Consider the following 51,103-nt stretch of genomic DNA (forward strand, 5'->3'; position numbering starts at 1 on the left):
CACGTTGCCGGCCTCGGCCTGCGCCGAGAACGGCCGCGCACGGACGTCCTTCGCGCCGGTCGGGGCGACGATGCGCACGTCGAAGCCGGCCAGCAGGCGGACCAGCGACTGCGCCCAGGCCTTGCCGGCGGCGCCGGGGTCCTGCGGCAGCGTGATGGTCACGTCGTAGCCGTCGGTGATGGCGGTCTGCTTCATGACCGCCTCGACCTCGAGCGCGGTGCCGCGCAGGCGCACGACGTGCTCGACGGTGACGAAGCCCAGCGCGTCGATGGCCAGCAGCGCGCCGACCGTCCAGTCGGGATCGGTGCCCTGCTTTTCCTCCGAGCTGGCGAGGTCCCACGCGCGGACGCGGCGCACCGGGACCGGCGCGGCCTTGATGATCGGGAACCAGGCGAGCTTGAAGAAGCCGCCCTCGCGCGGCGCCGGGCGCTGCTGCACCTGGCCGGCGAAGGCGTAGGAGCCGAGCCGGGTGAGCCACTCGCCCAGCACGGTCGCGGGGTAGCGCTCAGGCCACAGCGGCTCGCCCTCGACGGTGCGAGGGTCGGCCCAGAGCTTGCCCTTGTCGGCGCCGTAGCGGTGCCTGACGGTCGTGGTGACGGGCGTCGGGTGCTTCGTCTCGTACTCGCCCGGCAGGCACAGATGCGTCCAGCCGGTCTCGCTGGCCAGGATGTGGCCGCACATGTCGTTCTCGTGGACGCGCTGCATGATCACGATGAACGCGCCGTTGATCGCGTCGTTGAGACGGGTCGGGACGGCCTCGGTCCACCAGGTCAGCACCGCCTGGCGCTGCACGTCGCTCTCGGTGTTGACCACGTTGTGCGGGTCGTCGATCACGAAGATGTCGGCGCCGTGGCCGGTCAGCACGCCGTCCGAGGACGTGGCCAGGCGCGCGCCGCCGCGCGTGTTCTCGTAGTAGGTCTTGGTGTTCTGGTCGGCCGCGAAGGTGACGCGGCCGAGACCGCCCGGGCCGTTGCCCCAGTTGTTCTGGTACCACTCGCTGTCCATCAGGCGACGCGCCTTGACGTTGTCGCGGATGGTCAGGTCCTTGTTGTAGGACGCGAAGATGAACTTCACGCCCGGGCCGCGCCAGGTGCCCGGCCGGATCGGCAGGTTGTGGCCGACCTTGTCGGGATCGGGGTTCTGCGCCCAGCTCCAGGCCGGGAAGAACACGCCCGCGCCCAGCGACTTCATGTGCCGCGGCGGGATGTTGATGATGAGCCGCTTGATCTCCCGGTCGGCCACGGCCGCCAGGTGATCGGTGATCGCGTCAACGTGCCAGTTCGACGCGAACGGGTTCGTCTCGACATGGCGCCAGCCCTGCCGGATGAACTCGGGCAGGTGCTGCTCGGCCTGGACGCGCCGCATCTGGCGCAGCTGCTCGTCGAGCATCCCGGCCATCAGATGCCCCGCGAGTCCACTTTGCCGCCTTGTTCGTCAGAACGAACGGGCTTGTTGCGCTTTTCGGCGTCGAGGCGGTTCCAGTGTGGTCTCCCCAACTAGGCGATACGACCACACCCGCGGACTGAAATACCGGACGATGCGGCATCACTCCGCAGGCGCGGCGTCGGCGGCCTGCCGCTCCAGGTCCGCGATGATCGCGGCCTGCGTCTCGGCGGACAGCGAGGCGAACATGCTCTCGTCGAAGCCGGGCGCGCCGACGACGGCCACCGGCACCGCGCCGCCGTTCGGGCCGGTCTGCTCGACCCGCTCGGTGTAGCCCCGGTGCTTGCCCTGCGTGCGCAGGTAGAAGCGGATCTGGTCCTTGTCGCCGTCGCGGATCTGGCCGAGCAGCTTGGCCTCGGCGAGGTCGATGACCTCTTCCTTGATGTTGGCCACGGCCTCGCGCAGCGCGGCGTCGTCGTTGATCCAGCGGTGCAGCGTGACGCGGTGGATGTTGAGCTTCTGAGCCGCGACGGCGAGGACGCCGCCGGACGCCTCGAGCGCCGCGATGACGGTGGCGGTCGGGTGCTTGCGGTCGGAGGGAGATGCCATGGTTCACGTGCGTGCGCGCGACTGTTGCACGCGCAGCGCCTCCTCTGCGGCCTTCGAAGCGGCCAATGGGCGGGATTTCAGGGGGTTTTTGCGGTTTCGGCAGGGGCGCCGAAGCGGACGAAGAAGGGCGGCACGTAGAAGTGGCCCGGGTAGGCGAGCTTCATGCGCTTGCCGTTCAGCAGCTCGATGAAGCGGTGCATTCCGGCCTCGTCGAGGTGGTAGAAGTAGAACTTGCTCGTCTCGGTCGGGCCCTCGGGCGAGGGGTTCACCCAATGGGGGCCGTCGCCGTAGGGCTTCCACCCGTACTGTTCGCACACCTCGGGGGTCGCCTCGATCCAGTCCGACGCCACCTGGAAATTCGCACTGGACCGGATGGTCATCTGGCCCGCGAGCGGGTTGGGGTGCCTGACGTAGACCTTGTAGTTCTTGTCGGTCGGGACGAGCTCGTTGCCGGCCTCGACGCACTCGAAGAACCGCTCGGGCGTCATGGAGCCGCAGTAGGAGCAGGTGCCGTTGTCGCGCCAGGTGGCGGGGCCGCCCAGGTAGAAGCCATCGGCCTTCTGGCGCGGGCAGATCGTCTCGGCGGTCATGCGGCTTCCCTCTTGCTGGGCTTCGCGTCGGCCTCGGCCTTGGCCTGCTCGCCCTCGATCTGGTCGAGGCGTTCGGTGGCCAGCTCGATGAGGGCGCCGATGGCGATGGCGTCGTTGGTGATGTCGAGGACGTCCTTGGTGCGGATGAGCGTGCCGAAGAAGGCCTCGTAGTCGGCGTAGCGGGCGTGGATGACCTTGGCCTTCTTCGCCCGCTCGGCCAGCTTCTCGAACTGCGCCAGGAACTCCTGTTTGTCCTCGGGCAGGAACGAGAGCAGGACCTCCTCGTATTTCGGCATCCCGATGCGCAGCTTTTCGAGGTCGGGATCCTGCAGGAGCCCGAGATCGGTGTCGGTGATGCCGGTGTAGCGCTGCTCGAGGACGTCGAGGCTCTCGTAGAGCTCGCGCAGGAGGTTCGGGTCGTCCTGGCCGACGAGGGCGTTCTGGGCCAGCTGGATCGCCACCTGGCGCTCGGCGGGCAGCTCGCCCACGATCTTCATGACCTGGATGGTGGCCAGGCCGGCGGCGATCGAGGCCTTCGTGCGGTGGTTGCCGGAGAGGACCTTGAGGCGCCCGCCGTCCATGATGACGAGGGGCAGCGAGGTCAGGCAGCCGTCGCGCCGGAGGTTGTCGACGAGCGTCTTGAACTGGCGCTCGGGCATGAACCGCGCGTTCCTCTCCAGCAGGTAGAGGTCGCGCGGGTCGACGGTGATGATCTCGGTCTCAAGCTGCTGCGTCTGGGGCTGATTTTGCATAGCTCGTGGTGACCTTGCGGGTGCGGTCGTCCTTGAAGTGGCGCTTCCACCACTCGGCATAGATGGCCTGGACGTCCGCGGTTCTGGGGGCGGAGGCGTAGTTGACGATGAACTTGGATCCGGACCGCTCCTCCGGGCCCGGTTCCTTGCGGCCGATGACCTCGTAGATGCCCCGGTATTTCATGCTCACCGGGTTGTTCGAGCGCACCGTCGTGACGACGGCCTGCACGGGGCGGTGGGTCAGCCGCTTCTGGGCGGTGTGGAGCACCAGCTCGCTGGTGGCGAGCATGGCGATCAGCTTGGAGATGCGGCCGAAGCGCGTCGTCGCGGTGTCGGAAAGCAGGTAGACGTACTCGCCCTTCTTGTAGGGGCCGATGTTCGACTTCGGCGGCGAGAACGACAGGATGCCGGCCAGCATATCGTCGAGGTAGATCAGGAAGTTGAGCGGCGCCGAGGTCCAGGCGATCGTCTCTTGCAGGTAGAGGCTCTTGATGTAGTCGGCATAGCCCGCCTTGACGCGGGCGATCTCGACTTTCGTGCCCGGGCCGAGGCGGCCGATGTCCACCGCCTTGAAGGCGAACGGCGTGCCGCGCTCGGTCGAGTTCCGGTCGACCGTGGAGGCCTTGCCGGCCCGGCCATAGACATAGAACGGTGGCTTCATGCCGAGCCGGTGGTAGGCCAGCAGCTTGCCGTTCTCGATGCGGTCCTTGTAGGCGGCGACGTAGGGCACGCCCGATGCGTCGATCTTGTCGATCAGCTCGGGGAAGTCGTCGGGATCCCACATCCGATAGGTGGGCGGGGTCCACTCGACGTTCTCGTTGATGAACCGGTACCAGCTCTCGTACCAGCCCTCGATGAAGGGCGCCGAGACGACGATGCCGGCGCCGGTCTCCATCGCCTTGTCGAGGTGGTCGCGGAAGTCGCCGGCGTAGTAGCTGTCGAGGCGCACGCCGGCGACCAGGGCCGCGGCCTTCGCCCGGCACAGCGCCACGTAGTCGTCGAAGCGGTTCTCGTAGTAGGCCCAATGCCGCTCGGCGTAGCGGCTCGGGCCGTTGAACATGCGGCCGAGGAAGAGGCCGAGGATGAGGGCGCCGACGCGGTCGGCATAGCCCTTGCCGGCCAGGCGCTCCTCGTAGCCGGCGAGCTTGCCCTTGAACGTGAAGGGCAGCGGCTCGCCGCGCACCAGGCCCGCCAGGGCTCCCGACAGGATCGACACGTCGTTGCCGTGGAGCCGGATCGCGGGGTTGGCGCGGCCGATGGCGCTCTCGAACGAGAACATGCCCGAGCAGCCGACATAGGCCTCCGGCCAGGTCGAGAAGTCGATGGAGCGCAGGATCTGCGCGAGGCAGACCGGCGGGATCGAGCCGTTGAAGATCTCGTTCGTCTTGAACATGGGCGGCGCTTTTCTGGGGCTGGAAGGCGCTTTTTTCTGTACGTATTGCTTATTTCTGCTAGTCTGAATGTATCGAGTTCACCAGCCGCGAGAGACGCCGATGACCACCCACCGCATGCTCCAGAGCGACCTGACGGCCGAAGCCCTGCGCTGCGCTCACACGTTCCAGCTCCAGACCCTGGCCCAGATGCTCCAGGGCGGCTGGGTGGTGAAGTCGGTTCGCCGGCAGGGCGGCGTCACGGTCATCACCGTCGATCACCCGCACGGCGGGTTCGGGCTGATCGCCCCGAACGGCATGTTCCAGCGCCCGCTCAAGGGCTCGAAGTCCGTCACGTGGTGCTGGAGCAAGATGGCCGATCTGGCGAAGGCCACGGTGCCGTTCTGCAACGCGCCGAAGGCCGCCTGATCCTCACATTCCACGGCAGGAGCCGATCATGCTGACCCCCTCTCAGATCCGCTGGGCGGCCTCTCACGACTGGTTCGTTGCCGCCACGAAGGCCGGCGACGGCCGCGACGGCGTGACCGTCCTTGAGGTCGCTGTGTACGCGCCGGGGGTCACCCCTGACGACACCGTCCGGTTCACCGAGGAGGGCCGGGCCGTCACCGAGCGGACGATGGACTTCTTCGACTACCCCAGCCTGCGCGATTGGGCGGGCTACTGACCACCCCACCACCCCTCCCCTACCACGGAGACAGAGCCATGAAGCTCACAGACATCGGTCGAGTGCAGCAGCTCGCCAACGCACGAAACGACGCGGTCCGACTCCATGCCGAAGTACGCGCCGGGCACGGCCTCAGGATCGCGCTAAACGGCATCTGGCTGGACACCGGCATCGTCACGCACTGCCGGCCAGTCGTGCTCGCCTACTTCCGCGAGCAGGTCGAGGTAGCCGAGCGCGGCCTGCGCGAGCTGGGCATCGAGGTCGAGCCCGCCTTGCCGCCCGCCGGGCCGATCGCCATCCAGGCGCTGCGCGAGCGCGGCTACGCAATCCAGCAGACCGGCGGCGGCTGCACGGCGTGGGTCAAGAGGATCGACCGCGAGGACGTCGTCGTGACCGATCTCAGCGGGACGCACGAAGCCACGCCCGACGACTGGATCGTCGGCCGCTACCCGGCTGACGACTGGGGCAGCAACCGGATGTTCTGCATCACCTCCGACGAGGCGAACGCCGAGCGCGGCCTGTTTGCCACCCTCGACCTCGTCGAGAGCCGCACCGTGGCCGAACTGAGGGACATGTGATGGCAACCGCCCTGCCCCTGCGTTGGCTGGAAGCCGACAGCGACCACGACAGCCTCGATGTGCGCTGCCACGAGCTGACCATCTGCGATGCGCTCCACAGCGACATCGCGAACGTCCACCACGACGAGAACGCCACCGGGCCCAAGCAGACCTTCGAGGAGGCCTGCGCCTACGCCAGGTTGTTCGTGGCGGCGCCCGAGCTGCTTGCGGCGGTAAAGCTGGCGAAGGAAGAGATCGAGTACGAACTCTGCGGGCGCCGTTCACCGGCTCTCGACGCCATCGACGTCGCCCTTGCCAAGCTGGAGGGCCGGTCGTGAGACAGATTACCGTCGACCAGTTCCGCGCCGAGCTCGTCGCCCAAGGCGTCAGCAGCCACGAGCACTTCGCGTTCCGCTGCCCGATGTGCGGCACGATCCAGTCCGGCCAGGATCTCATCAAGGCCGGCGCCGGCAAGACCTTCGCGGAGGTCGAACGCTACATCGCCTTCTCCTGCGTCGGTCGCTGGACCGGCGCGGGAGCGCCACGCAAGAAGCCGGACGGCAAGCCGTGCGACTGGACGCTCGGCGGGCTGTTCGCCCTGCACAAGCTGGAGGTCGTCACGCCTGAGGGCCAGACCTGCCCGCGGTTCGAGCCTGCCACGCCCGAAGAGGCGCAGGCGCACGAGAAAGGCCAGATGCCATGATCGCCTCGATCTCTTTTGACTGGTCGAGCATCGACCGCGTGAAGTCCTTCACCCGCGAGCAGTACGCCCAGCTCAGGGAAGTCCTGCCCGCGATGGACGAGTGGCAGGAGGGCAAGGAGAGCGCGCCCCCGTTCTACATGCACCGCGACACGCTCATCGATCTTGCGACCGATGGGCCCACCCTGGCCAAGCTCGGCCTGCCGTTCACCGTGAAGCGCTTCAAGGGCGCCTATTTCGCCGACAAGCGGCCCGAGGCCGGATCGACCGTCAACATCCAGATCGCGATCCCGGCCATCGGCCTGCTCGCGATGGACGAGGTCATGGTGCTCGAGGACGCCTGCACGGACATCCTGCGGGGCCATCTGGAGGACGGCTGGCGGATCATCGCGGTCTGCCCGCCCGACGCGCAGCGCCGGCCCGACTACGTGCTCGGGCGCTCGTCGGCGGGACGGGAGGGCAAGCGATGATGCAGGGCCCCGAATGGTGGCGCGAGGCCGAGAACGATCTCGACATGCTCCACGGTCGCGGCCGGCACGCGCACCCCGGCAACGTCTGCTGGAACGACGGGATCTACGCCAGGTCGCTGGAGCAGAAGTGGCACATGCGGCTCCCCGACCTGGAGAAGCGGATCGCGGACGCGAAGATCCGGCCCGCGCTCGACGACCCCGACCTGGACGCGAAGGTCCAGGCCTTCGTCGAAGGCCGGTCCTGACAGCGAGGCGGCGCGATTTTCATCGTGCCGCCTTTGCTTTTTTCTGTACGTCTCGCTTATTTCTGGTAGATTGAAGGCATCGGATTTCCCTACCACGGAGACGAGCGATGACCCACCCCACCTTCACCTTCCTGACCGAAACCGGCCGCTACGACCGCGCGGCGATCATGCGTGCCGCATGGGCGCGGGTGAAGGCCGCCCCGAACAACAACCGGGCCCGGCGCCTGTCGATGGCCCTGGGTCTGATCTGGGCGCAGGCGAAGGACCAGCGCGAGCAGTTCGGCCTCAACGCGGCCGAGCGCGAGCTGCACGACGCCCGCACCGCGCTGGCGGCAGCCGACCTCATGCACGACAGCACCCGCGACTGGCGCGCTGCCCGCTCGGCCGCGGAGGCCCGGATCGCGGCCCTGAGCGCCCCAAAGCAGGGCTGATGACTGCTTTTTTCTGCAACAGGAGACGACCGATGTTCGTGACCTACTCCGGTACCCGCGACGGGCGCCATTGGGGCCGCTGGCTCGACGACCTCTGGATGGCCTCGGCCAGCCACCCGGTGTCCAGCTGCTGCTGGATGATCCCCGGCACCGCCGACCCGAACGAGGACTGAGCGCGCTTGCCGCCCTCCATCGGGTCGCTCCGCGCGGCCCGATCCGGGGATGCACCTGCGCTCCCGCCCCTCCACAGGAGAGATCCATGATCAAGACCGCGAATGCCAAACCGGCGCCGAAGGCGAAGGCCAAGCCGCCGAAGGTCGACAAGCCGAAGGTCGAATTCACTCCGGCGCCGACCGGGCCGACCACCCTGCCGCTCTGGCAGATCCGGTCGGGCCACGACGACAACGAAGTCACGATCAACGTCCGCCAGATCGGGCGCGGCGAGGGCATCGCCGGCCTTGCGGCCAGCATCGAGACCCACGGCCTCATCCAGCCGCTCCTGGTGCGCCAGCTCGCGCACGAGAACTTCCAGGTCGTGGACGGCAACCGCCGCTTCACCGCGCTGCTCGACATGCGCTCGCGCGACGTGATCCCTCACGACTTCCCCGTGCCGGTGCTGGTCCGCGACCTGAGCGACGAGTACGCCCGCGAACGGTCGCTGGCCGCCAACGTGGTGCGTCTCCAGATGCACGGCGCCGACGAGGTCGAGGCCTTCCTGCGCCTGGCCCAGCAGGGCTTGAACACGGCCGAGATCGCCAACCGGTTCGGCATCCTTGAGAGCCAGGTGGTCCAGCGCCTCGCGCTGGCCAGCGTGGCCCCCGAGGTCATGGCGGCATGGCGCGCCGGCCAGATCACGCTGGAGCACGTCAAGGCCTTCACCCTGCGCGACGACCACGACCGGCACCGAGAGCTGCTCGAAACCGTGCTCAAGTCCCACAAGACCGCGTGGAGCTACGAGCCACGCTGGATCCGCGAGCAGATCACCGACGAGGCCGTGCCCACGACCGACCGGCGCGTGCGCATGATCGGCGGCATCGAGGTCTACACCGAGGCCGGCGGCACGATCACCTCCGACCTGTTCGGCGACAAGGCCTGGATCGAGGACGTGGCGCTGCTCGACAAGCTGGCCGACCAGAAGATCGCGGCCGTGATCGCCGAAGTCCGCGCCGAAGGCTGGAAAGAGGTCCTGACGGACCATCCGAGCTGGTGGTGGAGCCGCGACCGGATCAAGTCGTCCGAGGCGCCCCCGGAACCGGAAGAGCTGGTAACCCTGCGCGACGAGGTCCAGAAGCTCGAAGACGAGTGCGAAGGCTTCTACCAGGACGAAGGCGTCGAGACGGACGACGACGGCGATCCGATCCTCACCCCCGAGCAAAAGGCGCTCGAGGACAAGATCCAGCAGCTCCAGATGCGGATCCGCACGCTGGAGGCGGAGCACGCCAAGGCAACGGCCGAGGTGCAGTTCACGGCGGCCGACAAGGCCAGCGCGATGGCGTGCGTCAAGGTCGGCTACAACGGCGAGATCGAGATCGAACGCGGGTTCCGCGAGCCGGCGCCCCGCGAGGGCGACAGCGGTGGTTTCGGCAGCAAGCCGAAGGTCGCGCCCGAGGAGGCCGATCTCAGCCAGGCCATGCGTGACGACCTCCAGCGCGTCATGACCAACGCCTTGCAGCACGCGGCGCTCGACAACCAGCGCGTCACGCTGGCGATGCTGGCGGCCACCATGGCCCACAAGGCCCATTCGCTGGGCGGCGGCACGCAGCCGATGCGCATCACGCTGACGCAGCCGGCAAACAGCCAGGACGCCGGGATCGTGGAGAAGCGGTCGGCACTGCCGCAGGGCAGCTACGCCGAGCTGCTGGAGATGTTCCTGTCGGGCTCGCCGAAGGCCTCGATCGACGCGATCGCCGCGTGCGCCGCGCTCGTCATCGATGTGACCGGGATCACCTCGACATGGCAGGGCGCGCTGCAGGACGCGGACGTGAAGGCGGTGCGCAACGCGCTCGCGCCCGACGTCCGCAAGACCTGGACCCCGACCGTGGAGAACTTCTTCGGCCGCGTCGGCAAGTCGGTCATCCTCGACGCGATCAAGGACATGGGCGGGACCGCGGACGCGAGCGGCAAGAAGGCCGACCTCGCCGCCACGGCCGCCGCGCTGGCGGCCGAGAGCAACTGGCTCCCGCCGGCCCTGCGGACCTCGACCTACGCCGGCCCGAAGGCCTGAACGACCCGGCGGGGCGGCCATAACCGCCCCTCCAGACTGCTTTTTTCTGTACGTCCCCAGCCACTTCGGCGAGACTGAATACTGCCCTAAACCCCTGCCACAGGAGAGAATATCATGGCCAGCATTGGCGTGAACGTTCACGGCCCGCGCTTCTATTTGAGCAGCGCGATGGAGCACAACAGCGGCACCGTCTCGGTGTGCATCAAGGTCTTTGAAGAGGATAAGCCCGGGCGCGAGCTTCTGGACCTCGGCCTGTTCGGGCGGACCCTGATCGACATCCAGAAGATCCAGCGGCTGGCAGAAGCCATCCACGCGATCTGGGGTGACAACCCGGCGCCAGGCTGCGCGCGGGACGCCCCCAACACGTTCGCGGTCCTGGCCCGCAACACCGCGCCGCGCGGGTGGGGCGAGGCGGGCGGCCCGACCGACCAGATCCACGACGCGGCGGAGTGAGGAGATGAGCGGATGCCCACCCTTCCCCACCGGCAACGATGGCGCAGACCGGTTCCGGATCGCCGTCGAGGAGACGCGCCACGTCGTCTACGAGATCGAAGCCGACAGCGCGGATGCCGCGCTCCGCGCATTCATCGAGTGCGGCGCTGGTCAAGAGGTGTCCAGCACAGTCCTGACAGTGTCGTTGCGGGCGGACCCGAAGCGGACCCAGGACATCCCCGAGATCGCCTAGCCGTGTCTTGCGTATAGGCGAAGTCGAGAGCAGTCACAGCGGGAATTATTCTTGTGCTGTGACTGCTTTTTTCTGTACGTATCGCTTAATTCTGGTAGCCTGAATGTGTTGGATCCCTACCACAGGAACACCACCATGAACGACCTGTTCTCCGGGCCTTCGCCCGTCGATGCCCTGCGCGCCGTCCTCGACCAGCTCAGCCCCAAGGACCGCGCCTTCGGCGAAAGCCTGATCGCCTCCGTCGAGCGCGCCCGCGGCCGCGCGTCGGACAAGCAGCTCTACTGGCTCGCCGAGCTGGCCAAGCGCGCCAGCGCGCCCAAGCCCGAGCGCACCAGGACCGAGATCGGCGACCTCGCCGGCGTCATGGCCCTGTTCGACAAGGCCCGCGAAAAGCTCAAGCGCCCGGTCGTCACCCTGCGCTTCGACGGCGTGGGCGACGTGCGCCTCGACGTGGCCGGCACCACCGCCCGCGTCCCGGGCTCGATCAACGTGTCCAGCGCCGGGCGCTGGGGCGAGCGGACCTGGTACGGGCGGATCCTGCAGGACGGGACGTTCGAGGCCTCGCCCCGCGTCCATACGCCCGAGCAGCTTGCCGATGGCCTCAAGGCCTTCGCCTGCGATCCCGCCGGGGTGGCATCGGCCCAGGGCCTCACCACCGGCCGGTGCCGCTTCTGCGAGATCGAGCTGACCGACGAGCGCTCGGCCGCGGTCGGCTACGGCAAGACCTGCGCCGCCAATTGGGGCTTGCCGTGGGGCGCTCGCCCCTCCCGCCAGCCCGAACTCGCCCTCACAGCCTGACAGGAGCCAGCACCATGCTTCGCCTCATCGGATCCGCAGTGCTCGACCTCGTCGAGGCCGTCTGCCTGATCGTGTTCTGCACCGCGTTCGTCGTCATCGCCGTCGCGCTCACCGGCAACTGAGGTCAGCGACGATGAACGCCCATACCATGCCGATCCGCCGCGACACCGTGGCGGAGATCGTCGCCAAGCGCGACAAGGCGCTGGCGCTGTACGAGGAGGGCCACGTGGCCCTCCTGGCGGCGCGCGAGGCGATCCAGACAGCCAGCGCCATGGCCGCGACGGCCGCGGCCGGCGTCAACCGCTACAACTGGCACCAGCGCGACGAGAAGTCCGCGTTCCTGAAAGCGATCACGCCGCCCGACCGCGACACGTTCATGGCCGAGGCCAGGCGGATGGTCGACACCGACGTGTGGGGTCACCTCATCCAGCTCACCGGGCTGGAGACGCTGATGGACAAGACCGCAAAGGACCAGTTCCACCAGCAGCTCATCGCCGACCCGCCCGAGATCAACGAGGGCAACGTCTGGGCTACGCTCGAGCAGTGCCTGCTCGATGCCGACACGATCTTCAAGCGCGGCATCGCCACGGTGTTCTCCACGCTCGATCGACGGTTCCGCTCGCACGACGGCTGGAAGATCGGCAGCCGGATCATCCTCACCCACGCGCTGAGCGAATGGGGCGGCTGGTCCTACCACTCCAACCAGCGCGACGCGATCATCGACATCGACCGGATCTTCTGCCTGCTCGACAACGTGCCGTTCAACGGCTACGGGCTGATCGCGGCCATCGAGCGCGACCGACAGGGCGGCTGGGGCCAGGCCCGCCAGTCCGTGACCGAGACGACCTACTTCAAGGCCTGCTGCTACAAGAACGGCAACGTCCACATCTGGTTCAGGCGCGACGACCTGCTGGAGCGCGTCAACCAGCTGCTCGGCGAATACTACGGCGCGCCGATCCCGCAGGAGCGCGAGGCCGAGGCCGAGGACGACGGCGACCTGTTCACGCCCAAGACCACGCCGGCCAAGCGCTACGGCTTCTTTCCGACGCCCGACGCCGCGTCCGAGCGGGTCATCGAGCTCTCGGCGCTCTACCGCGAGAAGGCCGGCTCGCCGCTGCGCGTGCTGGAGCCCAGCGCCGGCACCGGCAACCTTGCGCTGCGCGCCGCCCACCATCGGACGACCGTGCGCCCGCGATGGGACGGGCCCGAGGACAGCTGGCGAACCTGCATGGTCGACTGCGTCGAGATCCAGCCCGAGCTGGCCCAGGCGCTGCGCCAGACCCAGGCCTACCGCGACGTGAAGTGCCTGGACTTCCTCACCCTCAAGCCCGATCCCGACCGGCTCTACGACCGGGTCATCATGAACCCGCCGTTCGACCGCGAGCGCGACATCGATCACGTCATGCACGCGCTCGGCTTCCTCAAGCCGGAGGGCAAGCTGATCGCGATCATGTCGGCCGGGACCGAGTTCCGCGAGACCCGCAAGGCGACCGCCTTTCGCGAGCTGATGCGCAAGATGAACGCGCAGTGGGAGGACTTGCCTCCAGGCTCGTTCTCGTCCGTCGGGACGAACTGCAACACGATTATACTGACCGTCTACAAAGACGGGAGGCGGTTTTACCGCTGAATTCTGTCGCTTTTTCTGGTGACGCGCTTGCTTTTTTCTGTACGTCACCGGCCCTTATGGTAGATTGATCTTGTCCCGATCAACTCCCTACCACGGATGTTCCCATGCTCAAGCGTATCGCCCTCACCCAGATCGTCCCGAACGCCGACCAGCCGCGCAAGCTGTTCGACGGCAAGGCTCTCGCCGAACTGGCGAACTCGATCCAGACCAACGGGCTCATGCAGCCGATCACGGTCCGCCCCCTGGGCGACGACCGCTACGAGATCGTCATGGGCGAGCGCCGCTGGCGGGCTCACCGCCTGCTGGCCGAGCAGGGCATCGAGGGCTTCGACACCGTGCTCTGCCACGTCAAGCGCATGGACGATGTCGAGCGCGACGTGCAGGCGATCGTCGAGAACCTGGCCCGGGCCGACGTGACCCCGATGGAGGAGGCGCGGGCCTACCAGCGGATGCTGGACAACGGCATGACCCTGGAGGATCTGGCCAAGCGCATCGGCGTCCAGCCCTACCGGATCACCGACCGCACCCAGCTCCTCAAGCTCTCCCCCGAGCTGCTGCAGCTGTTCGAGAAGGGTCAGCTCGAGCGCATCTACGCCTACGAGATCAGCCGCCTGCCGACCGCGCGCGACCAGATGCGGATCTTCCAGATGCTGCGGCAGGGCAAGGTCAGCGGCTGGCAGGCCGTCAAGGCCGCCGTCAACACCGTCCTCGACGGGTCCAGCCAGGAGGACATCTTCGGCGAGACGGCGCCGCGGGCGAGCGAAGAGGACGTGGCCAAGGTCGGCGTCATGGAGGCGCGGATCGACCGCATTACCGCCGCGCTCGCCGGCGGCTGGAAGGACGGCGAGTGCATCGTCGCCACGAAGGTCTCGCCAGACCGGGCCCGGACCATGGCCGACAAGCTGGCGGCCCTGTCGCGGACGATCCGGATCATGGAGCGCGACCTGCGCATGGCGTCGGCGCAGGGCGACATCGTTTTGGAGGCGGCGGAGTGAGGCCAGCGCCCCACCCTCCCCTTTCAACCCACGCGCCCGGGCTCCCCGGGCGCTCTACAGGAGGCCAAAGGTGCCCATCTATACGTCCTCATGGTTCCAGAAGCTGCCGCCAGGGTACATCCGGGTCGGCGTCAGCCGCGGCATCCCGCGCGGGATCGGATCCGGCTTCAAGATGTACCGGACGCTCGCGCCCGGCGACTGGTTCAAGTCGGTCGACGTCGAGGAGTATCGGCGGCGATACTTCCAGGGCCTCGACCAGCTCAACCCGCGCCAGGTGGTGGCCGAGATCGCGGAGGTCGCCCGCGGCTGGACGCCCGTGCTGTGCTGCTACGAGGCGCCGCGCGACAGGGCCAACTGGTGCCACCGGGGCTACATCTCGGCCTGGCTCAAGGACCAGCTCGACATGGACGTGTTCGAGGTCGGCCTGGAGAAGGACGGCGCCGGCTGGGCCCACCCCAAGCTGCCGCGCGAGCACCGCCGCGAGCCGCCCGGCCTGTTCGACCCCATCAACGTCGAGACGTGGAAGGGAAGGACCTGGGAGAACCCGTTCAACGGCGAGGTGTGGACCGTGATCGGCCAGGATCCCGACAACCCCGACCAAGCCGTCGTTGCCTGCGGAGAGCAGCGGCGCAGCGTCTCCCAGGCCGTCCTTGAGAAGAAGTTTGGAGCGGCTACCGGGAGTTAAACCCGGCCGTCGAGGGGGACCTCGACGTGGCATCGGCCTCGCCGCAAAATGCATTTTTCTGCGTTGGCACCGATATTTCGGTGCCAATTTTGCTTTTTTCTGCTATTCTGAGGCATCGGGAAGCCATAAGGCACCTGCCCTACCACAGAGGACCAGACGATGACCGACGAGACCCAGCTCGAGAAGCTCAAGCACCGGATCCGCGCCCTGCTCGCCAAGAGCGTCGAGAACGGCGCCACCGAGGCGGAAGCCATGGCGGCCGCCGCGAAGGCGCAGGAACTGCTGGCCAAGTACGGCATCGAGACCGACGAGCTGGATGCCGAGGCCTTCGTCACCGAGCGGTTCGAGGCGAAGAAGGCCAGCCGCAAGTTCGACTGGTCGGATCGCATCGGCTACGGCGTCGGGCTGTTCACCGGCACGTTCCCGTTCAAGCAACCCGGAAAGCCTGTCTCGTTCCACGGGCGCGAGACGGACGCCTTCTTCGCGCTCTGGCTCTGCGATGCCCTCGACGGGTTCATCACCCGCGCCGCGATGGCCTACGTGGCCGAAACCGGCAAGGTGCGCTCCACCGGCAAGGGCGGCTCCCGCTACATCCCGGGCCAGGGCGACATGTTCGCCGCCGCCGGCACCCGCGTTCAGATCGCTCGGCCAGAAGCAGATTGGGAGCGCGACCTGCGCATGAAGAACTACGGCATGGGCTGCGCCGATCGCATCTGCGCCCGGCTCACGGAGCTGGCGACGGACGCCAGCTGGCGGAAGGCGGATGACGCCCAGCGCGACCTCTCCCGCAAGGGATGGAAGTTCGCCGCGCGCAGCAGGCACGACCACGTTGGCGATGAGGCCAGCTACGCGGCCGGGGAGGCCGCCGGCGAACGCGCCACGTTCTCGCGGCCGGTCGGATCCAGCGGCGCAAGCGCGCCCCTCGGCATCGGCGGCCGCTGACAGCGGGCGCTATACGCGCTCGCGCATAAACGGCGGATATGCGCGAGCGCGTATCGAAATTGGTGCCGGGCTCTCACCAGCTGCGGGACGGCCGACCCTCTGCCCCTTTCTCACCAAGGGGCCAGGTGTCTCGTGCGGAGGGGCGGCCTCTCGGCCCTGCACCGGGCTGGCGCCCGGGCTCCCATCGGGTGCTGGGGGCCTTGCGAGCCGTACCAGACCCCTCCTCTCTGGGAATTCGCTTCCGGCGCTCAGCGCCTCCAGGTCGAAAGGCAGGATGCGGTCACATGACACCCTCCTGAAACTGAGAACGGCGCCCAGCCGCGAAGCCAGACGCCGTTCCGAGTGCCAATCCCTACCACAGAACAGGCACCGGGACCCTGTCACAGTCGAATGCGGAGGGTCAAGCCCATCTCTGGAACGCACTCCGGCAGGATGCCTCGGACCATAGGTGTTTTGTGTGCGATCTGTCCAGCCCCGATCGCAGAATTCTGCACAGCTCCCGTTACGCCTCCACGACCGCATACCCGGCGTTGCGCAGCGCCTCGTTGACCTCGTCCTGCGTCGGCATGAGGTGGACGAGCTGCTTGGCGATCGCCGCGCACTCCGCGTCCTTGAGCTCGTAGACGGTGCGCCGCGAGCAGCCGGCGATCTTGGCGATCTGGGCCGCCGGCAGGCGACCCTCGGCCAGGCGGCAGAGCGAGATCCAGGCCTTGCGGCGATCGCGGGTCTTCATGAACCGCCACAGCTCCCAGCAGGCATCCATCCGCGCCACCGCCTTGGCGGTCGGGAGCTTCCTGGGCAGGAGAACGTCGGGGCTCTCCTCCCCTTTCTGGATCCGCTCGAGGAGCGCCCTATAGGCTTCCTTGGCGTCCTCCCGATCATGGGCATGGGCAGGCCAGAGCGACTTCGTGCAGTAGATCCAGCCGGCCTCGCGGTCGGGCAGCTTGTTGAGCGTCTCCATCGCCTCCTTGAACGCGCCGAACACGTAGTCGGCCGGGCGCAGAGAAAGCGGGTCCTGGTCGGTCGCGATTGCCCCCTCCATCGAGAGGCGGAAGGCGACCCGCAGCGTATCCTCGGTGGCCGTGCTGAGCTGCATCAGGCGGTTCTTTCGTCGGAGGGGCGAAGATGCGCGGTAGCCAGCATGATCCGCTGCTCGGCCAGGCGCCGGGTCTTGACCCACCACCGGTCCTGCTTGTCGTCGAGCTGCTTGCACAGCCGGCGGAAGCCCTCGGCGCTGTCGCCGAAGGCGATGCCCATCATCACCGCGCTGGCGGTCACCGCGAACGACCAGAGGCGGCGTGCGCGCAGCGTGTGGGGCGGGTGCGCGCCATCGGTCGACATCATCGTGACCGTGTGGCCGCGCACCGCCATGCGGGGCTCGGTGTCGAACTTCAACGCCACCGCGTTCACCGCCTGGGCGACCGGGTTGAAGGCGTCGAGGCGCGGGCCATCCTGCGCGGCAGCGCCAACGGCCTGCGCGGTGGCTGCATCCATGTGGTCGGTCATGCGGCGGGTTTCTCCAGGAGCTTGGCGCGAAGGGTGCGGCGGATGTCGGGTGGGAGGGCGTAGCCTTGGGCCCACACGGTGGTGATCGAGATGGCGAAGGGCTTGAGCTTCTTGCGCATCTTGCAGATGAACACGTCGACGATTTTCAGCTCGGCCTCGTCGCGGCCGTTGGCGGTGTAGAGGGCGGCCATGAGCGCGTCCTTGGTCGCCATCTCGCGGGTCAGTAGCACCCCCATGACCTTCTGTTCGGAAGGCGAGAGCCCCCACTCGACGGGGTAGAGGATCGAGCGCATCCCGAAGACGCGCTCCAGCTCCTCGATGCGGTCGCGGAGGGTCTCGTTCTCCTCCTCGACCGCGTTGAGCCGTTCCTTGAGCGCCTCAAGAACCAGATCGGGCGGCACGCTTCGTCCTCCGCTGGTAGAGCACGATCACCAGCGCCCGCCACCGCGGAAGCTTCTTCGCGATCGCCATCTGGCGGGCCTCCTCCTCGATTTTCGGGATGACGGCCCGGATCATGTTCGTCAGGTCCTCGGGCTTGGCCGCCCCCTCGTAGCCATGGCCCCACAGCAGCTCGGCGCCGGCCTTGATGAAGTCGGCCGTGACGGGCGCGCACTTGGCCTCCACGAGCGCCTGGAGCGTCTGGCGGGCCTTGATCGGACCGTACTGGTTGATGACCGCCCGGATCGATCCGAGCGCCATGCAGTCGCCCACGTCGAACTCGCCGTCGTTGGGCGGGGCGCGCAGCAGCTTGACGCCGGCACGGGCGCAGACCTCCTCGACGGTCAGCGCGTCCTCGTCGCCGGCCGTGACCATGGCGTGGTGGAGCTGCGCCGCGGTGACGTTCACCCGGTCGCGGTTGTGGCCGACGAAGGCCTCAGCGCGGTCGGCGGCCGCCGGCGCGTCCACCAGCATCACAGGGATGGTGGGGATGTTGGGGTGAGAAGCCGCCGCGATCGCCGTGTGCTGGCCGTCGATGACGTGCAGCGTCTCGCCGATCCGGGTCACGACCGGCGGCTTGAACCTCGCCCAATCCCAGCCCCACAGGATCTTGCGGATCAGGTTCACGCCGCGCCGGGAGAGCTGGCGCTGGTAGTCCTCGTCGACCACCAGGTCGATGGGGCTCACGTCGATGAACGTCGGCGGCGCCCCGATGTCGTCGGACGGGGTCACGTCGGGCAGCAGCATGGGCTCGATCTTGCGCAGGGCCATGGTAGGGATCTCCGGTCAGAATGGGATGTCATCGTCGAGGTCGGGCTTGGGCCGGCTGATCACGTAGCCGTCCGCGTCGATCCGGTTTTCCGCGATCCAGTCGCGCCGGGTCTGCGTCGTGGCGTCTGCTTGGCTCAGGCCCTTGCCCATGTGGTAGGAGACGTCGGCCTTGAAGTCCGACGTGTCCTCGGCCTTCTGGCGCCCCAGGTTGGAACCGCCGCTGCGGCCGCCGGAGCCGCCGTAGGAGCGCCGGCCGAAGTCGCCGCCGCCTCCACCGCCGCGACCTTCGTCGCGGGTCGAGGTGTTGCCGTAGCCGTGTTCGTCGCGCTGCGAGCCCCCGGAGGGCTTGCCCTCCAGCGTGACCTTGCCGTCGAAGCGCCCGACCACGATCTCCGTCGTCCAGCGGTCGTGGCCGTCGCGGTCCTGGTACTTGCGGGTCTTGATCGCGCCCTCGACCGAGACGCGCCCGCCCTTCTCCACGTACTGCTCGATGACCGGGATGATGTTCTGGTTGAACACCACGATGGTGTGCCAGTCCGTAGTCTCCTTGCGCTCGCCGGTCGCCTTGTCCTTCCAGTATTCGGACGTGGCGAGGGAGAAGGTGGCGACCTTGTCGCCGTTGTTCATCGTCCGGATCTCGGGGTCCTTGCCCACGTTGCCCAGCAGGATGGCGCGGTTGATGCTCATCTCACTTCGCTCCCGCAACCAGGTGGCCGGTGATCTTCTCGCTGCGCTCGGCGAGGAGCGACAACTGCTCGGGCGTGAGCCCCTTGAGCTTGAAGGACAGCTCGGACAGAGCCAGGCCGATGGCGGCGTTGTGGACCTGGGCCAGGGTCGTGGCGACGGTGGCCCGGTCGGTGGTGTCGACGATGTTCAGGGCGCGGCAGAGAGCCAGCGCCTTGTCGGTGATTGCCTGCTCGCTCACGCGGCCTGCTCCTCTGTCTTGGCGGCGGTGGGAAGGGGGAAGAGACGGTTCGCCATGGCCTTGCGCCGGCCGATGATGGCGTCGGCCATGATCCGGTCGATGGAGCCGGGAGGGCTGTGCAGGCCGCGGTTGATGCAGTCGTCGAGCCGCTGCATCGCGGCCCTGATGTCGAACACCTCGGACGGGTTGGGCCGCCTGCGCTTGTCGCGGGCGAAGTCGTGGAGGCCTGTCAACCAGCCTTCGTTGAGGGCCTGGAGCGCCATCTCTCGCCAGACCTGGTGGTCGCCGCGGTCCGTCACGTCGCCGCGCAGCAGGCGGTCCACGTAGTCGGGGGTGAGCGGGCGGTTGGGGTCGGGCGGCGGAGCCTTCGGCTCGGGTGGCGCCGGCATGTGGTTGCGGCAGGCCTCCATGCACTCGGCGATCGAGGGAAAGGACTTGAACTTGCGGTTCTGGCGGAACCAGCGCACCGCCCCCTCCAGCGCCTCCTGCGGGAAGCTGGCCAGGTCGGACGCCAGGTCGGCGGTCCACGCCTCCAGGTCGGCGGTCTGCGGCTCGGAGAAGTAGCGCAGCATCACCTGCACGAACGTGGTCATGGCGGAGACGGAGGTCATGCGGCAGCTCCCTTGGTCTTGGCGGCCCGGGCAGCCTCCTCGGCGATCATCCGGTCGACGATGGTGGACATGCGGGCGCCCGGCTTCTCGGCGGGCTGGGCGGCGGGTGGGACGGGGGCGACACGGCGGCGCCGATGCTCGAAGATGGCCTGCTCGAAATACCGCAGGCTCTTGGGCGGATCGCCAGGCGCCCGCTTGCTCATGACCAGCTCGATGCAGGGCAGGATGTCGAGGTCGGGGTCGTAGCCTTCGCTCAGCCACGCCTGGACGCGGGAAACGTCGCCGGTCCAGCGGGGGTCACCCCAGGAGATGCCCATCGCTGCCAGGACGCGCTTGCCCACCTCGATGAAGTCGGCCTTCGGCTCGGGCGCCTGCGCTCGCGCGTCATCAGCAACAGTCTCTGCTCTGTCTCTGTCTCTGCTTCTGTCTCTGTCTCTGTTCTGCTCTGTCTCTGTTGTAGTGCTACGTAGTGTTGCTACGGTCGTTGCTACGGGGTGATGTAGCGTTTCACGTAGCGACGCCAGTAGGTCGACGTAGTGACTGCCCTTAGCGGCTGTGTGCGTGGCGATCACGTCGCTGATGTGGGTCGGGAGGTCGAACCATTCCCCCTGCCGGCGGTGCGCCTTGAGGAGGTCGTGAATGTCCACCTCCGAGTTCTCGACTGTGCGGGTGACGCCAAGGATGCGGAGCGTGGATGGGTGCCCTGTCTGGAAGTCCTTGAGCCGAGCCCAAGGGTTGCGCGAATGGCCGATCTTGACCGGCTCGCCCCATGAGGTGCCGATGAAATAGACGTAGAGGCCGGGGTCCTTGTCGTGGCTGGCGGCCGCTCGCTGGCTTTCATACTGGCGCCGTTGCCAGGCCGTCACGACGTTGTCGGCGAGCATCTCCAGCTCGACGAAGGCCTTGATCACCCGGTCCATGTCGGCTGGCGGCTCGGCCAGGATGATCGCTAGCCGGCGCGGGGTGAGGTCGAAACGCCCCTGGTCCTGCAGGGCGGCGCAGTTCTCGAGGATGGCGTGCCAGGCCGCGATGCAGACCGACCGGGAGACCTCGGCGATCAGCGCGGCCTCGGCGAGCTTCGGATCGGAGACGGTGCCCTCGTAGGCTCGGTACCAGCGGGTCACGGCTCACCTCCGTCCGTTCAGGACGTCGGTCCGGACGCGGTCGAGGATGGCTGCTGCCTCGCGCGGCGAGACCGCCGTGCAGATCCACAGCAGGATGCCCTCGATGGCGGCGGTGGCGATCTTAAGGGCCGCGTCGCGACCCTTGGTCCGCTCGATCTCGCGGATCGTGTCGGCGTGCCGGGAGATGTCCCGCAGCCGGGGCTCGTGGGAGGGCTTGCCGAAGAAGCTCATCACATCCCCACGGCCCGACGCAGGGACACGGTGGCGACGTGCTCGGGCAGCACGTCGCGGATGTAGCGCTCCCAGCTCCCGTCCTGCAGGGACCGGTCGTACTCGCGGTTGTGGTGGATGACCGTGGTGTGATCGTAGCCGGCGAAGCGGCCGATGGCCGCCAGGCTGAACGCCGTCTCGTTCGTGGCCCTGGCGAAGAACTCCCGCCGGGCCATGGTCAGGTTCCGGGTGCGGCGCATCGAGAACAGCGCCTCCATGGAGATCGCGTGCCGGACGCTGACCTCCTGCGCGATCATGAGCAGCATGTCCTCCCCCGAGGCCCGCGTGTCGGGCAGGCCGGGGACGGCCGGGGCCAGCGACAGCGGCAACGGCATCGGGAGGAGAAGCTGGGTGGGCTCGGGCGGCCGGGCGGTGCGGGATCGGGGAGGAGCGGACCGGATCGGGATGTGGCGGACCGGCGGGCTGAACTTCTCGCGCAGCGCTTTGCGCCGGGCGATCATGGCCTGCGCGTCAGTGCTCATGGTGAGAGACCTCGTCGATGCTGGCGAGGAGGGCGGCAGCGACCTGCTTGGCCCGGTCCAGGGCTTCCTGCTGGTCGGGCACGGCCAGCCTGGCCAGCTCGACCCGGCCCAGCATCCGCTCGGCGGTTTCCACGCACGCCAGGGCGAAGGCTTCCCGCAGCTTCTCGACGAAGGGCCACGGCAGGGACCGCGTGACCTGGTGGCGGTAGCGCAGGGTCCACAGCATCCCGCGCGGCAGGTCGTAGCGGCGGGCTACCCGATCCAGGGCCCCCGACACGTCGCCCGGGCCGGACATCTCCATGCGCACCAGTTCCTTGCACATGGCGGCGCACTGGCCGATGTATCCATCGGGCTTAAGCGTTGATCGCAAAGACTTTTTGAAGATCTGCAAATCGAGCCGTGCGACACTCAGGGCGTCGAGTTGTCCCGGTGTACCAATGCCCGTCACATCCCTTGGAGAAGCAGCCGCGCGGCTGGTGTCGAAGTTGCGCGCGAAGGCGGAGGAGAGGGACGGATCGCCCCCCTCCCCCCTGGCGATAGAGGCCTCGGCGGATCCCGGCTCATTCCGGGCCTGCGACGATCCCTCATCCTCTCGATCAGCTTCGCATGTCGTGGAGCCGGCGGCAGCGGCACCGGCCCTATCCCCCAGCTCACCAGCTGACCTTGGTTCACTCGGACGGTCGCCGACGCCCGTTGAGAAGGGGGAATTCGAGACAGCATCGGCCCAGAGGCCAAGATGCTTGAAACTGTAATTTTCCGACATGCCGGTCTCGATGGATTGCTATTTTCTGCAAGCTACATCGCTGGCCTATGTGAGCGCAAGAGGGTCAGATGGTATTAATTTTCAGCAATGATGTTACAGACTGTCACGACTTTCGCAGTCTTGAACAGAGTCAGAGAAAAGAGCAGGTTGCCGAACAACGCATGACAAAACCGGGGTTACCGGCCTTAGACGAGAGGGACTTTGGGATGGTTGCAGATAGCGACGACAAGCGGCGCAAGCCGCTGCCCGAGATGGCGCTCGCGGCCAAGCGGCGCCGGGAAGCCCTCGGATTTTCCCGGCGTGAGCTGGCCGAGAAGGTGTCGGTGCGACTGGCCCCACATACGGTGACGCCCTCGGCGATCAATGAGTTCGAGAGCGGTCGCGTGGCTAGGCCAGCATTCCTACACGAACTGCTCGACGTGCTCGGTTTGGAGCGCCACGGCGACAGTGTCCGCGTCTCAAATGACGGAGGAAGCTCAATTCCCCCAAAGAGAAAGCACCTTGCCAGTTCGTCGGGTTCAGTCTTAGCTGTAGACATCGTACCTATTCGACGCAGGGTGGCAGCTGGCATGTGGATGGACGCGAATGTTCCGACTGCCGACGTCTCGACCGTTCCTGCCGTCCGTGACGATCGCCTCGAAGGCCTCGAGCAGTATGCCTTAAGGATTGAGGACGACAGCGCCGGCCGGCGGGTCCAGAAGGGCGACTGCGTGGTGTGCGTGCCCTACTTCGGCTTCCGTCGCGGACTGACCCATGGAGACATGGTCCACTGCCAGCGCACCCGCGCCGGCCTGGTCGAAACCACCATCCGCAGGCTGGTGGTGACGGCGCAATCGGCGCGGCTCGAAAGCCTGGCGCTCGATCCTGTCCTGTTGCCGCCGGTCGAAGTGGACGCCCAGGGGCGATACGAGAGCCCCGACGAGACCGTGGAGGTGCTCGGCGTCGTTGTTGCACTGCACCGAAATCTGCTGGATGAGTAAACGGGACGCTCGCATTTTCTGCAAATGAAGGGGGCTTTGCGCCCCCTTTTTTGTTGCTTGAAGTTGCTTTTTTCTGTAGATTGATGGTCTCTGGTCCCATGCAGAAAGGAGCATTTCCCATGGGTTTTTCAGTGGTCAAGGCTGGCGCGAAGCACGGGCGCCAGCCCATCGGCAACACCGCCAGGATTGCCCCCAACGGGCGATCCGGGGCGCTCATCCGGATCGACCAGGACGTGGCCGCGTCCGCCGGCATCAAGGCCGGCGCGCATGTCCTCGTCATGAAGGGGTCCGGTGAACACGAAGGCCAGCTCGGCATCGCACCCACGATCCCGACCGGGATGAGCATCGAGACGAAGCAGTGGGGCAAGTCGACGAACGTCGTGATCGCCGTGAACTGCGAGGCGATCGGGATCGTGCGTCCCAAGCTCACCACCGGCGCCGAGGTCGTGATCGAGGGCACAGGCCTGATCCTGCACATCCCCGAAGAGCTGCGCATCAGGCCGTCCGCTGTGGCGGCCTGATCGCACCCACCACCCCCTCCCTACCACACACCGAGGACAATCATGTCAAAGGCAAAGAAGGCGACCTACTCGGTCGTCAGGGACGCGGAGCGCGAACTCCAGGCCCTCACCGTGCTGCGCGCGCAGATCGCCGAAATGGCGGACGGCGACGAGGACACGATCCGCGACACCCTGGAGGGCGAAGCCGACTTCGACACCCTGTTCAACAGGCTGCTCGAGGAAGAAGCCCAGGACCAGGCACTGATGAAGGGGCTCAAGCTCCACATCGACACGCTGAGTGACCGCAAGTCGCGGTTCGAGAAGCGCATCAATACCCTGCGCGACTTGCTCGCCAACGCGATGGACATCGCGGGTCTCAAGAAGTGGGAGGGCCCGGTCGCCACGATCTCGCTCTCCGAAAAGGCGGCCTCGATCACGGTGACGGAAGAGGCCGACGTGCCGACCGCCTACTGGAAGCAGCCGGATCCGGTCGTCGATAAGAGGGCCCTCAACACGGCGGTCATGGCCCGCGAGGCCGAGCGCGCGGCCGCCATCGAGGAAGCCCGCAAGATCGAGGACGAGGAGGAGCGCCAGCATCGCCTCGACGCCATCGAGACGGAGCTGCCGCCAATCCCAGGCGTCGTCATCGGCAACGGCGGCTGGTCCGTCACCATTCGGAGGGGCTGATCCATGTCCGCGATGATCCAGACCGGGCGCGCTGTCGCGCTCTCCGCGTGGGAACCCCGCCAGCTCGCGCTGATCCGCCGCACGGTGGCGAAGGACTGCAACGACGACGAGTTCGAGATCTTCATCGGCTACTGCCGGGCGTTGAACCTCGACCCGCTGCGCAGGCAGATCTACGCCTTCGTGTTCCACAAGGACAAGGCCGACAAGCGCCAGCTCACCATCGTGACGGCGATCGGCGGCCTGCGCACCATCGCCGAGCGGACCGGCAACTACAGGCCCGACACGGACGGCCCGGTGCTCGTCTATGACGAAACCGCCAAGGGCCCGAATAATCCATTCGGCTTAGTCAGCGCCGCGGTGAGGGTGTTCAAGTTCTCCCATGGCGAGTGGTTCCCCGTCACGGAGACGGCCTATTGGGAGGAATTTGCTCCGCTCAAGGAGGTCTGGGAGTACGACCAGGAGCAGGGCCGCAAGGCGCCGACCGGCCGCTTCCAGCTCGACACCTCCGGCCAGTGGGGGAAGATGGGCCGGCTCATGCTGGCCAAGTGCGCCGAGGCGCTGGCGCTGCGCAAGGCCTGGCCCGACGACTTCTCGAACGTCTACGTCGAGGAGGAGCTGGACAAGACGCGCTTCCTCGAACTGAGCGCCACCGAGGCGGCCGACGAGGGCCGCAAGCAGGAGCGCCTGGAGAAGATCGGGCTCGGCGCCGGCCCGCACCTGATGCTCACCTTCGACGATCTCGGCACGCTGGAGCCGGTCCCGGTCGGCAAGGTCTACGACCGGGCCATGGCCTACGTCACCGAGCACAAGGACGAGGCGTCGGTCATCACCCTCTGGCAGCAGCGCAACCAGGCCTCGCTCCGCGAATTCTGGGCGCACGACAAGCCGGCCGCGCTCGATCTGCGCAAGAAGATCGAGGAGGCGGTCAAGGCCGCGGCGGAGGCCTCCACGGACGAGGGCGACGCCGAGTCCACCGAGGACGCCGGCCGCGACCAGCAGGTGACCGAGGAGGCTGCGGAATGAGGCCGGACGCCAAGACGGAGGCCGAGGCCAACAAGTCGTGGTGTCCGTTGGGGATCCCGAACGAGGCGATCATCACATGCGCCGGGGCGAAGTGCATGGCGTGGGTGTGGACCAGCCAATCCATGCCCGAGTTCATCGAGCATACCGAGCCGGAGGCTGTCGACGAGCCGCCGCGGCCGGCTTGGGTGCCGCCCGACTATCGGTGGACGCCCCACGACGAGGACGGTCATGCCGGCTGGCTGGAACCCGTCGAGAGCTTCCAGGCCAAGCGCAAAGGTCGCTGCGGCATGGTGCCGGGGGTAGTTCGCCCATGACCGACAAGCCGTTCATCACGGCCATCGTCGAGGGGGGCCGGCTGCGGCCGGCCTCCCGCTACGACGCCGAGCAGCTCGCCCGCTACGACAACGGGGCGAAGGTCAACCTGCGCATCACCGCGCCGCGGCACGGCGGCCGGCACCGGCTCTATTGGGCCACCCTCCAGACGGTGTTCGAGACGCTGCCCGAAGGGCGCCGGTTCCCCTCCGTCCAGGCCCTGCACGACGCCATCAAGATCGAGCTCGGCGTGGTGAACTACGTCGCCACGCTGTCGGGCGAGATCCTGGTCCAGCCAGGCTCCACGTCGTTCGACAAGATGGCCGAGCCCGAGTTCCGCGAGTTCCTCGATCGCGCGCTCGAGCTGATCTCGACCGAGCTGATGCCAGGGGTGAACCCCGACGACATCCGGCGCGAGACGGCCGCGCGCTACGGTAAGGACGCGGCATGACCACGACGAAGGAACGCCGCAAGGCCATCCCCACCGTCGTGAAGCTCCAGGTCGTGCTGGCGCAGGACGGGAAGTGCCGGGCCTGCGGCGAGCGGCTGGGCGACCTCGCGGGGCTCAACTTCGACCACCGCCCTCCCCTCGTCTCGCGTCCCTGGCTTGCAGAAACCTGCGACTACGATCCGCCCCAGAACGACCCGGCCCACATCGAGGCCCTGCACGTCGACTGCCACGCCGCGAGGACCTTTGGACCAGGCGGCGAGAAGCGGATCACGACGCGCGGAGGCGACATCCACGAGTACCGCCGCGCCGACCGGATTTCCAACAAACACGCAGAGTTCCAGCGCCGGCTGCTGGAACCCGATCAGCCCGATCCGGCGCCCCGTAAGAAGGCCAAGCGCAAGATCCCGTCGAGGCCGTTCCCGTCACGCAGGAAAGAGAAACGCACGTCTTGACGTTGCTTTTTTCTGTTGCTTTCTTCCTGCTTTACTTTATTCTGTAGAAGTCAAGTCAATCCCTACCACGGAGACAGATCATGAAATTCGCAGTGCCCGGCGGCCGGCTCTCGGACGCCCTCAAGGTGGTGGCCAGCGCCACCGAAGCGAAGTCCACCATCCCGATCCTGGCCAACGTGCTGATCGTCGCCGACAGCGACGGCTTGCACGTCACCGGCACGGACCTCGATGTGCGCCTCCAGACGAAGGTGGCTGATGCCGACGTGCAGCAGTCGGGCCGGACAACGGTGGCGTTGTCCTCCCTGCGCACCCTCGTCTCCAAGCTCCCCAAGGACGCCATGGTCACGGCGACAGCCGATGGCGCCACGATCCAGGTTGCCAGCGGCAAGTCCCGCTACAAGCTCAACACCCTGCCGGCCGACGACTTCCCCGACATGGAGGGGATCGAGGACAAGGGCGTCGTCAAGCTCGATGCCGATGGGTTCACCCACCTGTTCGACCGGATCGCCTTCGCGATCTCGACCGAGGAGACCCGCTACTACCTCAACGGGATCTACGTCCACGAGCGCGCCGGCAAGCTCTACGGCGTCGCCACGGACGGCCACAAGCTGGCGCTGGCCGGCTGGACGCTCGATGGCACATGGCCCCAGGGCGTGATCGTGCCCACCAAGGCCATCAAGGCCGCCACGGCCGCGTTCCCCAAGGGCTGCGAGATCGCCACGAACGGCCAGCGCATCTCGTTCCGCGCGGGCGACGTGGTGCTCATGTCGAAGCTGATCGACGGCACCTTCCCCGACTACATGCGGTTCATTCCGCAGGCCTCCGACGACAACACCGTGATCCGGGTCGACCGCGAGACGTTCGGCAGCGCCATCGCCCGGCTGCGCTCGATCATGTCGGAGCGCGGGTCGGCGGTGAAGATGGAGGTCGACGACAGCATCCGCGGAAGCGTCAGGGGCCCCGAAGGGGACGAAGGCAGCGAGGAGATCCAGGGCGAGATCGTCCGTCTCGGCAAGGAAGAGACGACGGTCGGCCTGAACAGCCGCTACCTCGACCTGGTGCTGGGCTCGATCACCACCGAGTTGGTCGACCTGGAATACGCCAATGCGGGCGCCCCGGTGCGCCTCACGCCGGTTGGCCCGGGCGCCGAGTACCTCGCGATCGTCATGCCGATGCGGGTCTGACGGTCATGCTGCGCTCGTTCCATCGCCTCCTGTGGTGCCGGATCCTCCGGCGCCACGCAGCCCATCTCCGGACGCGCACGTTCGGGCCCGAGCTGGTGCTGGAGGCGCGGTGCGGGCGCTGCGGAATTCGCCTCTCCCACATCTCCCTCTGCATCCCTGGACGGTCGGCCGTCGCACGGCGGCGCCCCGTCATCACCTGCGAGACATCGTCATGAGCACCCATCAGCTCCCGTCGCCCAACGCCATCGCGACCCTGGCCCGCACGCTGGAAGCCTTCATCGGCATGACGGCGACCGGGCAGTACGCCTACATGCTGCACATCGTGCCCGTGGGGGCGCCGGATCAGCCCACGGTCATCTTCGGCAACCTCGACCTGGCGAGCCAGGTGAACGTGCTCGAGCAAGCCCTCGAAGAGACGCGGCGCCGGGCCGCGCTGGAGACGTCGCCCGTCGAGCCGACCACCTCGGAGGTCGGCCGTGCATAGCGAGCTGTTCATCGAGCGCACGCCGGGCGCCCAGCTGCGGGTCGGCGACACCCTATCGGTGTTCTGGTCGCCCGGGCGCGACCGGATCGTGGCGAGCCGGCCCTACACCGGCCCGCTTGCCTCCATCTACCCCGCTGGCGTCGACGTCGTGACGTTCGCCTCCGGCGTCTCGATGGCCGTGGACCGGGCCGACCTCTACGCCCGCATCCCGCCGGTCCGCCTGGTGGAGCCTGCAGGGTGAGCCGGATCCTCAACCGAAAGCGCAAGTACCAGGCCGCGCACGACAATCAGGGCGGCCGGTGCTTCTGGTGCCGAGAGAGGGTCCGCTACCACGAAGGAACTCTCGACCACATCGTGCCTCGAGCCCATGGCGGCAGCGGTCGGCGGGTGAACCTCGTGATGGCCTGCGACCCTTGCAACAAGACCCGCGGGACGATGTCCCCGGCCGAGTTCCTCAGAAGTCCCTACCTCATCCAGAAACGCGCCCCCGAGCCGAAGGCCGAGCGCACGAAACAGGAGGCGTCGGCATGGCCGATGGAACGCACATCGAATGGACCGACGCGACGTGGAACCCCATCACCGGGTGTTCCGTCGTCAGCCCCGGATGCACCAACTGCTACGCCATGAAGCTGGCGGGCACGCGCCTCGCCCACCACTGGAGCCGCAAGGGGCTCACCAGGGACACCAAGGCCGGCCCGGTCTGGACCGGCGAGGTCCGGTTCAATGAGGAGTGGCTGGACCAGCCGCTCCGGTGGTCGAAGCCGCGGCTTATCTTCGTCTGCGCACACGGCGACCTGTTCGCCGAGGGCGTGCCGGACGAGTGGATCGACCAGGTGTTCGGCATCATGGCGATGGCCACGCAGCACACCTTCCAGGTGCTCACGAAGCGGCCGGAGCGGATGCGGGAGTACCTGTCGTCACCGCTGCGGCAGACGCGGATTACGGTCGCGGCAGTGATCCTCGACGAGGATCGGGGAGAACGGACGCGCTTCCTCTGGCCCCTCCCGAACGTCTGGCTAGGCGTCAGCGTCGAGGACCAGCCCCGCGCCGACGAGCGCATCCCGATCCTGCTCAATACGCCGGCAGCGGTCCGGTGGATCTCGGCCGAGCCGCTGCTGGGGCCGCTGGATCTGGACCACTACCTGCGCGCGGGCTCGCACCGCTTCGTCGGTCCCATCACACGCGGCGCCCTGCAGTGGGTCGTCGTCGGCGGCGAGAGCGGCCAGGACGCCCGGCCGATGCACCCGGATTGGGCACGATCACTCCGCGATCAGTGCGCGGCCGCCGGCGTTGCCTTCCACTTCAAGCAGTGGGGGGAGTGGCTTGAACACGAGCAAGCGTTAGACAGCCTTGGCGATGACGATCGTCGGGTCGGCGACAGCCGCACGCGGATCCGACGCGGGCAGGATGGCCTGACGGTTCTGGACAACGCCACCTTCGTCCGCGTCGGCAAGAAGGCCGCCGGCCGCCTCCTCGATGGCGTGACGCACGACGGATGGCCGGAGGTGGCCCGTGGCTAAGCCCAAGATCGGGGCGGACGTGACGCCCCAGGAAAAGCAAATCGCGGACGACCTCGGCAAGCACGTCGGCGAGAGGATCGTCGTCCACGCCTTGGACGCGATGAAGCTCACCGACCGCACCGAGCAGGACCTCATCATCGCCATGCACGTCATCGGCGCGGCCATCGGCGTGCTGAGCGGCGTCCTCCGGCAGATCTCGGAAGAGCGGACCGGGGAGCGGCTCTCGCCCGCCGAGGCCATCGCCTGCGCGCGCGAGTTCGCGTTCACCACCCCACCCCGGCGATAGCCGGTTCAATCCCTACCACCCAGGAGCAGACCATGGACCTTCAAGCACACCTCATCCGCCAGATTGTGTTTTCCCGCGCCACGTTCGGGCCCGGCGAGCGCACCGCTGGCGTGACCGACCACATCACCAAGGAACTCGGCGAGGTCGCCAAGGAAACCGAAACAGGCGGTCGCGTGAAGGAATGGACCGACGTTGTGATCCTCGGGTTCGACGGGCTCTGGCGATCCGCCGAGGCCCATCTGACCGAGCTGCAGGACGGCCGGCCGCCCACCGTCGACCAGATCGCGCGCCGCGTCGTCTGGGAGATCGTCGCCAAGCAGGGCAGGAACGAGCTGCGGACGTGGCCCGACTGGCGCACCGCGCCGGCCGACAAGGCCATCGAGCACGTCCGCAAGCCCAGCAGCGAAGGCGACCGGTTCATCGGCAAGTCCCTCGACGAACTCGCTGCCGAGGTCCGCGGCATCCCGGTCGACCAGCTCGTCGACGTCCACAACGAGGGCAACTGAGCCATGGCCGACGAGCTCAAGCTCAAGTGGGGCACTCTCAAGGGCTGGAACCTTGAAACCGACAAGGCGCTCGAAGCCCTCCACGCCTACAGCGACACCGGCCATCACTCGCTCGGCGCCATGACGCAGCGCGACACGCCCGAGATGAAAGAAAAGCTCTGCGCGCTGATCGACGCCGTCGCCGAGGGCGGTGGCACGATCACGAGCGACTGGACCGGCGAGACGATGACAGCGGACGAGGCCAAGGCCTACGTCCGCGACTACGGGAAGCGCTGATGTCCATCGTCCTCGACAGCGTCCAGCTCGACCTCGCGCGCCACGCGCTCGGGCTCCCCAACCGCCGGCGGCGGTCCTACCGCAACCACTACGTCACGGGGCACCGCGACGAGACCAAGGCCTGGCGGGACATGATCGCCGTGGGCGCGGCGAAGGAAGGCCGCGCCGGGCCGCTCAGCGGCGGAGATCCGTGGTTCTCCCTCACCACGGAGGGCGCGATCGCCGCGCTCAGGAAGAACGAAGGCCTCGACGACGAGACCTTCCCCAACTGGCGGTCCATGCGGGCCGCCGCGAAGTCCACCCCTACCACACCCCAGGAGCAGACCCATGAAGCCCATGAAGCCTAAGCGCGTCACCCGCGGCGGCCGCCCGATCTATTCGAGGGACGAGGCGGCCGACCGCTACCAGCTCAAGCAGCTCGGCCAGCTCCCGCCCACCGACCCCAAGGGGATCGAGCGCTGGTGGAAGCAGAGGGGATACTGATGGGCGACAGCTCGTTCACCACGCGCAGCGTCAAGGCGGCCCGAAAGCCGCACGTCTGCGAGCAGTGCGGAAAGGGGATCGCCATCGGCGATCCCTACCGCCGCGTGTCCGGAGTGTGGGAAGGCGACTTCTACACCCAAGCCCTCCATGGCGAGTGCCTGGACGCGGGCAACCTCTATGCCCTGGAGCACGGCCTCGCGGCCGACGAGTGGCCCTGGTTCGCGCAGATGAACCTGGAGCGCGAGGACCGGACCTGGCTGCTGGAGCATTTCCCAATCGTCGCCGAGCGGCTCGGGATCAAGGGAGCGCATGATGCCTGACAGCGTTTCAGAGATTGCGGCACGGCTGCGGGGAATTGCCGACCGGCACGACCGGTTCGAATTGCTGCGGACTCAGATCGAGTTGTCCGACCTCCGCGCCATCCTCGACGAGAACGAGCGGCTGGCGAAAGAGCGGGATGAGGCGGTGGGTTGTCTTGCTCCTTCTCAGCAAAAGGAGCCTCTCAGCCTCGCCATCATGGCTCTGCGAAATTCCTTGGGGGATATGCTGGATCAGAACGAGGCGCAGGCGACCCGTATCTCTCAACTAGAGCAGCAACTGAGAGAGGCGCGGGAGTTGGTGAAAGCCATCGCTGAATTGTAAGCCCCGCCGTCGTTAGGTGACGGGATATTCGCCATCACAAGCGCCCGCGCCTTTCTCAACAAGGACACTCCCCATGACTGAGATAAGCGCCGAGATGGTCGAAGCGGCGGCACTTCGGAAAGAGTTGATGCGCTTGATGCGCGAAGACTTCGACCCCACTCCCCCGGGTTGGGAGGGGCGCGAGTGGGACGATAATGCCGAAGACGTAGCGGACAAGATGCTTGTCGTCGTGTCAAGCACGACCTCACTTGCAATGAGTGCCGTTCGCGCCGCAAAGATGCTGATTGATAATATCAATGAATTCGGTCAGGTCACAGACCCCGTGTTCCTCGACTGCGCCGAAACTTCGATCAAAGCAGCCCTCGCAGTGCGAGAGAGCCCCCGCGTGCGACACCTCAAGCGCGGCTCGGTCTATGAGGTGATCGGCGAGGCCGTGGCCCAGGTGTCAACGGGCCGCCAGGTGCCGCAGTTCGACGCCGAGGGCTACGCAATCACGGTGCGTGTCCGCAACGTACAGGACGGCGACCGCCTCACCGACCGTGGCTTCGACCATCTGCATGAGGGCTTTCGAGAAAAGGCCCGCGCCAAGATCCGGGCGCGCGACGGCGTGACGTCCGACACCGTCCCGGTCCCGCGCGAGCTCCTCGAGCGCCTGGTCGACAGCGGCGTCCTGATGGGCGCCAAGGAAGAGACCGTCGAACGCCAGCCGCTCGACGAGCTGCGCGCCCTCCTCGGGAAGGTCGCACCATGAGCACCGTCGATCTTTTCGGGCAGCCCGTGGTGCAGCCCCCCACGTTCACCGAGTGGCTTGCGGATCTGGACCGCCTGGCCGTCGCCGAATTCGGCTACAGCGCCGCCCCATCTGCCAGCACCGGGCCCGAGTGCTGGCGCAGCTATTTCGACGAAGGGTACTCGCCGCGCGAGGCGCTCATGGAGGAAGGCACCTACCAATGACAGTCATGGACGAGATCGCGGCCGAGCGCCGCCGGCAGACGACGGTCGAGGGCTGGACGCCCGAGCACGACGACGCGCACGAGGATGGCGACCTGGCCGCAGCAGGCGCGATCTACGCGATCCACGGTGCGTCCAATGATCGCGCTCGCGAAGGCTACCCCGAGGGCGAGCCGCGGCTCGGGTGGCCGTTCGACCGGGCATCATGGAAGCCGAAGGACCGCCGGCGCGACCTCATCCGCGCGGCCGCGCTGATCGCCGCTGAGATCGAGCGCATGGACCGGGCTGAGCAGCGCGCCAACCCGATGCCCGACACCTTCGCCGAGCAGCCCGGGGGCGCCCGATGACCAGCCAGGCGCTCCCCCTGCCGGCGCGTGGCGATCCGGTCATCGTCCGGAAGGTCGTGCGCGACGGCAACGCCGAGCTCCGCCATGCCTGGCGCGAGGCGACCGTGATCCAGGCGGACGAACGCTACCGGACGCTCTACGTGGCCTACGCAGACGGCGAGACGGAAACCGTGTCGGACAGGTTCTGGAGCCGGCCAGCGACCCCGCCCTTGGAGGTGTGATGCCCGTCCGCGCGCCCCGCATCATCCCACAAGACGTGCCGCGAGGGGCCGCCGGCCGCCGGCTGGGCCTGACCGAAGCCGAGTTCAAGTCGGCTCTGCCGGGCCTGCTGGCCCGGGGCTTCCCCGGCGCCGATCCGACGACCGGCCTCTATGACCTGGAGGCCGTCGACGCCTGGCGGCGCGCACGTCACCCCCATTTGTTCACGTTGACCGGCGCCACGACGGCGGTCGATGCTCGCACGGGCATCGTCCGTCACCGTCTGGGAGCGTCAAAGGGGCATGGGTAGGGTGAAGATCCCCTACTACGTCGTGGTGAAGGGGCGCGGCTACTGGCGCCCCACGGCGTCCATGCGCGCCCGGGGCTTCAAGCTGGTCCGCTGCGGACCTGACGGGCCGGCCGCCTGGAAGATCGCCTCCGATTGGGCGGCGCGCTGGGAGCGCGTTCGCATCGGCCTCGATCCCGCACCAGGTGCCGCGCCGCGCCCCACCGATCCCGACGCCATCTTCGCGCTGCGCCAGTGGCCTGCCGGATCGCTCGGCGAGGCCTTCGGCCGGTACCGCCGCACCGAGGAGTGGAAGCGCAAGGCGCCGGTCACGCGCCAGGAGTGGGACCGCGTGTGGACGCGGATCGAGCCGCTGCTCGGCGACGTCGCCCCCTCGACCGTCTCCCTGGAGGACATGAGCAGCCTGAGGGCCTGGGTCGAAGAGACGGTCAGCCTGCGCGAGGCGCACCGGGTCATCAAGGTCTGGCGGGCGCTGTGGAAGGCCGCGGCCGCGCTGAAATACTGCGAGCGCGACGAGGACCCGTCGCTGGGCGTGCGCAACAGTGCCGCCAAGGGCCGGACGCTGACCTGGACCGAGGGTGAGGCCGTGCGGCTCGTCAAGGCCGCCTGGCGGGCCGGAAACGCCGGTCTGGCCGCCGCTCTGGCGGTGATGTGGGACAGCCAGCTCTCGCCGGGCGACGTGCGGGCGCTGACGCGCGGCCAGCTCGACGAGGTCCTCGCCGGCGGCCTGATCCTCACCGAGCGCGCCAAGACCGGCAAGCGCGTCGGCGCGACCCTGTCGAAGCGCACCGCCCGGCTGGTGCGGGCCTATGTCGACCAGCTCGGCGCCGAGCTGCTCGAGGACGTGGTCGTGTTCAGGACGCGGGGGCATTCGAGCGGCGACGGCCGGCCCTGGGCGCCGCGCCCCTACACCAAGGACAAATTCGCCGAGGACTTCCGCGAGATCCGCGCCGTCGTGTTCGGCGCCCAGGAAGAGCGGCAGATGCGCGACTTCCGCCGGTCTGGTGCGCGCGAGGCGATCGCCGGCAAGGCCGAGCCCGCGCACCTGGCCCACGCGATGGGCAACACGCTGCACACGTCGGCCGCGCTGTTCGAGACCTACGCCCCGGCGCACATCACCTCGCTCGAGGAGGTGGCGAAGGCGAGGCAGGCCGGACGGCAGAAGTTGAGGGGCAGCGAGGAACGGACCAAGCCCAAAAGTGTCAACCGCCGGCCGAGTTGATACTTTTGCCCGGCGGGGCGGTTTTGTAAGCCACTGATTTCCAAGAGGAAAGTGGCGCGAGAGACGGGGCTCGAACCCGCGACCTCCGGCGTGACAGGCCGGCGCTCTAACCAACTGAGCTACTCCCGCGCGGAGCAGACGACGTGTCGTCCGCTGCGGTGGCGCTGAATTACGGGACGCCCCCTGCCCTGTCAAGCGACCAATCGCGGCCTTCGTGAACAGGGCGTGGACGGGGAGCCGGACCGCCAGCCAGCGCACGCAGCGCGTTGAGCACGACGGCCACGTCGATCCCTTCCTGGATCAGGGCTCCCTGCAGGGGCGTGAGGTGGCCGAGCGCCGCGGCGACCATGGCCGCGAGCGACAGACCCATGCCCCAGGCGACGCTCTGCAACGCGATCGTGCGGGCCCGGCGGGCCGCCGCCAGCGCGAGCGGCAGGCGCGCGAGGCTGTCCACGAGAATCACCGCGTCGGCCGCCTCCGAGGAGGCGGCGGCGCCGCGCGCGCCCATGGCGACGCCCACGTCGGCCGCGGCCAGTGCCGGCGCGTCGTTGACGCCGTCGCCGACCATGAGGACCGGCGCCAGGCGATGCTCGTCCTGCACCACCGCGACCTTGCCGGCGGGCGTGGCGTCGGCCACCACCCGGTCGATCGCGAGGCCTTCGGTGACACGTGCCGCCACGTCGGCGCGGTCGCCGGTGACGAGGACGATTCGCGCGATGCCGCCCGCGCGCAGGCTCTCCAGCGTGTCGCTGGCGTCGGCGCGCAGTTCGTCGGCCATCACCAGCCAGCCGGCGTGGCGGCCGTCGGCCCCGACATGGGTGGTGAGCCGCCCCGCGGCGGGGTCGTCGTCGAGGCCGTCCGTGTCGGCGACGTTGCGCATGACGAAGTCGCGCGTGCCGAGCACGACGGTCTTGGACGCGAGGCGGCCATGCAGGCCGGCGCCGTGCTCCTCCTCCACCGTCTCCGGCACGGCGAGCGTGAGGCCGCGGGCCCGCGCCTCCTTGACCAGCGCCGCGGAGACGACGTGCTGCGATCCCTGGGCCAGCGAGGCGGCGATGTGAAGGAGGCCGTCCTCGCTCCAGGGCTCGCGCGGCGCGATCGTGGTGATGGCCGGCTCGCCGGCGGTCAGCGTACCGGTCTTGTCGATCAGCAGCGTGCGGACCCGGGCCATGGCTTCCAGCGCTCGCGCGCTCTTCACCAGCACGCCGTGGCTCGCAGCCCGCGACAGGCCCGCGACGATGGCCACGGGGACGGCGAGAATCAACGGGCACGGCGTGGCGACGACCAGCACCGCCAGCGTCCGGACGGGATCGTGGGTCAGCACCCAGGTGGCGCCGGTGAGCGTCACGGTGGCGAGGAGGAAGGCCAGCGCATAGCGGTCGGCGAGGCGCGCCATCGGCGCCTTCGACTGCTGCGCCGCCTCCACCAGGCGCACGATGCCGGCATAGGTGCTCTCCGAGGCCGGTCGCGTGGCCACGAGCACGAAGGCGGGCCCGGCATTGGCGCTGCCCGACATCACCGGCTCGCCGGCGTGCCGGGCCACCGGCAGCGATTCGCCGGTGAGCGCCGCCTCGTCGAGCTGGGCCTCGCCCTCGTCCACCGTGCCGTCGACGGCGACCACCTCGCCCGGGCGGACGAGCAGCCGGTCACCCGGCACGAGGTCCGCCAGCGGCACCTGCTCCAGCCGGTCCCCCACCTTGCGGGTGGCCGTACGGGGCACGCGCGACAGCAGCGCAGTCATCTCGCGCCCGGCCCGCTGCTGGGCGAGGCTTTCCAGCATCTGCCCGCCGGAAAACATCAGCGCGATCACGTTGCCGGCGAGCGTCTCGCCGACGACGAGCGAGCCGCCCATGGACAATGCGGCAATGACGTCGAGGCCGAACTCGCCGCGGGCCAGGCTGGTGACGATGATGACGAGGAGCGCCAGCAGCACCACGCCGGTGCCTGCCGCCCACGCGACGTGCGCGTTGGCGGTGTCTCCCATGAACCAGAGCACGCCGCCCGCGACGAGGGCGATGAGCGTGACGGCGAGAAGGGCGGCGTCGAAATGGCGGCGGGTCATGGGGGTCTCCTGACGCCCACTCTAGCCCCCCTTCCCGCCCTTGCCATGAAATGGGTCAAGCCGCCCGCTTGCACTGGCCCCTCGCTCTCTCCGCCGTCCTGGCCGGGCCCGGCCCGGCCATCCACGACTCCGGCGGGCGGGGCAAAGTCGTGGGTCCCCGGGCCAAGCCCGGGGATGACGGCGGAGAGGTGGACGACTGGCGACTATCGGAACGGCGAGCGGTCCGGATCGGGATCGGGCATGGCGCCCAAGAGCATGCGGCCGTATTCGGACCTCGGGCCGGCGAAGAGCGCTTCGGCGGGGCCCTCCTCGACGATCTCGCCGCGGTAGATGAGGGACACGCGGTCGCAGACGTAGCGGATGACGCCGAGGTCGTGGGAGATGAAGAGGTAGCCGAGCGAGAAGCGCTGCTGGAGGTCGTGGAGGAGATTCAGCACCTGCGCCTGCACGGACACGTCCAGCGCCGACGTCGGTTCGTCGAGCACGATGAGCTCGGGGTTCACGGCCAGCGCGCGGGCGATGCCGATGCGCTGGCGCTGGCCGCCGGAGAACTCGTGCGGGTAGCGGTGCAGGTGCTGGGCGCCGAGGCCGACGAGGTCGAGCAGCTCGGCGACCCTGTCGGTGCGACGGCGGGCGTCGAGGCCCAGCGTGTCGCGGTGGATGATCATGGGCTCGGCGACGATGTCGTGCGCCGTCATGCGCGGGTTCAGCGAGGCGTAGGGATCCTGGAAGACGATCTGCACGCGCGAGCGCAGCCGTTGCATCTCGGCGGCGGGCAGCGTGGCGATGTCCTTGCCGTCGACGAGGATCCGGCCGGCCGTCGGGCGCTCGAGCCCGAGGATGCAGCGCGTCAGCGTGGTCTTGCCGGAACCGGATTCGCCCACGAGCCCGACGCTCTCGCGCCGGCCGACCGTCAGGCTCACGCCCTTCAGCGCGGCGACGTCGGGACGTCCGCGCCGGCCGGGATAGATCTTGGTGACGCCCTCGACGACGAGCATCAGGCCGCCTCCCCTGCCGGGTTGTTGCAGGCGACGCGATGGCCGGGCGACGGCTCGACGGTGGCCGGACGGCCCTCGCGGCAGGCCGGCAGCGCGCGGTCGCAGCGGTTGGCGAAGCGGCAGCCCTGCGGGGCGTGGATGAGGTTCGGCACGCTGCCAGCGAGCCCCTTGAGCGTGCCCCGCGCGGTGGCCGCGGACGGGATCGCGGCGATGAGGGCGCGTGTGTAGGGATGCGTCGGGTTCTTCAGGACGGCGCGGACGGGGCCGCGCTCGACGATGGAGCCCGCATACATCACCGCCACATGGCTGCAGATCTGGGCGACCACGCCGAGATTGTGGGTGATCAGCATCACCCCGAGCCCGTCCTGGCGGACGAGGTCGTGGATGAGGCGCAGGATCTGGGCCTGCACCGACACGTCGAGGGCGGTCGTCGGCTCGTCGGCGACGAGCAGGTCCGGGCGGCCGATCAGCGCCATGGCGATGAGCACGCGCTGGCGCATGCCGCCGGAGAACTGGTGCGGGTAGTCGTCGATGCGGCCCGCCGCATCCGGGATGCCGACGCGGTCGAGCATGCGGATGGCCAGGTCGCGCGCGGCGGCCTTGCGGGCCCGGCGCGAGGCGCCGGAGGGCAGGCCGAGCACCGAGGCATCGGCGCCGTCGGCGTGCAGCGCCACGTCCACCATCTGCTCGCCGATGCGGAAGACCGGGTTCAGGTTGGTGGTCGGGTCCTGGAAGATCATGCCGATGCGCCGGCCGCGCAGGCGCCGCATGGCGGCCTCGTCGAGCCGCAGCAGGTCCGTGCCGTCGAAGCGTACGGCGCCCCGGGCGTAGCGGGCCGGCGGCGTGGCGACGAGGCGCGAGACGGAGAGCCCGGTCAGCGACTTGCCGCAGCCGGTCTCGCCCACCACGCCCCAGATCTCGCCGCGGTCGATGGCGAGGTCCACGCCGTTCAGCACGTGCGCCTCGCCCTCGAAGGAGCGCATGAAGAGGTGCAGGTCGTCGATCTCGAGGAGGGCCATGGTCAGCGCCGCGCCCGCGGGTCGAGGACGTCGCGCAGGCCGTCGCCGAGGAGGTTGAAGGCGAAGACTGCCAGGAAGATCGCGCAGCCGGGGAAGATCGCCGTCCACCAGTAGTCCGGCAGGTAGCCGCGGGCGAGCGACAGCAGCACGCCCCATTCCGGCGTCGGCGGCTTCACGCCGATGCCGACGAAGCCGAGCGAGGCGACCGTCAGGATGGCGAAGCCCATGTCGAGCGACGCCTTGACGATGATCGGCGACACGATGTTGGGCAGGATGTGGCGGAAGAGGATGCGCGGCGCGCTGGCGCCGAGCGCGCGGGCGGCCTGCACGTAGACCTCCTCCTTGCGCGCCATCACCTCGCCGCGCACGAGACGCGCGAATCCGGGCCACCACGACAGCACGATGGCGAAGACCATGTTGGCGATGCCGGGCCCGAGCGCCGCGGCGACCGCCATGGCGAGGATCAGCGAGGGCAGCGTCAGCATGAGGTCGGTGAAGCGCATCAGCGCCTCGTCGACCCAGCGACCGACATAGCCCGCCACGGCGCCGACCACGGTGCCGACGATGGCGGCGAGCGTGACAACGGCGAGGCCGGCCAGCAGCGACACGCGCGAGCCGGCCACGACCAGCGAGAGCACGTCCTGTCCCAGTTCGTTGGTACCGAACCAGTGCTGGGCCGAAGGCGGCTTGAACCGCGCGCCGGTGTTGATGCCGCCGGCCACGTGCTCGGGATAGGGCACGAGCCAGGGCCCGGCGATGGCCGCCACCAGCAGCAGCACGACGATGGCGAGCCCCACCACCGACAGCCAGCTCTGGCGGAAGCGGTAGAGGCCGCGCCGCCAGTTCTGCAGGCGCGCGGCGGCGGCACTGGAGGGGATGTTGCCGGCGACCGCGCTCATTCGTAGCGCACCTTCGGATTGAGGAGGCCGTAGAGCAGGTCGACGACGAGGTTGGAGAGGATGAAGATGGTGCCGATGGCGAGCGTCACGCCCATCACCGGCATGAAATCCTGGCTGACGATGGCCTTGGTGGCGTAGAGCCCGATGCCCGGCCAGTCGAACACGGTCTCGACCAGCACCGTGCCGCCGAGCAGCCAGCCGACATAGAGGCCGATGACGGTGAGGCTCGAGGTCATGGCGTTCTTCAGCACGTACTTGAACACGATGAGCTTCTGGGAGAGTCCCAGGGCCCGCTCGGTGAGCACGTAGTCCTGCTGCAGGACCTCGATGGTGGACGCACGCATCATGCGGGTGATGGTGGCGAGCGGCGACAGGCTCATGGCGATCGCCGGCATGGCGAGATGCTGCAGCGCCACCCAGAAGGCGCCGAACTGCCCCGCGGCGAGCGCGTCGATGGTGAGGAACCCGGTGAGCGCCGGTGGCGGCTCGTCGATGATGGGGAAGCGACCGCCGAGCGGCAGCCAGCCGAGCGCCATGGCGAAGACGAGCTGCAGGATGAGGCCGAGGAAGAAGCGCGGCATGGAGATCGCGCCGAGCGACACCACGCGGGAGAGATAGTCCGGCCAGCGGTTGGCGTAGACGCCGGAGAGCAGCCCCGCCGGAATGCCGACGATCACGGCGAAGGCGAGCGCCGCGAAGACGAGTTCCAGCGTCGCCGGCAGGAACACCTTCAGGTCGTCCCACACCGGGCGCCGGGTCAGGACGGACTGGCCCCAGTCGCCCCGCACGAGACCCGTGGCGTAGTTCCAGTACTGGACGGGCAGCGGCTTATCCATGCCGAGCTCGCGGGCGAGCGAGTCGATGTCGGCCTGGGTGGCCTGCGGGCCGGCGGCGAGCTTGACAGGATCGCCCGGCAGCAGGTGCGAGATCGTGAAGACGAGCAGCGACAGCCCGACGAGGACCGGGATGAGCAGGACGATGCGTCGGAGCGTGTAGCGGAGCATGGCGGGCGAGCGGACGGGCGCCGGACGAGCCGGCGCCCGCGGCGCATCACTTCAGGGAGAGCGGGAAGAACTCGATGGCGTTCGACGCCACCGGGGTGAAGACGAGGCCCGACACGTCGGAGCGCAGCGCGAGCTTGCGCTTCTCGAGCACGCCGAAAATGTCCGGCGCGTCCTCGACCACCTGCTTCTGGAACTGGAGGTAGATCTCCTTGCGCTTGGCCTCGTCCGGCTCGGCGCGGCCCTTCATGATCAGGTCGTCGACGACCTTGCTCTTGTAGACCGGGTTCTGCCAGTTGCCGTTGCGCGAGGAGTGGTAGGCCGCGAACGCGATGTTGTCGGGATCGCCGTAGTTGCCGGTCTGGTAGACCGTGAAGAAGTCGGCGACCTTGTCGGGCGAGGCGGTCGAGGCGACCATGTCCGGCCAGACCATCGCCTTGATGTCGAGATCGATGTTGAGCTTCTTCAGGCTGTCGAGCAGCACGAGGCCGAAGCGGCGCACCTGCTCCAGGCCCGAGACGTGCACGAAGGTCAGCTTCACGCCGCCGTTCGGGTACTTCGACTTGGCGAGGAATTCCTTGGCCTTGTCGAGATCCATGCGCGGCACGGCGAGGTTCGGGTCATGGCCGAAGATGCCGTTCGGCAGCGGGCCGACCATGAGCTGCTGGTAGCTCGAGGACTCCTCCATGGCCTTGTAGTTGAAGGCATAGGAGATGGCCTTGCGGAGGTTGATGTCCGCCAGCGGGCCGTACTCCGTGTTCATCTTCATCGAGAACGTCCGGAACTCCGGCTCGATGATCGAGACGACGCCGGGCTTGTCCTTCAGCTGGTCCATGTCCTCGGCGGTGAGGTCGACCGCGATGTGGGCCTCGCCGCGCTGCAGCGCGAGGCGCTGGTTCGAGGTCTCGCGGATGATGCGCCAGATCGCGCCCGTGAGATTGCCACCGCCCGACTTCCAGGGCGCGGCGACCTTCTCGAACTCGTAGAGGGTGCCGGGCTCGTAGCGCTTCAGCTTGAAGGCGCCGGAACCGGCCACGTTCTTGGCGAGCCAGGCCTGGGCGTCATCGGCGCCCTTGTTGGCCTCGACCTCCTTCGGGTTGACCACCCACAGCCAGGGCAGGACCTGGAGGAAGGCCGCGAAGGGCTTCACCAGCTTGATCTTGACGGTCTGGGCGTCCGCCGCGCTGACGCTCGACTGGTCGAGCGTGCCCGCCACCATCCAGCTGTTGCCCTTGTTGAGGCGCAGCAGGCGCTGGAACGAGTAGACCACGGCGTTGGCGTCGACGGGCGAGCCGTCGGTGAACTTCGCGCCCGGGTCGAGCTTGAAGGTGTACTCCATGCCGTCCGGCGACACGGTCCAGGACTGGGCGAGGTGCGGGACGACCTTCACCGGGTTGCCCTCGACGCGCACGAGGCTGTCGTACAGGTTGCGCATGAAGGCGGAGGCCGAATAGCCGGTCGCCACATGCGGATCGAGGTTCGGCACGTCCTGGTTGCTGGCCACGACCAGCACCTTGCGGGCCTGGGCCGCTGCCGGCGCGATGCCGGCCGAGGCGGCCAGCGAGACACCCAGCGCGGCCGCGGCGGCCACCGTGAGAAGATTGCGTCTGTCCATCGTCACCCCTCCAAGGGTCTTTTTCCCGTCGTCCCCCGGCACCGGATCGCACCCGGCGCCAATTCAAAGCTTACGCCTCGTACCCTTTTCGCTCACCCCTCGGCGTCTTGGCCGGGCTTGACCCGGCCATCCACGACTTCGGGACGGCCCCGGCACAGTCGTGGATGCCCGGGCCGAGCCCGGGCAGGACGCGGAGAGGTGGATGCACATGTATCCCAGCGTTTCGTGGGCTGGGATCGGGCACGAGCATTCATCGTCATTCCGCGGCCGCGAGGCTCGCAGGTTCCATGCCATAGTCGCGCGCCGCCGCGTCGGCGGAAACGCGTCCGTTGGCGACATCGTCGGCCACGTCATCACGGTTGCGTGCGCGCGGGTCGCCGTAGCCGGCCCCGCCCGCCAGAACCACCTCGACGACGTGGTCGGCGCGGTCGATCGTGACAAGTTCGCCCGTTCCGCAGTCGCGCACCACCGATCCGTCGGCGCCGAGCACGCGCCCCTGGGCCGCGCCACCCGCATGGCCGCCGAAGAGGCCGTCCGGAATGTTGTTCACGCCCTCGGGATAGACGGCGACCAGCGTGGCGAGCTGGTCGTCGGCGAGCTTGCGCAGGCGCACGCGCTGGCCCAGGCCGCCGCGGTTCTTGCCCGGGCCGCCGCTGTCGGTGACGTAGGTCTTCTCCAGCACCAGCACCGGCACGCGCGCCTCGAAGAGCTCGATCGAGGTGTTGGCGGCCGAGGTCGGCCACAGCAGTCCCGACTTGCCGTCGCCGCGCGCCGAGGCGCCCTGCCCGCCGCCCATGAACAGGAGGTCGGAGTAGATCCGGCCCTCGCCGTCCTGGCCGTAGATGTTGGCCGCGACCGGCAGGCCGGTGAAGGCCTGCACCTGCGCGGGCGCCGCGTCGGCGAGCGCGCGGAAGATGTTCGGGGCGATGTACCAGCCGGTCCGCGTCCGGATGTTGACCGAGGCCGGACGTTTCGGGTTGAGGATCGATCCTTCCGGCGCGGCCACCGAGAACGGCCGGTAGCAGCCGGCATTGCCGCGCACGTTCGGCGTCAGCATGCACTTCAGCGGATAGGTCGCGTGCGCGGCCGTGTAGTTCAGCGTCGAGTTCAGTCCGCCCTGCGGCAGCTGCGGCGGGGCGCCGTCGAAGTCGACCGCGATGCTGTCGCCGGCGACGGTGAGCTTCACGGGATAGCGCATCGGCGTGCCGAGCGGGTTGTTCCAGATCTCGGACGTGTAGTCGCCGTCCGGGATCGCGGCGATGGCGTCGCGCATCGCCTTCTCGGACCGGCCCTGCACGACGGCGGCGAGCGCCCGCAGATCGTGCATGCCGTAGTCGTCCATGAAGGCCAGCAGTCGCTCGGCGCCAAGCGCGTTGGCCGCCACGAAGGAATGGAGGTCGCCCAGGACCTGCTCTCCGTTGCGGACGTTCTCGTTGAGGAGACGGTGCAGCGTCTCGTTGGGAACGCCCGCCTCGTAGAGCTTCATCGGCGGGATCTGGAAGCCCTCTTCGTAGATCTCGCGGGCCCTGAGCGAATCCTTGGTGCCGCCGATGTCGGACACGTGCCCGACCGTGCCGAGCAAGCCGACGACGCGCCCGTCCCGGAAGCACGGCGTCACGACGGCGATGTCGAAGAGATGCCCTGCGCACAGCCACGGGTCGTTGGTGACGAGCACGTCGCCCGGCTTCAGCGTGTGGGCCGGGTAGCGCTCGAGCAGCGCCTTCACGGCGCGCGGCAGCGTCAAATTAAAGACCGGCATGGCGCGCGGCGAGTGGGCCAGCGTCTCGCCTTCCGGATCGAGCAGCTCGCAGGCGAAGTCCTGCGCCTCGGAGATCACCAGCGAGAACGCCGTGCGGCAGACGGTCAGCCACATCTCCTCGACGACGGTGACCAGGCGGCTCCACATGATCTCGAGCGCGATCGGGTCGGACTCGATGAGGGCCGCGGCCTGGGCGACCGGCGTGTCCTTGCTCACCCGCACCTCGACCGGCGGGGCAACGCCGACGGTGACGCGGATGTTGAGCGTCTCGTCGATCGACACCGTGTCGCCCGGCAGCACGACGGTGGTCGCCTCGCGCTCCTCGATGATGGCCGGACCCGGGAAGCTGTCCCCGGGGACGAGCGCGTAGCGGTCGTAGACGGGCGTCTCGACGGCCCTGCCGTCGAACCAGGCCGTGCGTACGCTCTTCTGCTTGGCGGACGCGTCGCCACCGCCGGTGGCGCCGTTGAGGGTAAGCTGCGGCACGGGGCCGAGGCAGCGGACGCGGAAGTTGATCGCCTCGATGCGGGCGCCTTCCGGCGGCTTGGTGTAGCGGCTGGTGTAGACCCGGTCGAAGCCCTCGCGGATGGCGGCGAGGCTTTCGGCCGTGATGGCGCCGGACGGCAGCGGCACGGCGATGTCGTGCATCTGGCCGACGAGGCGCATGTCGGCGGACCGCTCGGCGGTGATGTCGGCGACGGCGATGCCCGCCTCGACGAGGGGCCGGCGCGCCTCTTCCTCGACGGAGGCCAGCAGCGTGTTGACGCCGGCGGCGTCGAAGCCCTCGGCCAGCACCACGGGCATGGAGCGGACGATCTCGAAGGAGAGCGGCGCGGCGAGGAAGCCGAGCGCGGACGCCGCGCCTGAGGCCGGCGGCACGATGAGTTCGCCGACGCCCAGCGCGCGGGCCACCTCGGCCGCATGGGCCGGACCGGCGCCGCCGAAGCCGACCATGGCGTAGTTGCGCGGGTCCTTGCCTTTCTCGACGAGGTGCACGCGGGCAGCCGCGGCCATGCCCTCGATGACGACCTTGTGGATGCCGGCCGCCGCCTCCTCGACGCTGAGGCCGAGCGGCTCGGCGACGGTCGCCATGGCGCGGCGGGCGGCTTCGAGGTCGAGCGTCATGCGCCCGCCCAGGAAGAAGCCGGGGTCGTAGTAGCCGAGCACCAGGTTGGCGTCGGTGACGGTGGGCTTGGTGCCGCCCATGCCGTAGCAGGCGGGGCCCGGATCGGAGCCCGCTGAATGCGGGCCGACCTTGAGCAGGCCCACCTCGTCGATGGCGGCGATGGATCCGCCCCCGGCGCCGATCTCGATCATGTCGATGACGGGCGCCTTGATGGGCAGGCCGGAGCCCTTCTTGAAGCGGTGGACGCGGCCCGCTTCCATCATGGGGGCGATCTCGGCGCGGCCGTCCTCGATCATGCAGGCCTTGGCGGTCGTGCCGCCCATGTCGAAGGAGATGACGTCCTTCTTGCCGGCGAGTTCGCCGAAGAGCGCCGTGGCGAGGCCGCCGCCGGCAGGACCGGACTCCAGAAGGCGGATCGGGAAGGCCCGCGCCGCGGCGGGCGACACGAGGCCACCGGCTGAGTGCATGAGGCGCAGCGCGCCGGTGAAGCCGCGCCGGGCGAGCTCGTTCTCGAGCCGCTCGACGTAGCGGTCCATCAGCGGCTGGACATAGGCGTTGGCGCAGGTCGTGACGCAGCGCTGATACTCCCAGAGCTCGGCGACGACCTCGTGCGAGAGCGACACGCTGAGCTGCGGGAATTCCTTGCGGGCGATCTCGCCGACGAGCTTCTCGTGGGCGGGGTTGCGGTAGCTGTGCAGGAAGCAGACGGCCACGGCCTGCACGCCCTCGGCGACGAAGCCGCGCAGCGCGGCGCGCACCTTCGCCGCGTCGAGCGCGACGACCACGTTGCCGTCGCGGTCCATGCGCTCGGGCACGCCGATGCGGCGCGAACGCGGCACGAAGGGCTCGGGGAACTGCAGGAACAGGTCGTAGATGTCGTAGCGCTGCTCCGTGCCCATCTCGAGGATGTCGTGGAAGCCCTCGGTGGTGATGAGGCCGAGCTTGGCGCCGTTGCGCTCGATGACGGTGTTGGTCACCAGCGTCGTGCCGTGGACGATCTCGCCGACGTCGGCAAAGCCGATGCCGCCCATCTCGACGATCTCCTCGAGGCCGATCAGGGCCGCCTCCGAGGGATCGTGCGGGGTGGTGAGGCGCTTGTGCAGGATGATGCGGCCGCCCTCCCCGTCCAAGAGGATGAAGTCGGTGAAGGTCCCGCCGATGTCGAACCCGATCCGCCAGCGCGCCTGTGTCATGGCCTCGTCGTCCTTACTTGTCTGCGCCACGGGCGATGAGTGCCGCGCAACGCGTGTCTCCCAGGACCGTGGCGATGGCGCAGGCGCCGTCCACGAGTCCGTCGATGATCTGGCTTCGTTCGGCCGGCGTCACGGTCGCGGCCGGATAGGTGACGCAGAGGCTCACCACCTCGCCCGTGTCGGGATCGCCCACCGCCGACGCGATGGCCCCCACGCCCGGATTGGCCTCGCCATCCGACACCTCGTAGCCGCGGGCACGCACCGTGGCGATACGCGCCAGCAGCTCGTCGAGGTCGCGTGGCGCGAGCGGGGATGGCTGCGGCAGCGCACCGGGATAGAGCGCGCGGATCTCGTCGTCGCCGAGCCGTGCCAGCAGGGTGCGTCCCGTGGCACTGGCGGCAAGGGGAAGGCGGCGGCCGATGGGCGTGCCGACGCGCAGGATGTTGCGGCCCGCCATGTAGGCGAGCCCCATGACGTCCAGGCCCTCGCGCATCGAGACATAGCCGGTGTGACCGACCTGATCGACGATGCCCGACACCACCTCGTGGGCACGCGCCAGCAGGGTGGACCCGGCGCGATAGGCCTGGCCGAGTTCGAACAGGAGGATGCTGGGCCGGTAGCGCTTCGAATCGCCCACCGTCTCCAGCAGGCCGGCATCGCGCATGGCCCGGAGCAACCTGGAGGTGGAGCTCTTGGGGGCTCCGCGGAGCGCGCACACGTCCGTCACCGTCAGCTCACGCCTTTCGGCGGTGAAGCAGCGCAGCACGTCGGATGCGGCGTCCAGGATCGTCATGGCAGAAAGTTCCGAAATTTGGAACTGGCGTTGCGATTTATGGAATTGTGCCGTCAAAAAGCGGGCTGCGCAAGTTCCCCTGTGAGCGACCCGCTTGGCGCAGGGCGTTCTCCCTCCCCTGCAGGAAAGGGAGAACGCGCCCGACCTTCGAAAATCGTGTGTGGATGCCCAAGGGCCAGGCCCGGGCAGGACGGCTGTAGGGGGTCGCGGACCCCGTTCTCAGCCGCGGTAGACGGCCTCGTGCAGGCCGCGGATGTAGCCGATGGCATACAGCCGTCCGAACGACGAGTAGCCGGCGTTCTCGTTGCTGTCGCCTTCGACGGTCGGCACGTGGTCCGGGCGCAGGACGCCGTCGAATCCGATGTCGCGATAGGCGCGCATGCAGGCCAGCATGTCGGTCTTGCCGGCGTCGTGCCAGGTCTCCTCGAAGCTGGTCGGCGTCCCGCGGACGTCGCGGAAATGCACGAAGGAGATGGCCTTGCCGAACGAGCGGATCGCCGACGGCAGGTCGTCCGTCATGAGGGTGAAATTGCCCTGGCACAGCGTCACGGTGTTGTGCCTGCTGGGCATCATGGCGACGAGACGCCGGAAGTTGTCGATGCTGCGCATGATCCGGCCAACCCCGCGAATGGGCGACAGCGGTGGGTCGTCGGGATGCATGGAGAGCTTGACGTTGTTGGCCTCGGCCACCGGCAGGACCTTCGTGAGGAAGTACTCGAGGTTCACCCAGAGCTCCTCCTCGCTGATCGACCCCAACTCGGTCGGCTCTTTGGGCAGCTCGTTGACGTCGAAGCTCGTCACCATGGAGCCGCCGCGCGAGGGCTTGCTCGTGTTGGTGCGCACCCAGTTGAAGTCGGCCATCCACTCGTAGCACCAGACCGGGATGCCCAGCTTGCCCATGTTCTCCAGGAGGGTGCAGACCGTGGCAATCTCCTCGTCGCGGCCGGGCAGCCCGCGCTTGGCCTTGTTGAGCGGCGGGCGAGCCTCGATGACGACGAGCTTGAAGCCGCCGGCCTCGTACTGCTCCTTCATTCGGCGCAGCGGCTCGAACTCCCAGGGCGCCTCCCCCTGCCTCACGCTGTCGAACGGCAGGCCTCCGACGGCGAGGTCCACGCCGGCCTGCCTGGCGAGCTTCCACAGGGGTGACGGCGTCGGGTTGATGAACTCGGCAATCTCGAGCATGCGCAGGGTCCTTCCGGATGGGCTCGTGCGTGGCGCGGCGGAGGCCGGCCACGCCGCAGCTCCGCAACGCTGCCAGGCCCACCAGACTCTATCAGCTTTTCGATGTCCGCAGCCCCCAACGCGCCCGCGTTTTCGGCCGCGATGCGGTCCACCTGGACGAGTTGCATCACGATGGTCTCGACGACCTGCCCCGGCTCGGGGATGGCGTCCGCCCCTCAGCGGGCTCGAACTCTTGCCACGCCGGCCGCAACGAATTATTCTAGTGATAATCACTACTATGGTGTGCGCGATGGATGAACCTGTGTCCGCGGCCGATGCCAATCGCAGCTTTTCCCGAATCTTGCGAGGCGTGCGCGACGGGCAGAGCTACGTGGTGACGAGCCATGGCCGCCCGGTCGCGCGGATCGTTCCTGCCGAGCAGGAAGGCCGCGTGGCATCCCGCGCGAAATCGGCCCTCCTTGCGCGTCTGCGGAGCCAACCTGCCGTCGAGATCGGCCGTTGGACCCGCGACGAGCTCTACGACGACCGGTGAGGGTCGCTCTCGACACGAACGTCCTTGCCTATGCCGAGGGCGTGAACGGGCTCGACAAGCGGGATCGGATCGTCGATCTGCTGGAACGCCTCTCTCCGGGCACGGTGGTCGTTCCCGTGCAGGTTCTCGGCGAGCTCTTCAATGTCCTGGTGAGAAAGGCGGGGCGGACCCCTGCGGAGGCGCGCGAGACGCTCCTGTCGTGGACGGACACCTTCGCTCGCGTGCCGACGACGCCGGAGGTGATGGCCGCTGCGGTCGATCTGGCAACCGATCATCGCCTGTCGATCTGGGACGCGACCATTCTGGCGGCGGCCTCTCACGGCGGCTGCCGGCTGCTCCTCTCGGAGGACATGCAGGACGGATTCACATGGGCCGGCGTGACGGTGGCCAACCCTTTCGCGCCGGTTCTCCATGCGACCCTCGCTGCCCTGCTCGACGTTTCGGACGGCTAGATCGCCGGCGGGATTGAGGTAGAAATCGGCGGCCCCTTTCTTCACCAGCATTGGACGTCCGCATGTCAGCCCAGGAACAGGCCATCACCGCGTGGCTCGCCAGCCAGCGTCCCGCCATGGTCGCCCTCCTCGAAGAGCTCGTGAACACCGACAGCGGCACCTACGACAAGGCTGGCGTGGACGCCGCGGGCGAGGTGCTGAAGCGGTTCTTCCGTTCGATCGGGCTGGAGCCCACCACCACGCCGCATGACCGCTTCGGCGAGGCCATCCGGGCCGAGCTTCCGCACGCGACGACCAACGACCAGCGCCCGATCGTGTTGCTCGGCCACCGCGACACGGTGTTTCCCAAGGGCGAGCCGCAGCGCCGGCCCTTCACCGTGAAGGGCAACCTCGCCTATGGGCCGGGCGTCGCCGACATGAAGTCCGGGCTCGTCATGAACGCCTTCGTGCTCGCCGCCTTCGCGAAGCTCGGCGGCCATCCGGCACCCATTGCCATGCTGGTGACGAGCGACGAGGAAATCGCCTCGCCCTCCTCCCGCCCCGTCATCGAGGCGGAGGCGCGCGGGGCGCGTGCCGTGTTCAATTCCGAGCCCAGCCAGGCACCGCACCAGATCACCAAGGGCCGCAAGGGCGGCGTGTTCATGGTGATGGACGTGGTCGGCAAGGCCTCGCATTCGGGCGCCTTCTACGAGCGTGGCATCTCGGCCATCGAGGAGATCGCGCGCAAGGTCATCCAGTTGCACAAGCTCACGGACCTGCCGGCCGGCATCACCGTGAACGTCGGCACCATCAAGGGCGGCCAGACGGTCAACACGGTGGCGCCGTGGGCCTCCGCCGAGATCGACCTGCGCTACGTGACGGCGGCCCAGCGCCAGCCGGCCATCGACGCGATCCGTGCCATCGTCGAGACCTGCACGGTGAAGGGCGCCACCGCCACGCTCACCATCTCCGGCGAGTTCCTGCCCCTGGAGCAGAGCGAGGAGTCCCGCAAGATGCTGACCGTCTACCAGGGCGCCGCGCGCC

70 protein-coding genes and 1 tRNA gene (2 of these 71 cut by a window edge) are annotated in these 51,103 nt (G+C 68.4%); 45 read left to right on the forward strand and 26 right to left on the reverse strand.

All coding sequences use genetic code 11. The features are described 5' to 3' along the window. From terL to Q0Q47_RS08330, 5 genes are all read right to left on the reverse strand, one after another. Nucleotides 1-1,398, reverse strand: the 5' portion of a protein-coding gene (gene terL, locus Q0Q47_RS08310) for a phage terminase large subunit (protein WP_293857260.1). It extends 144 nt beyond the left edge of the window; the window shows 1,398 of its 1,542 coding nt (coding positions 1-1,398); its start codon is at nt 1,396-1,398; the stop codon falls past the left edge of the window. Nucleotides 1,399-1,545: 147 nt separating this feature from the next. Next, complete coding sequence (locus tag Q0Q47_RS08315; RefSeq protein WP_293857263.1) at nt 1,546-1,992, reverse strand: helix-turn-helix domain-containing protein; 447 nt, start codon at nt 1,990-1,992, stop codon at nt 1,546-1,548. 77 nt (nt 1,993-2,069) lie between these two features. After that, on the reverse strand, nt 2,070-2,582 hold the full coding sequence (locus Q0Q47_RS08320; protein ID WP_293857266.1) for a hypothetical protein: 513 nt from the start codon (nt 2,580-2,582) through the stop codon (nt 2,070-2,072). Further along, on the reverse strand, nt 2,579-3,334 hold the full coding sequence (locus Q0Q47_RS08325) for a ParB N-terminal domain-containing protein (protein ID WP_293857269.1): 756 nt from the start codon (nt 3,332-3,334) through the stop codon (nt 2,579-2,581). The genes Q0Q47_RS08320 and Q0Q47_RS08325 overlap by 4 nt, the downstream gene beginning before the upstream one ends. Next, a complete protein-coding gene (locus Q0Q47_RS08330; RefSeq protein ID WP_293857272.1) occupies nt 3,303-4,727 on the reverse strand; it encodes a hypothetical protein in 1,425 nt (474 codons plus the stop codon). Before Q0Q47_RS08330 ends, Q0Q47_RS08325 begins: the two co-directional genes overlap by 32 nt. Nucleotides 4,728-4,827: 100 nt before the next feature. Between Q0Q47_RS08330 and Q0Q47_RS08335 the strand changes: the two genes are divergently transcribed. The 17 genes from Q0Q47_RS08335 (at nt 4,828) to Q0Q47_RS08415 (ending at nt 15,748) form a co-directional block, all read left to right on the forward strand. Next, the gene (locus Q0Q47_RS08335; RefSeq protein WP_293857274.1) at nt 4,828-5,133 is read left to right on the forward strand and encodes a hypothetical protein; all 306 of its coding nucleotides are present in this window, start codon (nt 4,828-4,830) and stop codon (nt 5,131-5,133) included. Nucleotides 5,134-5,161: 28 nt separating this feature from the next. Beyond that, nucleotides 5,162-5,389 carry a hypothetical protein gene (locus tag Q0Q47_RS08340; protein WP_293857277.1) on the forward strand — a complete coding sequence of 76 codons (228 nt, stop codon included), beginning with the start codon at nt 5,162-5,164 and terminating at the stop codon, nt 5,387-5,389. Between the two features lie 38 nt (nt 5,390-5,427). Beyond that, the gene (locus tag Q0Q47_RS08345) at nt 5,428-5,967 is read left to right on the forward strand and encodes a hypothetical protein (RefSeq protein WP_293857280.1); all 540 of its coding nucleotides are present in this window, start codon (nt 5,428-5,430) and stop codon (nt 5,965-5,967) included. After that, nucleotides 5,967-6,284, forward strand: a complete 318-nt coding sequence (locus tag Q0Q47_RS08350) for a hypothetical protein (protein ID WP_293857283.1) — start codon at nt 5,967-5,969, stop codon at nt 6,282-6,284. The genes Q0Q47_RS08345 and Q0Q47_RS08350 overlap by 1 nt, the downstream gene beginning before the upstream one ends. Next, on the forward strand, nt 6,281-6,649 hold the full coding sequence (locus tag Q0Q47_RS08355) for a VVA0879 family protein (protein WP_293857286.1): 369 nt from the start codon (nt 6,281-6,283) through the stop codon (nt 6,647-6,649). The genes Q0Q47_RS08350 and Q0Q47_RS08355 overlap by 4 nt, the downstream gene beginning before the upstream one ends. Continuing rightward, complete coding sequence (locus Q0Q47_RS08360) at nt 6,646-7,116, forward strand: hypothetical protein (RefSeq protein ID WP_293857289.1); 471 nt, start codon at nt 6,646-6,648, stop codon at nt 7,114-7,116. Before Q0Q47_RS08355 ends, Q0Q47_RS08360 begins: the two co-directional genes overlap by 4 nt. After that, on the forward strand, nt 7,113-7,361 hold the full coding sequence (locus Q0Q47_RS08365) for a hypothetical protein (protein WP_293857292.1): 249 nt from the start codon (nt 7,113-7,115) through the stop codon (nt 7,359-7,361). The genes Q0Q47_RS08360 and Q0Q47_RS08365 overlap by 4 nt, the downstream gene beginning before the upstream one ends. 107 nt (nt 7,362-7,468) lie before the next feature. After that, on the forward strand, nt 7,469-7,792 hold the full coding sequence (locus Q0Q47_RS08370; RefSeq protein WP_293857295.1) for a hypothetical protein: 324 nt from the start codon (nt 7,469-7,471) through the stop codon (nt 7,790-7,792). Between the two features lie 32 nt (nt 7,793-7,824). Beyond that, complete coding sequence (locus tag Q0Q47_RS08375) at nt 7,825-7,965, forward strand: hypothetical protein (protein ID WP_293857299.1); 141 nt, start codon at nt 7,825-7,827, stop codon at nt 7,963-7,965. 86 nt (nt 7,966-8,051) lie between these two features. Beyond that, nucleotides 8,052-10,016 (forward strand): ParB/RepB/Spo0J family partition protein, encoded by a 1,965-nt coding sequence (locus Q0Q47_RS08380; RefSeq protein WP_293857302.1) that lies wholly within the window; start codon nt 8,052-8,054, stop codon nt 10,014-10,016. Between the two features lie 114 nt (nt 10,017-10,130). After that, the gene (locus Q0Q47_RS08385) at nt 10,131-10,469 is read left to right on the forward strand and encodes a hypothetical protein (protein WP_293857305.1); all 339 of its coding nucleotides are present in this window, start codon (nt 10,131-10,133) and stop codon (nt 10,467-10,469) included. Nucleotides 10,470-10,473: 4 nt separating this feature from the next. Then, the gene (locus tag Q0Q47_RS08390) at nt 10,474-10,701 is read left to right on the forward strand and encodes a hypothetical protein (RefSeq protein WP_293857308.1); all 228 of its coding nucleotides are present in this window, start codon (nt 10,474-10,476) and stop codon (nt 10,699-10,701) included. Nucleotides 10,702-10,836: 135 nt separating this feature from the next. After that, on the forward strand, nt 10,837-11,499 hold the full coding sequence (locus Q0Q47_RS08395; protein ID WP_293857311.1) for a DUF6011 domain-containing protein: 663 nt from the start codon (nt 10,837-10,839) through the stop codon (nt 11,497-11,499). A gap of 133 nt (nt 11,500-11,632) precedes the next feature. Beyond that, on the forward strand, nt 11,633-13,126 hold the full coding sequence (locus tag Q0Q47_RS08400; protein ID WP_293857313.1) for a DUF4942 domain-containing protein: 1,494 nt from the start codon (nt 11,633-11,635) through the stop codon (nt 13,124-13,126). 104 nt (nt 13,127-13,230) lie between these two features. Then, a complete protein-coding gene (locus tag Q0Q47_RS08405) occupies nt 13,231-14,121 on the forward strand; it encodes a ParB/RepB/Spo0J family partition protein (RefSeq protein WP_293857316.1) in 891 nt (296 codons plus the stop codon). A gap of 70 nt (nt 14,122-14,191) precedes the next feature. Further along, nucleotides 14,192-14,806 carry a hypothetical protein gene (locus tag Q0Q47_RS08410; RefSeq protein ID WP_293857319.1) on the forward strand — a complete coding sequence of 205 codons (615 nt, stop codon included), beginning with the start codon at nt 14,192-14,194 and terminating at the stop codon, nt 14,804-14,806. A 159-nt stretch (nt 14,807-14,965) separates the two neighbouring features. Continuing rightward, nucleotides 14,966-15,748, forward strand: coding sequence for a DUF2786 domain-containing protein (locus Q0Q47_RS08415; RefSeq protein WP_293857322.1), 783 nt, complete (start codon nt 14,966-14,968; stop codon nt 15,746-15,748). 502 nt (nt 15,749-16,250) lie between these two features. On the opposite strand, the gene Q0Q47_RS08420 is transcribed toward Q0Q47_RS08415, so the two are convergent. The 11 genes from Q0Q47_RS08420 to Q0Q47_RS08470 all read right to left on the reverse strand — a co-directional run bounded on the left by Q0Q47_RS08420 (nt 16,251) and on the right by Q0Q47_RS08470 (nt 22,197). Continuing rightward, nucleotides 16,251-16,844, reverse strand: coding sequence for a hypothetical protein (locus Q0Q47_RS08420; protein ID WP_293857325.1), 594 nt, complete (start codon nt 16,842-16,844; stop codon nt 16,251-16,253). Beyond that, nucleotides 16,844-17,254, reverse strand: a complete 411-nt coding sequence (locus Q0Q47_RS08425; protein WP_293857328.1) for a hypothetical protein — start codon at nt 17,252-17,254, stop codon at nt 16,844-16,846. The genes Q0Q47_RS08420 and Q0Q47_RS08425 overlap by 1 nt, the downstream gene beginning before the upstream one ends. Continuing rightward, nucleotides 17,251-17,547, reverse strand: a complete 297-nt coding sequence (locus tag Q0Q47_RS08430; RefSeq protein WP_367278227.1) for a helix-turn-helix domain-containing protein — start codon at nt 17,545-17,547, stop codon at nt 17,251-17,253. Before Q0Q47_RS08430 ends, Q0Q47_RS08425 begins: the two co-directional genes overlap by 4 nt. 85 nt (nt 17,548-17,632) lie before the next feature. Next, complete coding sequence (locus Q0Q47_RS08435; protein WP_293857335.1) at nt 17,633-18,463, reverse strand: DUF6551 family protein; 831 nt, start codon at nt 18,461-18,463, stop codon at nt 17,633-17,635. A 15-nt stretch (nt 18,464-18,478) separates the two neighbouring features. After that, complete coding sequence (gene ssb, locus Q0Q47_RS08440; RefSeq protein ID WP_293857338.1) at nt 18,479-19,150, reverse strand: single-stranded DNA-binding protein; 672 nt, start codon at nt 19,148-19,150, stop codon at nt 18,479-18,481. Between the two features lies 1 nt (nt 19,151). Further along, nucleotides 19,152-19,388, reverse strand: a complete 237-nt coding sequence (locus Q0Q47_RS08445; protein WP_293857341.1) for a hypothetical protein — start codon at nt 19,386-19,388, stop codon at nt 19,152-19,154. Next, nucleotides 19,385-19,999: a hypothetical protein gene (locus Q0Q47_RS08450; protein ID WP_293857344.1), complete on the reverse strand. Its 615-nt coding sequence runs from the start codon at nt 19,997-19,999 to the stop codon at nt 19,385-19,387. Before Q0Q47_RS08450 ends, Q0Q47_RS08445 begins: the two co-directional genes overlap by 4 nt. Further along, nucleotides 19,996-21,123: a GIY-YIG nuclease family protein gene (locus Q0Q47_RS08455; RefSeq protein ID WP_293857347.1), complete on the reverse strand. Its 1,128-nt coding sequence runs from the start codon at nt 21,121-21,123 to the stop codon at nt 19,996-19,998. The genes Q0Q47_RS08450 and Q0Q47_RS08455 overlap by 4 nt, the downstream gene beginning before the upstream one ends. Nucleotides 21,124-21,126: 3 nt before the next feature. Continuing rightward, nucleotides 21,127-21,354, reverse strand: a complete 228-nt coding sequence (locus tag Q0Q47_RS08460; protein ID WP_293857350.1) for a hypothetical protein — start codon at nt 21,352-21,354, stop codon at nt 21,127-21,129. Further along, complete coding sequence (locus tag Q0Q47_RS08465; RefSeq protein ID WP_293857353.1) at nt 21,354-21,875, reverse strand: helix-turn-helix domain-containing protein; 522 nt, start codon at nt 21,873-21,875, stop codon at nt 21,354-21,356. The genes Q0Q47_RS08460 and Q0Q47_RS08465 overlap by 1 nt, the downstream gene beginning before the upstream one ends. Next, a complete protein-coding gene (locus tag Q0Q47_RS08470; RefSeq protein ID WP_293857356.1) occupies nt 21,865-22,197 on the reverse strand; it encodes a hypothetical protein in 333 nt (110 codons plus the stop codon). Before Q0Q47_RS08470 ends, Q0Q47_RS08465 begins: the two co-directional genes overlap by 11 nt. A gap of 509 nt (nt 22,198-22,706) precedes the next feature. Between Q0Q47_RS08470 and Q0Q47_RS08475 the strand changes: the two genes are divergently transcribed. From Q0Q47_RS08475 to Q0Q47_RS08590, 25 genes are all read left to right on the forward strand, one after another. Then, nucleotides 22,707-23,618 (forward strand): LexA family transcriptional regulator, encoded by a 912-nt coding sequence (locus tag Q0Q47_RS08475; RefSeq protein WP_293857358.1) that lies wholly within the window; start codon nt 22,707-22,709, stop codon nt 23,616-23,618. Nucleotides 23,619-23,737: 119 nt separating this feature from the next. Beyond that, nucleotides 23,738-24,139, forward strand: a complete 402-nt coding sequence (locus tag Q0Q47_RS08480; protein WP_293857361.1) for a hypothetical protein — start codon at nt 23,738-23,740, stop codon at nt 24,137-24,139. Between the two features lie 42 nt (nt 24,140-24,181). Next, nucleotides 24,182-24,805 carry a siphovirus Gp157 family protein gene (locus Q0Q47_RS08485; protein WP_293857364.1) on the forward strand — a complete coding sequence of 208 codons (624 nt, stop codon included), beginning with the start codon at nt 24,182-24,184 and terminating at the stop codon, nt 24,803-24,805. Nucleotides 24,806-24,808: 3 nt separating this feature from the next. After that, complete coding sequence (gene bet, locus Q0Q47_RS08490; RefSeq protein ID WP_293857367.1) at nt 24,809-25,828, forward strand: phage recombination protein Bet; 1,020 nt, start codon at nt 24,809-24,811, stop codon at nt 25,826-25,828. Further along, complete coding sequence (locus Q0Q47_RS08495; protein ID WP_293857370.1) at nt 25,825-26,142, forward strand: hypothetical protein; 318 nt, start codon at nt 25,825-25,827, stop codon at nt 26,140-26,142. The genes bet and Q0Q47_RS08495 overlap by 4 nt, the downstream gene beginning before the upstream one ends. Further along, nucleotides 26,139-26,591, forward strand: coding sequence for a hypothetical protein (locus Q0Q47_RS08500; protein ID WP_293857373.1), 453 nt, complete (start codon nt 26,139-26,141; stop codon nt 26,589-26,591). The genes Q0Q47_RS08495 and Q0Q47_RS08500 overlap by 4 nt, the downstream gene beginning before the upstream one ends. Further along, on the forward strand, nt 26,588-27,043 hold the full coding sequence (locus Q0Q47_RS08505) for a hypothetical protein (protein ID WP_293857376.1): 456 nt from the start codon (nt 26,588-26,590) through the stop codon (nt 27,041-27,043). Before Q0Q47_RS08500 ends, Q0Q47_RS08505 begins: the two co-directional genes overlap by 4 nt. Nucleotides 27,044-27,123: 80 nt before the next feature. Further along, nucleotides 27,124-28,227, forward strand: coding sequence for a DNA polymerase III subunit beta (gene dnaN, locus Q0Q47_RS08510; RefSeq protein ID WP_293857379.1), 1,104 nt, complete (start codon nt 27,124-27,126; stop codon nt 28,225-28,227). Nucleotides 28,228-28,438: 211 nt separating this feature from the next. Beyond that, nucleotides 28,439-28,711: a hypothetical protein gene (locus Q0Q47_RS08515; protein ID WP_293857382.1), complete on the forward strand. Its 273-nt coding sequence runs from the start codon at nt 28,439-28,441 to the stop codon at nt 28,709-28,711. Further along, nucleotides 28,704-28,952: a hypothetical protein gene (locus Q0Q47_RS08520; RefSeq protein ID WP_293857385.1), complete on the forward strand. Its 249-nt coding sequence runs from the start codon at nt 28,704-28,706 to the stop codon at nt 28,950-28,952. The genes Q0Q47_RS08515 and Q0Q47_RS08520 overlap by 8 nt, the downstream gene beginning before the upstream one ends. Further along, a complete protein-coding gene (locus Q0Q47_RS31135) occupies nt 28,949-29,338 on the forward strand; it encodes an HNH endonuclease (RefSeq protein ID WP_367278221.1) in 390 nt (129 codons plus the stop codon). Before Q0Q47_RS08520 ends, Q0Q47_RS31135 begins: the two co-directional genes overlap by 4 nt. Further along, nucleotides 29,239-30,231 carry a phage Gp37/Gp68 family protein gene (locus Q0Q47_RS08525; protein ID WP_293857388.1) on the forward strand — a complete coding sequence of 331 codons (993 nt, stop codon included), beginning with the start codon at nt 29,239-29,241 and terminating at the stop codon, nt 30,229-30,231. Before Q0Q47_RS31135 ends, Q0Q47_RS08525 begins: the two co-directional genes overlap by 100 nt. Continuing rightward, a complete protein-coding gene (locus tag Q0Q47_RS08530; protein WP_293857391.1) occupies nt 30,224-30,517 on the forward strand; it encodes a hypothetical protein in 294 nt (97 codons plus the stop codon). The genes Q0Q47_RS08525 and Q0Q47_RS08530 overlap by 8 nt, the downstream gene beginning before the upstream one ends. Nucleotides 30,518-30,549: 32 nt before the next feature. Continuing rightward, the gene (locus tag Q0Q47_RS08535) at nt 30,550-31,023 is read left to right on the forward strand and encodes a dATP/dGTP pyrophosphohydrolase domain-containing protein (RefSeq protein WP_293857394.1); all 474 of its coding nucleotides are present in this window, start codon (nt 30,550-30,552) and stop codon (nt 31,021-31,023) included. 3 nt (nt 31,024-31,026) lie between these two features. Further along, entirely contained in the window at nt 31,027-31,299 is a 273-nt protein-coding gene (locus Q0Q47_RS08540) for a hypothetical protein (RefSeq protein WP_293857397.1), read from the forward strand. Further along, on the forward strand, nt 31,299-31,646 hold the full coding sequence (locus Q0Q47_RS08545) for a hypothetical protein (protein ID WP_293857400.1): 348 nt from the start codon (nt 31,299-31,301) through the stop codon (nt 31,644-31,646). Before Q0Q47_RS08540 ends, Q0Q47_RS08545 begins: the two co-directional genes overlap by 1 nt. Next, nucleotides 31,627-31,782, forward strand: a complete 156-nt coding sequence (locus Q0Q47_RS08550; RefSeq protein ID WP_293857403.1) for a hypothetical protein — start codon at nt 31,627-31,629, stop codon at nt 31,780-31,782. The genes Q0Q47_RS08545 and Q0Q47_RS08550 overlap by 20 nt, the downstream gene beginning before the upstream one ends. Further along, nucleotides 31,782-32,102, forward strand: coding sequence for a hypothetical protein (locus Q0Q47_RS08555; protein ID WP_293857406.1), 321 nt, complete (start codon nt 31,782-31,784; stop codon nt 32,100-32,102). The genes Q0Q47_RS08550 and Q0Q47_RS08555 overlap by 1 nt, the downstream gene beginning before the upstream one ends. Continuing rightward, nucleotides 32,095-32,424: a hypothetical protein gene (locus Q0Q47_RS08560; protein WP_293857409.1), complete on the forward strand. Its 330-nt coding sequence runs from the start codon at nt 32,095-32,097 to the stop codon at nt 32,422-32,424. The genes Q0Q47_RS08555 and Q0Q47_RS08560 overlap by 8 nt, the downstream gene beginning before the upstream one ends. 73 nt (nt 32,425-32,497) lie before the next feature. After that, on the forward strand, nt 32,498-33,175 hold the full coding sequence (locus tag Q0Q47_RS08565; RefSeq protein ID WP_293857412.1) for a hypothetical protein: 678 nt from the start codon (nt 32,498-32,500) through the stop codon (nt 33,173-33,175). Then, nucleotides 33,172-33,378, forward strand: a complete 207-nt coding sequence (locus Q0Q47_RS08570) for a hypothetical protein (RefSeq protein WP_293857415.1) — start codon at nt 33,172-33,174, stop codon at nt 33,376-33,378. The genes Q0Q47_RS08565 and Q0Q47_RS08570 overlap by 4 nt, the downstream gene beginning before the upstream one ends. Next, a complete protein-coding gene (locus tag Q0Q47_RS08575) occupies nt 33,375-33,722 on the forward strand; it encodes a hypothetical protein (RefSeq protein ID WP_293857418.1) in 348 nt (115 codons plus the stop codon). Before Q0Q47_RS08570 ends, Q0Q47_RS08575 begins: the two co-directional genes overlap by 4 nt. Then, the gene (locus Q0Q47_RS08580; protein WP_293857423.1) at nt 33,719-33,943 is read left to right on the forward strand and encodes a hypothetical protein; all 225 of its coding nucleotides are present in this window, start codon (nt 33,719-33,721) and stop codon (nt 33,941-33,943) included. The genes Q0Q47_RS08575 and Q0Q47_RS08580 overlap by 4 nt, the downstream gene beginning before the upstream one ends. Beyond that, nucleotides 33,943-34,230, forward strand: a complete 288-nt coding sequence (locus Q0Q47_RS08585) for a hypothetical protein (protein ID WP_293857426.1) — start codon at nt 33,943-33,945, stop codon at nt 34,228-34,230. Before Q0Q47_RS08580 ends, Q0Q47_RS08585 begins: the two co-directional genes overlap by 1 nt. Further along, nucleotides 34,223-35,449, forward strand: coding sequence for a hypothetical protein (locus Q0Q47_RS08590; RefSeq protein ID WP_293857429.1), 1,227 nt, complete (start codon nt 34,223-34,225; stop codon nt 35,447-35,449). Before Q0Q47_RS08585 ends, Q0Q47_RS08590 begins: the two co-directional genes overlap by 8 nt. 52 nt (nt 35,450-35,501) lie before the next feature. Here the strand turns inward: Q0Q47_RS08590 and Q0Q47_RS08595 are convergent. From Q0Q47_RS08595 to Q0Q47_RS08640, 10 genes are all read right to left on the reverse strand, one after another. Next, nucleotides 35,502-35,578, reverse strand: a tRNA-Asp gene (locus Q0Q47_RS08595). A 40-nt stretch (nt 35,579-35,618) separates the two neighbouring features. Beyond that, nucleotides 35,619-37,511 (reverse strand): heavy metal translocating P-type ATPase, encoded by a 1,893-nt coding sequence (locus tag Q0Q47_RS08600; RefSeq protein ID WP_293857432.1) that lies wholly within the window; start codon nt 37,509-37,511, stop codon nt 35,619-35,621. A 203-nt stretch (nt 37,512-37,714) separates the two neighbouring features. Continuing rightward, complete coding sequence (locus Q0Q47_RS08605) at nt 37,715-38,509, reverse strand: ATP-binding cassette domain-containing protein (RefSeq protein WP_293857435.1); 795 nt, start codon at nt 38,507-38,509, stop codon at nt 37,715-37,717. After that, nucleotides 38,509-39,528, reverse strand: coding sequence for an ABC transporter ATP-binding protein (locus Q0Q47_RS08610; protein WP_293857438.1), 1,020 nt, complete (start codon nt 39,526-39,528; stop codon nt 38,509-38,511). The genes Q0Q47_RS08605 and Q0Q47_RS08610 overlap by 1 nt, the downstream gene beginning before the upstream one ends. 2 nt (nt 39,529-39,530) lie before the next feature. After that, on the reverse strand, nt 39,531-40,427 hold the full coding sequence (locus Q0Q47_RS08615) for an ABC transporter permease (protein ID WP_293857441.1): 897 nt from the start codon (nt 40,425-40,427) through the stop codon (nt 39,531-39,533). After that, a complete protein-coding gene (locus tag Q0Q47_RS08620) occupies nt 40,424-41,431 on the reverse strand; it encodes an ABC transporter permease (RefSeq protein WP_293857444.1) in 1,008 nt (335 codons plus the stop codon). The genes Q0Q47_RS08615 and Q0Q47_RS08620 overlap by 4 nt, the downstream gene beginning before the upstream one ends. Nucleotides 41,432-41,477: 46 nt before the next feature. Further along, nucleotides 41,478-43,043, reverse strand: coding sequence for an ABC transporter substrate-binding protein (locus Q0Q47_RS08625; protein ID WP_293857447.1), 1,566 nt, complete (start codon nt 43,041-43,043; stop codon nt 41,478-41,480). Between the two features lie 256 nt (nt 43,044-43,299). Further along, nucleotides 43,300-47,121 carry a hydantoinase B/oxoprolinase family protein gene (locus tag Q0Q47_RS08630; RefSeq protein ID WP_293857450.1) on the reverse strand — a complete coding sequence of 1,274 codons (3,822 nt, stop codon included), beginning with the start codon at nt 47,119-47,121 and terminating at the stop codon, nt 43,300-43,302. 13 nt (nt 47,122-47,134) lie between these two features. After that, complete coding sequence (locus tag Q0Q47_RS08635) at nt 47,135-47,914, reverse strand: IclR family transcriptional regulator (RefSeq protein ID WP_293857453.1); 780 nt, start codon at nt 47,912-47,914, stop codon at nt 47,135-47,137. A 219-nt stretch (nt 47,915-48,133) separates the two neighbouring features. After that, nucleotides 48,134-49,096: a mannonate dehydratase gene (locus Q0Q47_RS08640; RefSeq protein WP_293857456.1), complete on the reverse strand. Its 963-nt coding sequence runs from the start codon at nt 49,094-49,096 to the stop codon at nt 48,134-48,136. 289 nt (nt 49,097-49,385) lie between these two features. On the opposite strand from Q0Q47_RS08640, the gene Q0Q47_RS08645 reads away from it, so the two are divergent. The 3 genes from Q0Q47_RS08645 to Q0Q47_RS08655 form a co-directional block, all read left to right on the forward strand. Then, nucleotides 49,386-49,628, forward strand: a complete 243-nt coding sequence (locus Q0Q47_RS08645) for a type II toxin-antitoxin system Phd/YefM family antitoxin (RefSeq protein WP_293857459.1) — start codon at nt 49,386-49,388, stop codon at nt 49,626-49,628. Beyond that, nucleotides 49,625-50,080, forward strand: coding sequence for a PIN domain-containing protein (locus tag Q0Q47_RS08650; protein ID WP_293857462.1), 456 nt, complete (start codon nt 49,625-49,627; stop codon nt 50,078-50,080). The genes Q0Q47_RS08645 and Q0Q47_RS08650 overlap by 4 nt, the downstream gene beginning before the upstream one ends. A 62-nt stretch (nt 50,081-50,142) precedes the next feature. Then, a protein-coding gene (locus Q0Q47_RS08655) for a M20 family metallopeptidase (RefSeq protein WP_293857465.1) crosses the window boundary here: on the forward strand, nt 50,143-51,103 show its 5' portion. 197 nt of this gene lie beyond the right edge of the window; the window shows 961 of its 1,158 coding nt (coding positions 1-961); its start codon is at nt 50,143-50,145; its stop codon lies off the right edge, out of view.

The organism is uncultured Alsobacter sp. (assembly GCF_945952055.1).
In the GTDB taxonomy this organism is placed as follows: Bacteria; Pseudomonadota; Alphaproteobacteria; order Rhizobiales; family Beijerinckiaceae; genus Alsobacter.

What these genes read in the sequence shown, in the direction of transcription:
- Q0Q47_RS08315 (WP_293857263.1), bottom strand. Translation starts at nt 1,992, where the DNA reads ATGGCATCTCCCTCCGACCGCAAGCACCCGACCGCCACCGTCATCGCG.
- Q0Q47_RS08320 (WP_293857266.1), bottom strand. Translation starts at nt 2,582, where the DNA reads ATGACCGCCGAGACGATCTGCCCGCGCCAGAAGGCCGATGGCTTCTAC.
- Q0Q47_RS08325 (WP_293857269.1), bottom strand. Translation starts at nt 3,334, where the DNA reads ATGCAAAATCAGCCCCAGACGCAGCAGCTTGAGACCGAGATCATCACC.
- Q0Q47_RS08330 (WP_293857272.1), bottom strand. Translation starts at nt 4,727, where the DNA reads ATGTTCAAGACGAACGAGATCTTCAACGGCTCGATCCCGCCGGTCTGC.
- Q0Q47_RS08335 (WP_293857274.1), top strand. Translation starts at nt 4,828, where the DNA reads ATGACCACCCACCGCATGCTCCAGAGCGACCTGACGGCCGAAGCCCTG.
- Q0Q47_RS08340 (WP_293857277.1), top strand. Translation starts at nt 5,162, where the DNA reads ATGCTGACCCCCTCTCAGATCCGCTGGGCGGCCTCTCACGACTGGTTC.
- Q0Q47_RS08345 (WP_293857280.1), top strand. Translation starts at nt 5,428, where the DNA reads ATGAAGCTCACAGACATCGGTCGAGTGCAGCAGCTCGCCAACGCACGA.
- Q0Q47_RS08350 (WP_293857283.1), top strand. Translation starts at nt 5,967, where the DNA reads ATGGCAACCGCCCTGCCCCTGCGTTGGCTGGAAGCCGACAGCGACCAC.
- Q0Q47_RS08360 (WP_293857289.1), top strand. Translation starts at nt 6,646, where the DNA reads ATGATCGCCTCGATCTCTTTTGACTGGTCGAGCATCGACCGCGTGAAG.
- Q0Q47_RS08365 (WP_293857292.1), top strand. Translation starts at nt 7,113, where the DNA reads ATGATGCAGGGCCCCGAATGGTGGCGCGAGGCCGAGAACGATCTCGAC.
- Q0Q47_RS08370 (WP_293857295.1), top strand. Translation starts at nt 7,469, where the DNA reads ATGACCCACCCCACCTTCACCTTCCTGACCGAAACCGGCCGCTACGAC.
- Q0Q47_RS08375 (WP_293857299.1), top strand. Translation starts at nt 7,825, where the DNA reads ATGTTCGTGACCTACTCCGGTACCCGCGACGGGCGCCATTGGGGCCGC.
- Q0Q47_RS08380 (WP_293857302.1), top strand. Translation starts at nt 8,052, where the DNA reads ATGATCAAGACCGCGAATGCCAAACCGGCGCCGAAGGCGAAGGCCAAG.
- Q0Q47_RS08385 (WP_293857305.1), top strand. Translation starts at nt 10,131, where the DNA reads ATGGCCAGCATTGGCGTGAACGTTCACGGCCCGCGCTTCTATTTGAGC.
- Q0Q47_RS08390 (WP_293857308.1), top strand. Translation starts at nt 10,474, where the DNA reads ATGAGCGGATGCCCACCCTTCCCCACCGGCAACGATGGCGCAGACCGG.
- Q0Q47_RS08395 (WP_293857311.1), top strand. Translation starts at nt 10,837, where the DNA reads ATGAACGACCTGTTCTCCGGGCCTTCGCCCGTCGATGCCCTGCGCGCC.
- Q0Q47_RS08400 (WP_293857313.1), top strand. Translation starts at nt 11,633, where the DNA reads ATGAACGCCCATACCATGCCGATCCGCCGCGACACCGTGGCGGAGATC.
- Q0Q47_RS08405 (WP_293857316.1), top strand. Translation starts at nt 13,231, where the DNA reads ATGCTCAAGCGTATCGCCCTCACCCAGATCGTCCCGAACGCCGACCAG.
- Q0Q47_RS08415 (WP_293857322.1), top strand. Translation starts at nt 14,966, where the DNA reads ATGACCGACGAGACCCAGCTCGAGAAGCTCAAGCACCGGATCCGCGCC.
- Q0Q47_RS08420 (WP_293857325.1), bottom strand. Translation starts at nt 16,844, where the DNA reads ATGCAGCTCAGCACGGCCACCGAGGATACGCTGCGGGTCGCCTTCCGC.
- Q0Q47_RS08425 (WP_293857328.1), bottom strand. Translation starts at nt 17,254, where the DNA reads ATGACCGACCACATGGATGCAGCCACCGCGCAGGCCGTTGGCGCTGCC.
- Q0Q47_RS08430 (WP_367278227.1), bottom strand. Translation starts at nt 17,547, where the DNA reads ATGCGCTCGATCCTCTACCCCGTCGAGTGGGGGCTCTCGCCTTCCGAA.
- Q0Q47_RS08435 (WP_293857335.1), bottom strand. Translation starts at nt 18,463, where the DNA reads ATGGCCCTGCGCAAGATCGAGCCCATGCTGCTGCCCGACGTGACCCCG.
- ssb (WP_293857338.1), bottom strand. Translation starts at nt 19,150, where the DNA reads ATGAGCATCAACCGCGCCATCCTGCTGGGCAACGTGGGCAAGGACCCC.
- Q0Q47_RS08450 (WP_293857344.1), bottom strand. Translation starts at nt 19,999, where the DNA reads ATGACCTCCGTCTCCGCCATGACCACGTTCGTGCAGGTGATGCTGCGC.
- Q0Q47_RS08460 (WP_293857350.1), bottom strand. Translation starts at nt 21,354, where the DNA reads ATGAGCTTCTTCGGCAAGCCCTCCCACGAGCCCCGGCTGCGGGACATC.
- Q0Q47_RS08465 (WP_293857353.1), bottom strand. Translation starts at nt 21,875, where the DNA reads ATGAGCACTGACGCGCAGGCCATGATCGCCCGGCGCAAAGCGCTGCGC.
- Q0Q47_RS08470 (WP_293857356.1), bottom strand. Translation starts at nt 22,197, where the DNA reads ATGTGCAAGGAACTGGTGCGCATGGAGATGTCCGGCCCGGGCGACGTG.
- Q0Q47_RS08475 (WP_293857358.1), top strand. Translation starts at nt 22,707, where the DNA reads ATGGTATTAATTTTCAGCAATGATGTTACAGACTGTCACGACTTTCGC.
- Q0Q47_RS08480 (WP_293857361.1), top strand. Translation starts at nt 23,738, where the DNA reads ATGGGTTTTTCAGTGGTCAAGGCTGGCGCGAAGCACGGGCGCCAGCCC.
- Q0Q47_RS08485 (WP_293857364.1), top strand. Translation starts at nt 24,182, where the DNA reads ATGTCAAAGGCAAAGAAGGCGACCTACTCGGTCGTCAGGGACGCGGAG.
- bet (WP_293857367.1), top strand. Translation starts at nt 24,809, where the DNA reads ATGTCCGCGATGATCCAGACCGGGCGCGCTGTCGCGCTCTCCGCGTGG.
- Q0Q47_RS08495 (WP_293857370.1), top strand. Translation starts at nt 25,825, where the DNA reads ATGAGGCCGGACGCCAAGACGGAGGCCGAGGCCAACAAGTCGTGGTGT.
- Q0Q47_RS08500 (WP_293857373.1), top strand. Translation starts at nt 26,139, where the DNA reads ATGACCGACAAGCCGTTCATCACGGCCATCGTCGAGGGGGGCCGGCTG.
- Q0Q47_RS08505 (WP_293857376.1), top strand. Translation starts at nt 26,588, where the DNA reads ATGACCACGACGAAGGAACGCCGCAAGGCCATCCCCACCGTCGTGAAG.
- dnaN (WP_293857379.1), top strand. Translation starts at nt 27,124, where the DNA reads ATGAAATTCGCAGTGCCCGGCGGCCGGCTCTCGGACGCCCTCAAGGTG.
- Q0Q47_RS08515 (WP_293857382.1), top strand. Translation starts at nt 28,439, where the DNA reads ATGAGCACCCATCAGCTCCCGTCGCCCAACGCCATCGCGACCCTGGCC.
- Q0Q47_RS08525 (WP_293857388.1), top strand. Translation starts at nt 29,239, where the DNA reads ATGGCCGATGGAACGCACATCGAATGGACCGACGCGACGTGGAACCCC.
- Q0Q47_RS08535 (WP_293857394.1), top strand. Translation starts at nt 30,550, where the DNA reads ATGGACCTTCAAGCACACCTCATCCGCCAGATTGTGTTTTCCCGCGCC.
- Q0Q47_RS08540 (WP_293857397.1), top strand. Translation starts at nt 31,027, where the DNA reads ATGGCCGACGAGCTCAAGCTCAAGTGGGGCACTCTCAAGGGCTGGAAC.
- Q0Q47_RS08545 (WP_293857400.1), top strand. Translation starts at nt 31,299, where the DNA reads ATGTCCATCGTCCTCGACAGCGTCCAGCTCGACCTCGCGCGCCACGCG.
- Q0Q47_RS08550 (WP_293857403.1), top strand. Translation starts at nt 31,627, where the DNA reads ATGAAGCCCATGAAGCCTAAGCGCGTCACCCGCGGCGGCCGCCCGATC.
- Q0Q47_RS08555 (WP_293857406.1), top strand. Translation starts at nt 31,782, where the DNA reads ATGGGCGACAGCTCGTTCACCACGCGCAGCGTCAAGGCGGCCCGAAAG.
- Q0Q47_RS08560 (WP_293857409.1), top strand. Translation starts at nt 32,095, where the DNA reads ATGCCTGACAGCGTTTCAGAGATTGCGGCACGGCTGCGGGGAATTGCC.
- Q0Q47_RS08565 (WP_293857412.1), top strand. Translation starts at nt 32,498, where the DNA reads ATGACTGAGATAAGCGCCGAGATGGTCGAAGCGGCGGCACTTCGGAAA.
- Q0Q47_RS08570 (WP_293857415.1), top strand. Translation starts at nt 33,172, where the DNA reads ATGAGCACCGTCGATCTTTTCGGGCAGCCCGTGGTGCAGCCCCCCACG.
- Q0Q47_RS08575 (WP_293857418.1), top strand. Translation starts at nt 33,375, where the DNA reads ATGACAGTCATGGACGAGATCGCGGCCGAGCGCCGCCGGCAGACGACG.
- Q0Q47_RS08580 (WP_293857423.1), top strand. Translation starts at nt 33,719, where the DNA reads ATGACCAGCCAGGCGCTCCCCCTGCCGGCGCGTGGCGATCCGGTCATC.
- Q0Q47_RS08585 (WP_293857426.1), top strand. Translation starts at nt 33,943, where the DNA reads ATGCCCGTCCGCGCGCCCCGCATCATCCCACAAGACGTGCCGCGAGGG.
- Q0Q47_RS08590 (WP_293857429.1), top strand. Translation starts at nt 34,223, where the DNA reads ATGGGTAGGGTGAAGATCCCCTACTACGTCGTGGTGAAGGGGCGCGGC.
- Q0Q47_RS08600 (WP_293857432.1), bottom strand. Translation starts at nt 37,511, where the DNA reads ATGACCCGCCGCCATTTCGACGCCGCCCTTCTCGCCGTCACGCTCATC.
- Q0Q47_RS08605 (WP_293857435.1), bottom strand. Translation starts at nt 38,509, where the DNA reads ATGCTCGTCGTCGAGGGCGTCACCAAGATCTATCCCGGCCGGCGCGGA.
- Q0Q47_RS08610 (WP_293857438.1), bottom strand. Translation starts at nt 39,528, where the DNA reads ATGGCCCTCCTCGAGATCGACGACCTGCACCTCTTCATGCGCTCCTTC.
- Q0Q47_RS08615 (WP_293857441.1), bottom strand. Translation starts at nt 40,427, where the DNA reads ATGAGCGCGGTCGCCGGCAACATCCCCTCCAGTGCCGCCGCCGCGCGC.
- Q0Q47_RS08620 (WP_293857444.1), bottom strand. Translation starts at nt 41,431, where the DNA reads ATGCTCCGCTACACGCTCCGACGCATCGTCCTGCTCATCCCGGTCCTC.
- Q0Q47_RS08625 (WP_293857447.1), bottom strand. Translation starts at nt 43,043, where the DNA reads ATGGACAGACGCAATCTTCTCACGGTGGCCGCCGCGGCCGCGCTGGGT.
- Q0Q47_RS08630 (WP_293857450.1), bottom strand. Translation starts at nt 47,121, where the DNA reads ATGACACAGGCGCGCTGGCGGATCGGGTTCGACATCGGCGGGACCTTC.
- Q0Q47_RS08635 (WP_293857453.1), bottom strand. Translation starts at nt 47,914, where the DNA reads ATGACGATCCTGGACGCCGCATCCGACGTGCTGCGCTGCTTCACCGCC.
- Q0Q47_RS08640 (WP_293857456.1), bottom strand. Translation starts at nt 49,096, where the DNA reads ATGCTCGAGATTGCCGAGTTCATCAACCCGACGCCGTCACCCCTGTGG.
- Q0Q47_RS08645 (WP_293857459.1), top strand. Translation starts at nt 49,386, where the DNA reads ATGGATGAACCTGTGTCCGCGGCCGATGCCAATCGCAGCTTTTCCCGA.